We start from the raw sequence: 57,671 nt of genomic DNA on the forward strand, positions 1-57,671 counted from the left end.
TCTCCAAAAAAATTTCGAAGAGAGTCTGAAACTCTCAAAAACAACTGGTTTAAATCGCTTCTCTTACTCACTGTTCAGTTTTCAAGGATCTCCGTTTTTTCGCCGGCGAAGCCGTCGAAAATAACGAGCATCTTTGCTTGTCGGTTCGCGCCGAAAATGCCGAACCTCATTGCTTGGCTTTTCGCCAAACGCTGCGCCGTCGTGTGACAGCGACCTTTATAGATTAACACATCTTTGACTTGCTGTCAACATCCAGTTTCAACCTGTGTTTTTTGAATTGCTGTTTGCTGACAACGAAAGCTATAGTAGCATGTGTTGATGACCAGGTCAACACCTAAAATTAAAGAACTAAAAATCCAAATTGACTCTACATTTAGTATATCCATCGGCAAGCAGATTGTTCAAGGAATTTGCTGCGGCAGCTCACTAGGTGTTTCTGAAGGAAAGTCGAACTGATAAGGAAGAGGAAGATTAATTACCGTGTCTGGCACACGTCCAAAGTACGTTGCCGTGGCGATCGGTGTAAAAGTTTTTACATTAAACTCTGTGGACACAAACGGAATCACAATTTGAACGCTTGCAACAATATCTAACCCTACCTGATGAGAGACTATATTGATACCGCTGGATTCAAAGGCCTGGTTGATCTCCGCGCTAACTGTGCCAATGGGAACCAAGGTAACCGGAATTCTGGGCCCAAGGTTGGCAAGAATCTCGCTTCCCAGTGCCTGGCCAAGCGGAATCCTAATTCGCTCCGCCTGTAACTGCCGGAGCGCTTCTTGGACATTCATCGTTGTCAGGGTCTGAATTCTCGCGACCTCGGCATTGTTCACCTCGGCCATCACAACATTTCCTTCATTATCTTTATGAATAAAAATTAAGTGCTCATAGCGGCTTTCCTGGGCAATATGTTTATCAATTGCGCTGTTTATCGCCTGGGTTGCAAGTATCTTTGCCCTGGCCTCGGCAATCGAAACAATAGTAGGGCGCAGATTTGTTTCAATGGCGACAAAAGTGCGGATTAAAATAAAAATAATTACTATAAATAATAAGAAGCGCAAAAAACGTTTTGAAAACCGGAAAGAGCGATAATACGGTCGTCTAAAGAGTGGGCGCCGGAAGCCAATTCTGCCCATAAGTTTATTTCTCCTTCCATTGTGTTGACAAACAGCATTCAGTCTCATACAATAATCTGTGCCGGGATGTGGCTCAGTTTGGTAGAGCGCTGCGTTCGGGACGCAGAGGCCGCAGGTTCAAATCCTGTCATCCCGACCATTTTGTCAATCAATCCAAGCTCAGTTGGGCTTGGATTTTTTTTGCATTCACGGGAATAATATAAATTTGTTAACATGTACCCGCTGGTATGCTATAATTGACATGAATTTTTAAGGCCTAAAGGAGGCGAGCTAATGGGTAAGAAAAATACATTGGACAGTTTAAAAAACAAAATAAAATATTATTGGAAACAAGCCAAACCCTCCGTGTTGGTATTTGGAAAAGTAACCTGGTTCATGACCAAGATTATTATCGTGCTTGGTCTCGCCGGGCTGATGGCCGGTGGCGGTGTTGCTGCAGGCATAGCTGCCGGGGTATTCCAGGACATGCCCGAATGGGATCCGGATGCGCCTCTAAGGCCAGAAATCCCTTCTTATATTTACGACAAAAACGGGGATCTCATTACAGAAATCCATGATGCCCACAACAGAATCCCGGTAACAATTGATGAATTGCCCCAGCATTTAATTGAAGCGTTCCTGGCGGCAGAAGACAACAACTTCTGGGAGCACCCTGGCTTTGACGCCATGGCAATTCTGCGGGCATTTGTGACCGGCCACGGTGGTGGCAGCACCATTACCCAGCAGACGGTCAAGCAGGTTTTCCTAACACCGGAACAGACAATCCAGCGGAAACTGCAGGAGTTGTTCATCTCCCTACAGCTGGAAAAGATGTACACTAAGGAAGAAATTTTTGAGTTCTACATTAATAACGCCACATTCTTTGGCAATGGCGCCTATGGCGTTGAGGCCGCCGCTCAGACATATTTCGACAAGTCGGTTGGCGAATTGACCCTCTCCGAAGCAGCACTATTGGCCGGGATCCCCAACTGGCCCAGCCGCTACGCGCCTGATCCGAATGACATGGAAGTCTCACTGAATCGCCGGGATGATGTCCTGTGGCGGATGCTTCGTTTCGGGTATATCACCGAGGAAGAACGCCAGCAGGCAGCGGAAGAAGAAATTACCCTCGTCCCTCGCCAGACCCGGGGCTGGAAATATCCTCACTATACCGATGCGATAGTCCATGATTTTGCACTTGAAATTCTCACCGATGAGGAGAACGGCCTTTACGAAACCAAGGCCGAAGCAGAGCGGGCCCTGCGCCGGGATGGTCTTCACATCTACACGGCGCTGGATCCGGAGATTCAAGAGCTAATCGAAGAAAATCTCTTTGACGACAGTAATTTCCCCAGAGACAGCTTTGTTGAGCCAGACACTGGCCGCCGTTATCCCCAGGCGGGAGCGGTGATTATGGAAGCGCAAACCGGGCACGTTTTGGGCATGGTTGGCGGCCGGGAATGGAGTTCATCCAACAGGCTCCAGAGGGCATATGGCAGGCACGCTCAATTCCAGCCCGGTTCGGCAATCAAACCGGTATTGGTCTACGGGCCAGCCTTTGAGTATGGCGTGATGGGCACCGGCAGCGTTATTGACGACTCACCGGGAATCTGGTCTACTCCGTCAGGACCCTGGACCCCAGAGAACGTCAACAGGACTTTCCGGGGCCTGGTCACCGTGCGGGACGCCATGGCCTACTCTGATAACCTGCCGGCAATTCGCACTTATGAACAGGTAGGCGGACGACAAGCCACTGAGTTCGGTAGCAAGCTCCTGGGCAAGGACATTACCCGCACCAGCGGTCACCTTTCCTCCGCAATTGGTGGTTCAGACTATGGCGTCTCCCCACTGGAAATGGCCCGTGCCTTTTCTGGCTTTGCCAACCGGGGCGTGGTCAGTGAACCGATATTCATCACGAAGATTGAAGACAGGGATGGAAATCCCATCTATGAAGCCTCGATTAAACAAGAAGTAGTCATGAGCGAAGAGACCGCGTATATGATGACCAGCATCCTCAGAGATGTTGTTACCCGGGGTACCGCCCGGCCCAGCAACACATCGGGCTTCAATGTGGTGGCCAAAACCGGCACAACTGACGAAGCTCATGACCGCTGGACTGTCGGCTACTCCCGCGACTATGTATTCTCTCTCTGGATGGGTAACGACTGGAAGGTTTATATCGATAAAGAAGGAAACCGGCATACTGTCCGGGGCCTGACAGGCGATAACTCGTATACTCTGCTGAACCGGATTTGGGGCAACCTGGTCCGGGGCACAATCAAAGACGACGTGCCCTTCCCCGGGCGCCCCTCAGGTGTGGTCTCAGTGACTGTGTGCACCAAGTCGGGCCTTTTACCCAGCGATCTCTGCCCGAGCACCAGAAGCGAGCTGTTCCTGCGGAGCAACGCACCCTCAGAAGTCTGTGACATGCATATCGAAATGGAAGTCTGCAGCGAAAGCGGTCTGTTGGCCACCGAATACTGCCCCAGCGATATTCTGGAAACACAGGTATTCTTAAATCGCCCGCCCTTCATTCCCACCGACGAGCGTTGGAATCCCCCGTTGGATCGCAAGCCGGCTGACGCCGACCAAATGCCGCCTGAAGACTACTGCGATATGCACGGTCCGACCTACCAGTTGAGCGGCAATTACGGCTCCAACGGCGTGACATTGATTTGGAATAACGACCTCCTGGAAGAGCGAGAAAATGTCGGCTATAACCTCTACCGGCGCGGCCCCGGCGAAAGCGAGTTTAAAAAGGTAAACTCCCAGCAAATTGCCATCAACCGCACCCAGTATACCGACGACTTGCACCCAATTCCCGGCCTCACTTACACTTACCGCCTCAGGGTAGTTGCTGAGGATGACCGAGAACGGGATATCCACCCCGAGTTCAGCTTTATGCGGGAGCTGAACCTGAACTTGCAAGCAGAGCTAACCGGCGACCGCGAAGTAACCCTGACCTGGAGCTCGATTGCCAATCAACCTGCAATTGGAGTTCATATCTGGCGTAACGGCGAGAGAATTACCAGCAGTAACAACCCGGTAGCGCTCGGCTCCTCGCCCCATGTCCGGGAGAATCAGCCGGTCGGCACTCATGAATATCAACTGAGTGTGGTTTACGAAATCGGCGGCAACAGGGTTGAATCTGCCCGCACCAGCGCCGCAACCGTAACCGTCCCAGCCCCTGATGACAACGGAAATGGTGGCGACGACAATGGCGACAATGGTGATAACGGCGAAGGCGAAGACAATGGCAACGGGAATGGTAGCGGAGAGAACGGCGACGGCGCCTTCCGTCTACTGCCCCGGTGGTTCCGGGTAATCTAAGCTGAGACTTTCCTGACGAATAACTGACACAAAAAATGTCATGAGCGCTTTTTAGCACTCATGACATTTTTTTTATTTCTTTAAACTAACAACCGTAACGCCGCTACCACCTTCACCGGCGCCGCCGTATCGGAAGCCCTGAACTGCTGGATGCGTTTTTAAATAGTCCTGTAGGCCGCGCCCCAGGGCACCGGTACCCTTACCGTGAATCAAGGATACCTGCTCGTAGCCCGCAAGCAATGCAGCATCTAGATATTTGTCTACCTGAAGGATGGCTTCTTCTACAGTGATGCCCCGAAGGTCGAGATCCAGAGGCAGCTCTGAGCGCACCGCCTTTGTGAGATGACGCTCCACAGTCTTCTTTTGCTCTGCTTCTCTGATTAAACGCAAATCGTCCAGAGCTACGTTTATCTTCATAATTCCAACCTGCACCTGGGCTTCATTTGCGCCAATTGAAAGCAGGTTGCCGGTTTTGTCCAGAGATGCGACTTTTACAGTTTGACCAGGCTTGAGCTTGGACGGATCAGGTTTTTCGCCTGGCGCCTGCTGTTGCTTACGGACCGTCTGGGTCGGCTTTAAATCCTCTCGAACCCGCCGGGCAAGTTCATCAACATTTTCCGACTGGGCCTGGCGCAGCTCAGTGAGCAGTTCATCAGCCCGCAGCCTGGCTGAGCGCACAAGCTCATTTGCCTTCTGGCGGGCGGCTTCGATGATTTCATCCTGTTTTGCCTCTAGCTTCTGCAGACGCATTTCATACTGCTCACGGGTCGCGTTCGCTTCCCGCAGTTGGTTCCGGGCGGAAACCAGTTTCTTTTCTGCCTCTACCCGGCTCGCCTCCAGCGCAGCCAGCATATCCTCGGTTCTACGGACATCGCCACCCAGCAGGCTCCTGGCCCGCTGGACAATTTCCTGCTGGAGCCCTAAACGGGTGGCAATTTCAAAGGCATTGCTCTTGCCAGGTGTCCCGATTAACAGTCGGTAGGTAGGCCGCAGCGTTTCCACATCAAATTCCACACTGGCGTTTTCGACACCGTCCTCTGTCCAAGCATAGGCCTTGAGCTCGCTGTAATGGGTTGTTGCCACCAGGGAACAACCCGCGCCTCGCAGATGCTCGAGAATGGAAATAGCCAGCGCCGCCCCCTCAGTGGGATCGGTACCGGCCCCCAGCTCATCTAACAGGACCAAAGATTGAGGACCAGCGCTTTCAATGATACCGACAATGTTGGTCATATGGGAAGAAAAGGTGCTCAGGGATTGCTCGATACTTTGCTCGTCCCCGATATCTGCGAAAACCTCGGTATATACCGGAACCACAGTTCCTTTGTCGGCCGGCAGCCAGAGACCGGCCTGGGCCATTAAACATAATAGGCCGACCGTCTTCAAAGTCACGGTTTTACCACCGGTGTTGGGCCCGGTAATCACCAGAGCGTTGAAGTCTTTGCCGAGATTGATTGTCGAGGGCACAACCTCTTTAGCAGGCAGTAAGGGATGCCTGCCCCGGACAATTTCCATTTCCTTGCCCTCGCTGATTTCCGGCTCCATGGCATCCATTGCCAATGCCAGTTTGCCCCGGGCAATAATAAAATCTGCCTCGCCGGCACTCTCCACTGCCAGAACCAGGTCCTCGCTATAACTGCCGACCTGGTTGGACAGCTCCCGAAGAATCCGCTGCACTTCCGCCTGCTCCTGCCTCTGGAGCTGGGTGATTCCGTTATTGATATCGACCACAGCCATGGGCTCGATAAACAGAGTGGCGCCGCTGGCCGATTGGTCGTGGACCACTCCCGGGACCTGGCCCCGGCATTCGCTTTTAACCGGCAGACAATAGCGCTCACCGCGTTGGGTTACCAGTGGCTCCTGGAGATATTTCTGGATTGTCGGCGATTTCACCATCGAGTCCAGTTTATCCCGCAGGCGGGAACGCTCATTATCCAATTTGCGACGAATGCTCCTCAGTTCAGGACTGGCTGTATCTAGCACATTACCCTCTTCATCCACAGCCCGTCGCAAACTTGCAGAGAGGTCCGGTAAATGAAGCAAAGACTGGGCGGTAAGTGCCAGATAACTGTCCTTATCCAATGTCCCCAGAAGGCGCTTTAAAGCTGCCGAAGCATCGAGAAACCGAGCAATCCGAAAAAGCTGTAAGGGCTCAAGAATTCCACCCTTGCCGGCGCGAATCGCTTCCGAGGATATATCCACAAGCCCGCTCAGGGCCGGCTCTGCTCGCCCCAGTAGTGTCACCGCTTCCCTTGTCTGACTCTGCCAGAGCTTAACCTGGTGCCGGTCAATAGCGGGGACGAGCGCCTCCACCCGGGCGCTGCCCATCGTTGTCACACATTTATCTTTTAGCATGGTAAGAACTTTGTCCAGTTCTAACAGCCGCATGCTGCGTGCATCCATGAAACTTCCTCCTCCCTGCGCCACACGGCGCAGCGCGAAATGAGAACCGTCCCCGAAGCTCAGGACTTCAGATGACGGTTCAACTGTGCCAGACTCATACAGTTCAAGATATGTTCACTGCCAGCGCCGGCCCGGCGGGCGGTAGCGACGCCAAAACGTATATTGTCAAGCTCATTGCCGCTGTGGGCATCGGTGCTGATTACCAGCTTTACACCCTTCTCGATTGCCTGGGCAATTAACTTGTCGTTAATATCCAGGCGGTCGGGAGAGCTGTTAACTTCCAGTGCGGTGTTGGTGCGCAGAGCAGCGGCGAACATGCGCTCCCAGTCCAAATCATAGCCGGGACGCCTTTGCAGCAAACGACCGCTGGGGTGACCGATAACATTAACATGGGGATTGGCCATCGCCTTTTCAATGCGCGCGGTCATTTGCTCCCGACTCATTTTAAACTGACTGTGAACAGAAGCAACCACCCAATCCAGCTTCGCTAACAATGAATCAGGCAGATCCAGACTTCCATCGTTTCGGATGTCCACTTCAATACCAGCCAGCACTGTCAGGGGATACTGATGTTGCCGGGCCCGAATCTGGGCCAATTGCAAGCTGAGTTTGTCCTCGGAGAGGCCCCGGGCGATGGCCAGGGACGGGGAATGATCGGTGATGGCGATATACTCATAGCCCCGCTTATGGCATAGTTCTGCCAGCTCGGCGATATCCAGCACGCCATCACTCCAGAGAGTATGCATATGCAAGTCGCCCCGGATATCTGCCTCCGTTAGCAAAGCCGGGGGAGTGCTCTCAAGATGGAAGCGCTTCAAATCCAAATCCGGTTGTCGCAGTTCCGGCGGCACCGGATGCAGCCCCAGATGCCTGTAAATATCCGCCTCGGTTTCGCCCTTGAGACTTCCCAACGCTCTCAACGCCTCCACATGCCCTTTGCTGCCGGTAAACTGCAGCCAGTGTAAGGCAAACTGAGATTCCGGAACCAACCAAATCCGAACAGAAAGTCCCATACTTGTCTTGAGCAGCAATTTTTCCCCGTCAAGCTCATCAATATCGATGCCCTTTATCTGCTCCAGGGCACGGGCAAGGCCGTCGGGATCAGCAGTTGCGGCAATTAAATCTATATCCGCGTTCAGCTCCTGCCAACGGCGGACGCTGCCAGCTATTTCCGCGGCGGCCACCCACTCATATTGTCGCACCAAACGCACCAAAACTTCAGCCAACGGTCGGCTGATACCGATTGGCGCCAGCGAACCGCGGCTGCGCAAGAGCTTTATTCCTTCTAATATGCTTTGTTCTTTTTTGGGCCCGAATCCGGGCAATTCCCTGACTTTGCCCGCCTCAGCGGCGGCTTCCAGTTCGGCAATGTTTTGGACACCCAGCTCCCCGACCAAGGAACGGGCTGTCTTGGCACCAATGCCGGGAATGCTGGCCAGCTCAACCAAGGCCGGTGACACCTCGTGGCGCAGCTCATCCAAAAGAGAGCTTTTTCCCGTCTCCACCAGCTCCCGGAGCACACCAATAATACCCGAACCAACGCCCTCCACGTGCTCAATGCTACCGTCCTCCAGCATTGCAGTTACCGGCCGGGTCAGACGCTTTATTTCCCGGGACGCATTCCGAAAGGCCCGGACTTTGAAGAAATTCTCATCACTTAGTTCCAAGAGAACCGAGATAGTATGCAGATGCCAAGAAAGCTCCCGGTTCAACATCAATTACGCCCCCGGCAGATAGCCGACTATTGCCTCCTGCACACGCTCATAGATGCCAGGAGCAGTCCGCAGGAATCCCTGGGCAATCGGCGAGTTGGCCATTGCCTCTTCCACTGCCGGCAAAGGCAAAAGCGACAGTACCCACACAAGGATTAAGGTGGTAAGCAGTCCCTTAAGCAGACCTGCAGCTAAGCCACCAAGCCTGTCGGCAGTACCCACTATCGGCAATTTAGTTACGCCAGAAAGCGCAATCGCGGCGATTTTGGAAGCGATAACAACCAACACAAATACTGCCAGGTAGCCAATGCCGTTGTAGAAAAACGCTACCGCATTTTCTAGATTCAAAAGCGGATTATTAAGGCCTTCCAAGTATGGTTCCACATTATACAGATTGGAAATAAACTCTCCCGCCTGCTGGCCAAAACGGACGGCCAAAAAGAAAGCAGCGATTATTCCCACCAGTTCGAAGACCTGACGGGTGAGACCTTTACGCAAACCCTCAAAGACACTGAGACCAATCAGAACGAGAATAATAATATCCAACAGGTTCATTTACTTTCACCACCTGCATCATTTTTGTTGGCGCGAAATAATTCATCGGTTAAATTGATTGCCGCCAGCAACGCAACCTGCGTGGTGCTCAGACGGGGATTCTTTTCGGCGACACTGGCCATACGCTGATCCACGTACTGGGCCAATCTTTCCACATATTCCGCTTCGTTTTGGGTGCGCAATGTCAGCGATTGACCCCAGATTTCTACAGTAACCCGGTTATAATCATCCAAAGAACCCATACGTCCACCCCCTGGCGGCAGAAATTTTAGGCAACTTTACACCATTCTATACTATATCCGGTCTTTAGACAAGCTTTAGCGCCCGCGCAGTCTGGCGCCTGCTTCTTGCTCCAGACCCGAGATAATCTTATCAATCAGCGCCTGGACTTCTTTATCCTTCAACGTCCGCGCCTGGTGCCTGAAACTGAGGGCAAAGGCCAAACTCTTACGGTTGGGGCCCAGGTTTGCGCCGCTATATACATCAAAACACTGGACTGACTCTAACAATTCGCCGCCAATTTGCTCGATAATCCCATGCAGACGGGCGACGGTGACATCACTGTCGACCTCCACTGCCAAATCCCGGTGGATTGCCGGATACCGGGAAGGCGCTTGGAAGGAAATTGTTTCGGGGCTAAGGGCAATCAGCGCCCCAAAACTAAGATCGAAATAGTAAACAGGCTTTTCTAATTTCACCGCCACGCAAATTTCCGGATGCACTTGCCCGACATACCCCAACTCTTTGCCCTGGCATTTGACCAGCGCACAACGGCCGGGATGGTATTGCTCAGGGGCAGCGGCTATATATTCGGCATCTATCCCCAGAGCGGCCAGCAATTGTTCGACCACGCCCTTGATTGCATAGAAATCATACTGGGCAGCGCCCTGCCAATGGACCGGGGCCTCGCCACACAAGGCTCCGACAACATTGGTATGCTGAGCGGGCAATGGCTGTGCGGACCGATAAACAGTGCCCAGTTCAAACAGGGCAGCGCCCGCCCGCCCCTGGGCCAGGTTGACGGCGAGGGTCTCCAGCACTGACGGCAGCATTTCGCCGCGCATTTGGGAACGCTCCCGGGTCAGCGGATTGGCGATGGGCACACCGGCCCGGGCCTTAGTCTTGGCAACCTGCTCCGGACTGATGAAGGCATAAGTCACCATTTCATTCAGCCCGCAGCCAACTAACGTTTCCCGCACCAATGCTTCCAGGCGCTGGCTGCGGGTCCGCATTCCGAGTGTAACAGGGGCTACAGGCAGCCTGGCCGGCACCTTGTCAAGGCCGTATATTCGGCCCAACTCTTCGGCGATATCCTCTTCCAGGCGCAAATCCTGACGACGTCCGGCCACCTTTACCGTAAATTGTGTACGTACCTCCCCCTCGCTGACAGCGAGCCCGAGATTGTCCAGGATTTCCCGGGCCTCAGGAACTTGAATATCTGTACCCAGCAAGCGGTTAACCCGCTCCAAATCAACTGTAATCTTGGCAGTCAAATCTTGCTCCTGGCCGACGCTCACCAGTTTTCCTGGCCGGCCGTCGGCAAACTCTTGAATCAGGCTGGCAGCGCGATGGGCCGCCGGTACCACAATTGCCGGATCAATCCCTTTCTCAAACCGAGCGGCGGCCTCCGAGTTAATGCCCAGCGCCTTGGCGGTTTTGCGTACGCTAAGGGGCGCAAAATGAGCCGATTCCAGAAGGACAGAATTTGTACCAGCATCCACTTCGCTATCCAAGCTGCCCATCACTCCGGCGATTGCAACTGGCTTATCGCCGGAAGTAATCAGCATCATCTCCGGTGTCAACTCACGGGTTTTATCATCCAGGGTGACGATCTTTTCGCCACTCCTCGCCTGACGCACAGCGATGGCTGGCGCCGGCAATTTGTTGAGATCAAATGCATGCAGAGGCTGACCCCATTCCAGCATCACCAAATTGGTTGCGTCAACGATATTGTTTACCGGCCGCATACCACAAGCCAGGAGCCGCAGCTGGGCCCAAAGCGGCGACGGGCCCACTTTTACACCCTCGATGACCATACCGGTATAACGGGGGCAGTGCTCAGTCTGAATATCGATTGCAACCCCGTCTCCCGCTTCCGGAACCGGGCGCGGCAGGGGTAACATGTATTTCTTGCCTAAAGTGGCGGCAATCTCGGTGGTCAGGCCCCGAACGCTGAGACAATCGCTGCGATTGGCGGTTAATTCGATATCGAGAATATAGTCGTCCAGGCCCAGACAGCGGGTCAGGGACTGGCCGGGCACAGAGTCGGCAGGCAATTGCAAAAGCCCGTCACTTGTCTGGATTAGCTCCAATTCCAGCTCCTCGGCTGAGCAGAGCATACCTTCAGACTCCACGCCCCGCAAACGAGCTTTCTTGATTTTCAGGCCGCCGGGCAAAGTACTGCCCATCGGCGCCAGGGGCACTTTGTCCCCGGCCTTAATGTTCTGGGCGCCACAGACGATGCTGTATGTGTTCTCCCCAGCATTGACTGTGGTCAGAGACAAGCGGTCGGCGTTGGGGTGGGGGTCCACCGCGGTAAGCTCCGCGACTACAATCTGCTCAAGGCCACTGGCCAACGGCTCAATTGTCTCCACCGGCAGGCCGACGGCAGTCAGTTTTTTCGCAAGCTCCTGGGGACTGAGCTCTATGCCCAGCAATTCCTTAAGCCAGTTATATGATACTTTCATCGCTTAAACCTCCTGACGAAACTGGGTCAAAGCCCTGATATCGTTGGTATATAAATGGCGTATATCTGTAATTCCGTATTTGAGCATAGCCACCCGGTCGATGCCCAGTCCAAAGGCAAAGCCGGAAACTTTGGCCGGGTCATATCCGGACATGGACAGCACCTTGGGGTGCACCATGCCTGCGCCGAGGATTTCCAACCAGCCGGAGTCAGAGCACATACGACAGCCGCTGCCACCACAACCTGTGCAACGGATATCCACCTCCACACTGGGTTCGGTGAAAGGGAAAAAGCTGGGACGGAGTCGCACTTCCTGTTTCGGCCCAAACAATTCCCGGGCAAACAGGTTTAGGGTTCCCTTGAGATCGGCTAGGCTAATCCCCGCATCAATAACCAGGCCCTCTATCTGCCAGAACATCGGGGAATGGGTGGCATCATCATCCTTGCGGTAGACCTTACCCGGACAAATCATCTTTAGCGGCACATTAGGTGCCAGTTTCTCCATCGTCCGCACCTGCACCGGCGAAGTATGGGTGCGCAACACGGTATCTTCATCGATGTAGAAAGTATCCTGCATATCCCGGGCCGGATGATGCTTAGGCAGGTTGAGGGCGACAAAGTTGTAATAATCGCTTTCGATTTCCGGTCCCTCGTAGATTGAGTAACCCATGCCCAAAAAGATATCCTCAATCTGGCGGCGCACCAAACTGAGGGGATGGAGCGTGCCGCGGGCAGGCTTGCGGCCGGGCAGCGTCACATCCAAAGTTTCGGTAGCCAGCTGCCGGGAGCGAGCCTCCGACTCCAGCAAAGTTTTGCGCTCCGCTAAAGCCGTTTCGAGACTATCCCTGACCTCGTTGCTTAATTTACCCATCACCGGGCGTTCCTCTGGTGGCAAGTTTCCCATCTGCCGCAGAACCGCAGTCAGCTCACCTTTTTTCCCAAGGTACTGGAGCCGTATTTGCTCCAGCGCTTCCAGACTATCAACCGCAGCAATTGCATCTAGGCCTTTGACCTTCAGTTCTTTTAACTTAGTTTCCATGGTCGTTCCTCCTTATTCAAAAACTTAACAAAAAAATACCCTCGTCAAGGGACGAAAGGTATTCCGCGGTACCACCCAAATTCCTGCAACATGCAGGCACTCGTTTCCGGTAACGGTGGTAACCGGGCAGAACTACTGCTAATTCACTCTGCCGATTTTGGAAGGGAACTTCCTGTGCTCCTCCCGGTAGGCGCTCCCAGTCACGGCGTCCTATCCCTGGCACCGGGGTGCGGCAACACAGTACTCGCTTCCGCATTATCGTTGGCGGTATAAATCTAACACCGAGTGGCCTGTAGCACACCTGCAAAATGGTGTTACAGAACACTGGTTGGCTAATTATAGCATAAACAGAAAAGCGATGACAAGTTTAGAGTCCTCGGGCTATCAACGCCTGCCACAACACCAAGGTAGCGGCCATGGCGGCATTCAAGGATTCACTGCCCCCGGGCATCGGTATCGTCAGCGCGCCGGAACAGGCGGCGCTTACCTGGGCGCTGATACCGCCGGTCTCGCTGCCAACCACTAACCCCAAGGGCGAGTGGTTGTAATCGTAATGATGGAATGGCATACCGTTTCGAGGTTCCAGCTGCAGCAGTGACAACTTCTGCTGCCGGGCCCAATCCAGGAACGCTTCCCGGGCCACAGCTTCAACCCAGGCGGTGCGAAAGATTCCACCCATACTGGCTCGCACCACCTTGGGGTTGGTCAGTTCCACCGTGCCGGCAAGACCAATTACACCAGTAACTCCGGCCGCAGCGGCGCTCCGCAGCAGCGTGCCGGCGTTGCCGGGGTCCTGGAGGCCATCGAGGACAAGCACCAGTCCTTCTTTAATTGCGAGCTCCTCCAATCTGCGCCCAGGATGCTGAAAGACGCCAATTACCCCCTGGGGAGAGCGGGTCTCGCTAAGGGCAGACATTAACTGCTCAGTTATGTAAACATAACTGCCCCCTAGATCAAACTCCTGACCCTGGGTAACAATTAGTTGCAGGGGGCGCCAACCAGCTTCCAGAGCGTCTCTTACCAGCCGTTCCCCCTCGGCTAAGAACACCCCCCGGGCCAGCCGGTATTTTCGTTGCTTAAGTTTAAATAACTCCTTGAATACCGGGTTTTGCCGGGAAGCTATTATGTCCATCAATGCTCCTCCAACCGCTTCAGGTGTCGGTTGCGCCCTACTACAACCATGATGTCCCCTTCTTCTATTGTATCATCGGCAGCAGGCGTGATGTTTATCTCCGACGGACCATGCTTTACGGCAATCACATTAATGCTAAACCGGTTAGGCAGGCGCAGCTGAGCCAGTGTCTTACCGACACAGAACTCCGGTGCTGTTATTTCCATAATACTGAAGTCATCGGAAAGCTCAATATAGTCCAGCAGATTAGTGGAAACCAGGTTGTTGGCCACCCGCACGCCCATGTCCCGCTCGGGGAATACCACCCGGTCGGCGCCGGTCTTGCTCAGCACCTTGCCATGGAGGTGGTTCTGGGCCTTGGCAACGATGTACTTAACCCCCAGTTCTTTGAGAATTAAGGTGCAGAGGATGCTGGCCTGAATGTCCTGGCCGATGGCAACTACAGCGACATCAAAATTGGTAACGCCCAAAGTTCTTAATGATTTCTCATCAGTGGCGTCGGCCTGGATTGCCTGGGTAATCGAAGAAGAAGCATTCTGAACCAGTTCCTCCCTGCTGTCCACCCCTAACACTTCATGACCCTTTTCCACTAGCGCAGTTGCAAGACTGATACCAAAGCGACCCAAACCAATGACTAGAAACTGTTTCATAGTTGCCTCCTAGCCCACCATTACCCGTTCCTCGGGATAGCGGATCTTATTTGCAGACAGACGTTGGGCAAAGGCCAGGGTCAGGGTTACCGGACCTACCCGGCCAACAAACATCGTCACGATAATGATTACTTTGCCAATGGCAGACAAATCTGGGGTAATGCCCGTTGATAAACCGACTGTACCAAAAGCAGATACCGATTCAAACAGCACATCCAAAAACTCAAACGGTTCGGTAATGCTGAGCAGCAAAGTCACAGAGATTACCAGAATCAAGCTAATCATAATAATCGCCAACGCCTTGTGAATGATGTACTGGGGCAGGCGCCGTTTAAAGAGGACAGCATCAGGGTCGCCCCGGACCATCGAATATACAGCCACCAAGACCACACCGAGGGTGGCGGTCTTAATGCCCCCACCGGTTGAGGCCGGTGAAGCACCGATAAACATCAGGAGAATGATAAAAAACTGGGTCGGTTGCCTGAGGGCATCTGTGGGTAACGTGTTAAACCCGGCTGTCCGTGGGGTAGCGGCGGTAAAGGCCGTACCCAAGAGCTTTTCCGGCCAGGGCAATCCAGCCAAGGTGTCCTCATTGCTATACTCCAAAGCAAAAACTACAACAAAAGCAGTTATTAATAGCATTGCGGTCAGCAACAAAACCAACTTACTGTGGAAATTCAGATGGACAGGTCGGCGCCATTTGTCAGCAACATTTAGAACTACAGCAAATCCAAGGCCGCCGGTGATGAACAAAGTCATTATTGTTATGTTCACAATCAAATCATTACTGTATGCTGTCAGGCTGGAGAAGTTGCCCATGAGATCAAAGCCGGCGTTACAAAAAGCGGATACAGCGTGAAATACCCCATAATACATGCCCCGGGCAAATCCCATATCCATTGAGAAGCGTAGGCCGAGAATCAGAGCGGCCGCACCCTCGAAGATAAGTGTGTAAATCAAGATTGCCCGCACCAGACGCACCACACCGCTGAGGGACGTGTGATTAAGCGATTCCTGAATTAAGACACGGTTGCGGAACCCGATTTTTTTACCCATAAGCATAAAAAAGAGTGTAGCCATGGACATAAACCCCAGACCGCCAATCTGAATCAGGGCCAGAATTACCACCTGACCGGCGACAGTAAAAGTAGTGCCGGTGTCAACTACGACCAGGCCGGTGACGCAAACTGCCGATGTGGCGGTAAACAACGCCTCCAGAAAAGTGAGTCGCGGACCTACGGTCATCACCGGCAACATGAGCAGCAGCGCACCGGTGACAATCGCGGCCAAAAATCCCAGGGCCAATACCCGGGCAGGGCTAAGACTGTTTATTTTATAACCCACTTGCTACACCTGCCTTACTATTATAATTTCCCGGGGAGCTATGGGTATCCTGCCTGAAAAGCAAGAAAGCGCCATCAGGCGCTCAATTACTTGGCAGATACTTGTTCAACAAGCTTGCTGAAACCCTGCTCATCGTTAACAGCCATATCGGCCAGCATCTTGCGATTGATGTCCACACCAGCCTGCTTGAGATTGTTCATCAACTGGCTGTAAGTGGTTCCATTGTTGCGGGCAGCGGCGTTGATCCTGGCAATCCACAGTTTGCGGAAATCGCGTTTGCGGTTGCGGCGATCCCGGTACGCATAAGACAGGGACTTGAGAACCTGTTCGTTGGCCCGGCGGAAAACCTTGCTCTTTTCACCGAAATAGCCCTTGGCAAGTTTCAAAACTTTTTTATGACGTGCACGGGTCTGAACACCCGGTTTTACTCTTGGCATTTTATTGGCCTCCTGTTATCAATGTTATTACGGCAGCATACGCTCCAGTTTTTTCTGGTCCGCGCTGTGAATCATACCGTTTTTGCGCAGATTGCGCTTACGCTTGGCAGATTTCTTGGTAAGAATGTGGCTGGTAAAAGCGTGGGCGCGCTTGAATTTTCCGGTTCCGGTTTTGCGGAAACGTTTAGCGGCTCCACGATGGGTTTTAATTTTAGGCACAGTGGATCCTCCTGTCAGTTAGTGTTTTTGGGCGCCAGAATCATAATCATATTGCGCCCTTCGACCTTTGCCGGCTTTTCAATTACAGCCAAATCGCCGACATCGGCTGCGACCCGATCACACAGGGCTTTACCCTGGGCGGTGTGGGTGATTTGGCGTCCGCGAAAGCGGATTGCCAGCTTGACCTTGGCCTTGGCTTCCAGGAATCTGATAGTATTGCGCAGTTTAACCTGGTAATCATGCTCATCAATCTGGGGACGCATTTGAACTTCCTTAAGGGTCACAACATGTTGCTTGCGCCGGGATTCCCGGTCGCGTTTACTTTGCTCGTACTTATAGCGACCATAATCCATCAGTTTGCACACCGGCGGTCTGGCCTGGGGCGCAACAGTCACCAGGTCCAACTCCCTCTCCCTGGCCAGTTCCAGGGCCTTCTTGGTGGGGACAATCCCCATCTGTTCGCCATTTTCATCGACGAGACGAACTTCCCGGACCCAAATGGCCTCATTGACCAATAAGTCTTTGCTAATAATTATTCACCTCCAAATAATAAATGGGCAGGTAAAAGCACCTGCCCATAACAAACACAACCTTAATCAGGTTACGTCTGACCCCGGTGACAACCAAACAGCGTCCTACGGGGTGAGAAGCAAGGAGCCTCTACTTTCACCAAACCTATTCTACCTTGTCAACTGACTGATGTCAAGATTTTGCCGGGTGTTGATCTCCGTCTGCACGTGAGCGATAAAGGCATCGAGCTGGACACTACCCACATCGCCCTGCTCACGAACCCGCAAACTGGCTGAACCCGCCTCTACTTCCTTATCGCCGATAATCAGCATATACGGAACTTTTTCGTTCTGGGCTTGGCGAATTTTGTAGCCAATTTTTTCGTTGCGGTCATCGCTGACGACGCGAACTCCCGCCGCCTCTAAACGGCGGACAAGGTCAGCACAGTATTGATGGTGTCGGTCTGCAATCGGTAGTAATTTTACCTGCACGGGCGCCAGCCAGGTGGGAAAAGCGCCGCCAAAATGCTCAATCAGCACGCCCAGGAAGCGGTCAATCGCTCCGTAAACCACCCTGTGAATCGTTACCGGCCGGTGTTTCTGGCCGTCTTCACCGGTGTAGGTGAGGTCAAAGCGTTCCGGAAGCTGGAAGTCCAATTGAATAGTGGCACATTGCCAGGTCCGCTTCAGGCAGTCCAAAATGTGGAAATCGATCTTTGGCCCGTAAAATGCGCCATCGCCGGGGTTAAGTTTATAATCAATCCCTTTGTCCTTGAGCACCTGCAAAAGCGCATTGGTTGCGGTCTCCCACTGTTCCTCGGTGCCCATTGACTTTTCCGGCCGGGTGCTGAGCTCGACAGTATACTCTAGTCCAAACACTTTATACATGCGATCCACCAAGTCAATCACCTTGCCGACTTCAGAGTGAATCTGCTCGGTAAGCATGAATATATGGGCATCATCCTGGGTGAAGGCCCGCACACGCATCAATCCGTGCAATGCGCCGGAAAGTTCATGGCGATGCACCAAGCCAAGTTCAGCTGTGCGCAGCGGCAAATCCCGATAGCTGTGATGGCTGTTTAAATAATAGAGCATGGCGCCGGGACAGTTCATCGGTTTGAGCACAAAGGGATTGTCATCCACGTCTGCAAGATACATATTCTCGGAATAATTTTCCCAATGGCCGGAGCGCTCCCATAAACGTTTGTTGAGAATTAGTGGCGTGCGGATTTCCTTATACCCGTCTTTGGCGTGTTCTTCCCGCCATAGCTTCAACAGTTCGTTCCAGATAATCACGCCGTTGGGGTGATAGATCGGCATTCCTGGTCCTTCATCGACAATTGAAAACAACTCTAATTCCTTGCCCAATTTGCGGTGATCACGTTTTTTTGCCTCCTCCAACAGCTCCAGATGCTCTTCCAGCTGGCTTTGTTTGGGAAAAACCGTACCGTACACCCGCTGCAGCATGGGGTTACGCTCATCCCCCCGCCAATAGGCGCCGGCAACACTGGTCAGCTTGAACGCCTTAATCCGGTCACTATGCCCCACATGGGGCCCCGCACATAAATCCAAGAATTTTTCGCCCTGTTGATAATAGCTAATTTGAGCATCATCAGGCAATTGCTCAATCAATTCCAGTTTATAATCCTCGCCAATATCCGCAAATAACTGCAATGCCTCTTCCCGAGGCAGTTCCACCCGCTCAAATTCCAGTTTGCGTTTGACAATCTCCTGCATTTTCTTTTCAATTTTCTCCAGATCATCGCTGGACAAAGGCTCAGGTAAGTCAAAATCATAATAGAAACCATCTTCAATGGCCGGCCCGATGGCCAGCTTTGCGTCGGGGTAAAGTTCTTTTACCGCCTGGGCCATGATATGGGCGGTACTATGTCGATAAACATCGCGAGCTTCCGGATTGTCGAAGGTCAACAGCTCCAACTCCGCCTGCTCCGGCAACGGCCGATTGATGTCATACAACTCTCCATTGACCCGGGCCACAACAAGTTCTTTGGCCAACCGGCCGCTGATATCCTTGGCAACATCCATGGCGGTAACGTCAGCCGAATACTCCCGTTTACTGCCGTCTTTGAGAATAACAATTGCCATAGCAAATCCCTCCTTATAAATACAAAAAACATCCAATCCCCCTTGGGACGGATGTTATCCGCGGTTCCACCCAAGTTGAAGACAAATGTCTCCCAACTCTGCTGACTGTTAACGGTGTCGACCGGCAACGGTTACTGGATGTTCACCGCTGCAGCTCCAGGATGGTAAATGACGGCACTATCCGGAGGAAGCTTGCAGCCTGGGCTTCCCTCTCTGGGCCAGCGTTTCCGCCAAATATGTTCCTTTCACAGCTTTCATAAAATTATAGCGCTTGCAATGGGTGTTTGTCAACTTTCGCTGAGCCCTTCATTAAGCCAGGCCCCATGTAAGCAAAAGCGCCTGGGCAAATCCAATTACGGCTCCCAAAACTGCCCCCATTGCCTCAATGTATTTCAGTTCCCGACCCGCAATGGTAAACACCAGGCCTTCAATCTTTTGCCAGTCCATGCCCAGCAGTTGTTCTTCAATCAGTTTGGCAATGTTCAATTTGGCGAGCAAATCGCCGGTCAATTCCGGGCCGCTGGCGGCAAGCATTTTCTCCACTTCCCGGACAATAATCTGAGCAACTAACTGGATTATGGAGTCGCGAACCCCGCCGGGAACCAGGGCAAAGGCCCTGCTGCTGCCAATGCGGGCTATAACCGCTTTGCTAACTGCCTCGGCAAAGGAATGGCGGGTTTCAGGAGCGCTGATGGCCGCGGCAATTTGCCCGTGGGACAGCAATTCTTTGGCGACAATACCGCCGACTGCGGCGGCCAATACTTGCCGGCGCCGGGGAATTACACCCTGTACCACAAGTTTGCCTAGTTTAAATGGTTTTCTCGGCCAAAACAGAAATTTTATCGCCAAATAATTGGTAAACCAGCCGATACCAGCGCCCAATGCCGGAAACAAAAAATAATAAACCACCGACAATCATTCCCTTCTAGGAAATAATACATCGGCGGTCTAGAATATGCAAGCTATTCAAGACAACGTTCGCACCCCAGACATAGGCAGACCCGGTCATCAAAAATACTGTTGATGGTGGTCAGAAGTTCATCATCTGTGGCAAACTTCGTTGCATGGACGATGACCCGTTGGGGAGCTGCTGTCACCAAAGTGCTGACGATGGCATCTATCCCCTCCAAGTCAGCCACAGCTTCCCGATGAATTGGGCTAAAATCCGGGTCATAAAGCACCAATTCCCGCTTAATGCGCAGGAGGTGAACTTCCGGGTATCGGGGTTCCTGAATTTCCACAAAATACTTCAGAAGATTAATAAAATCCTGATACTCCTGCTCTATCAGATAATCATCTGCGCTTTGATTTATCAGAGTTAGCAGGTCACGCTGATATTCCTGCAGTCGAAAACGCAAAAATCCTTCAACATTAATTTGGCCTTCTATACTAAGATAATCCTCAATCTTTTGAAATATCGCCTGTCTCCGACTCTCTCCGGTTAACACCTCTTCCCGCAGTAAACGTTGACGCACTTTATCGCAAATTATCTCGATTTCTTCAGCCTTGAAATGCGGGTGATGTAGTCTAGCAAGTTTTTTCAGTAACACCGGCTCCAATTCCGTAACTATATAATCGGCCAGCATCTGAGCAGTAAGCCGCTCTAAATTTCGCAATTGGTTGCCATTCTCAGTTTTACAATCCCACACAGTGATTTTGCCTGTGGAAGTCTCGTTAAACTCTTGTAAAAGCCCATTGCGCTGCCAAGATTCAACCTGCTGAACAAGCCGTCGTCTGAGAGCTTCGGGGTTGGCAGATTCGGTTCCAATCCAAATTGCCTCCATAAAGCAAAAACCCCCTTTTGATTTCAGGTCGTAATTAGTATATGCAAAGAATGCAGTCGCTAATAATGCATATTGATGGGCATTATTAGTTAAGGCGTCAATAATTGTTTAATGAAGCCAGATAATCCAGTGGTTTTGTAACACCTTATTCTTTGACGCCGTTCATTGTGTTAAATCGCTTCCAAAAACTTATAAAAAATGAGCAGGAAACCTGGGTTTGCCATAGAAATTAAACAGGTAACGGAAAAAGGAGGTGACCTATGTTCATTAAAAAACACAGAAAATTATTCATCATTTTTTTAACAGGTCTTATCTTGTTGGGACTGATTATAGGCTTTACCAGCCTCAACGCTTATAATATACGCCGATCGGAGCTCTATGTTTATCTAAGTGATTTGGACCGAAAGCTGGAAAAACTACAGCAATCGGTGACCGCAAGCCCGGAATCCCAGCCGGATTTGCTGGAAACAATTGACTCAATTAGAGCATACAACAATTCGGTGACAAACAATCTCAATCTCTTGGAGCGTAGCACTCTGCGCCGGGAGCTAACTGAGCTAACCCTGGATGCCGTGCTAATAACCGCGCTGGAGACGATCTATTTGCGTCATTCCCGTGGCTTAGACAGCAACCGTGAACATGAATTTATTGCCCGTGTTGAAACTTTACTGCAAGAGAACTCCAGAGTGTTAAGCGAAGCCCGGCAGATAAAGTCTGGAACCTTTGGTCGCCTGCTTGTGCCACTGAACGTGGAAGTTCTTGCCGAAAATTATCAGCAGATTAACAGGTTGGCCACCTTCTACATGCGCTACAACCGTTTACCGGAGGAACTGGCACCGGTGCACCTAGATCAACTGGAAGTCCAGATAAGGGAAATCTGGGGTGCTGAAACGGCCATCGTCGACTTTCCCGATCATTTAAATCGCAATATCGATCAAGGCTTCACCTATGTTTTTGAAATTCGTGACCAGGGCCAACGGATCCAGGGGCAGGTGGATGCCTATTCAGGACAAATCCTTTTCCTGGGACGAGATGTTATCGAATACGAAACCGACGGCGAAACTCACCCCATGTACCCACTTCAAGAAGATCTGAAGGCGCTGCTGACCCGAATGTATGGTCCCGAATACACATTTTCGATAACCCCTAAGAGCATCAACCATGAGCTAGAGGTCGAAGCGGGCGCCCAACTCTACACCTTTGCCATTGAGCCCCGCTTAAACGGTTATCGTCTGGAAACCAGGCCGCTTTTAGCCAGATTCGATGCCTATACTGGTAAACTTGTAGCCCTGACCCCTAGTATTTCGGTGCCTGATAATCCTGTAAACACTGAGATTACAATCAACCGCGCCGCTGCCCGTCAGGTTATTGCTAAAGAAGCCGAGTTCCGTGAGACTGTTATCATCCCTTCACGGGTTTCCGGAGACTGGGTGCTGGCCCATATGTTCAATGCCGGCGGCGATCAGATTTATGTAGATGCCCAAAGCGGTGAACGAGTTTATTATAATCCTGCAAAAATAGTGCCCTGACGGGCACTATTTTTTAAAACAAAAAAGCCCCTATGGGCTTTAAATTACAAAATGGTGGGTCCGGCGCGATTTGAACGCGCGACTTCTACCCTGTCAAGGTAGCACTCTCCCGCTGAGTTACGGACCCATTTTGCCGTGCATTGACTATTTTATAGATTTTATTATTCTTTGTCAAGAACAAAAGACGTTCAATATCTACCATCATTTTAGATTGACAGTCACAAGTATGAGGGTTGTATATTTACACATGTATCTTGCCTTTGCTGGCAGCAAAAACTAAAATAGATTGTGAAAGAGGTGAACGAAAATGGAAAAACAAACTACAGAATTGGCCACATTTGCCGGCGGTTGCTTTTGGTGTATGGTCTCGCCTTGGGAGGATATGCCCGGAGTGCTGCAGGTTATTTCCGGTTACACAGGCGGCCATAAAAACAATCCCACCTATGAAGAGGTCTGCGCCGGCAATACCGGCCACCGGGAGGCCATACAAATTACCTTTGATCCCGCGCAAATTAATTATAAGGAATTGCTCGATACTTTCTGGCAGCAGATTGACCCAACAGATCCCGGCGGACAATTTGTCGACCGGGGCACATCATACAAAAGCGCCGTTTATTACCACAATCAGCGGCAGCGGGAAATCGCGGAAGCAGGCAAACAGGAGCTGGCCGCCAGTGGTCGCTTTGACAAGCCAATTGTGACCGAAATCCTGCCGGCAGAGAAATTCTGGCCCGCCGAGGAGTATCACCAGGATTTCCACAAGAAAAATCCTGACCACTATAAGACCTACCGTAAAAGCTCAGGCAGGGACATTTTTTTGAAAAAGGTCTGGAAAAAGTGAAAAAAGTCAAGCCCCTGACCGAATTCGTTACCCGGGAAAACGGCACTGAACCGCCCTTTACCAATGAATATTGGGATAACGAGCGAGACGGATTGTACGTTGACATCAACTCCGGCAAACCCCTGTTCAGTTCACGGGATAAATTTGACGCAGGTTGCGGCTGGCCCAGCTTTACAAAGCCAGTGGATAAAACGACAATCGCGGAAAAAACCGATACCAGCCACGGAATGATAAGAACAGAAGTGCGCAGTCGCTCTTCAGACTCCCACCTGGGCCATGTCTTTACTGACGGCCCCGGTCCCGATAAACTTCGCTACTGCATTAACTCCGCTGCGCTCCGGTTCATTCCAAAAGAGGACCTGGAGGCGGAGGGCTACGGCGAATACCGGTAGCTCTTTGAGTAATCAGCCAAGATAAATAAACACAACCGGTTTTTACGTCGGTTGTGTTTATTTTTGCTATTCGGGACTGCCAGGCAAAACTGGTTTGCTGAGCCCTTTTTTCAGCAACCGGGAAAACCAAAAAAACCCGATGCTGGCAAAGGTAAGATCGGAAAGCGCCAGCGCCCACCATATCCCGCTGGCCCCTAAGCCGGTGCGAATCAGCACAAAAGCTAGGGGAATTCCCACCAATCCAAGGCGGAACAGGTTTATAACCAGAGCAGGCAATGCCCGGCCCAGTCCCTGGAAGGATGAGGATGTGACAATTCCTAAACCCAAAAAAACGTAGAAAAGCGGCACAATGCGCAGATAGGAAACCGTGGCGTCGAATACATCCGGCTCGTCAGTAAACAAGCTGACAAAGAATTCAGGCACCAGTAACACAACAATTGCCACTGAACCCAACGAGACCAGGGCAGCCAACAACCCTGTTTTCCAGATTTGCACCACCCGGTCGTACAGACGTGCGCCATAATTTTGGCCAATCATTGTCAGGGTGGCAATGGAAATGCTCTGCCCCGGCATGAATGCAAGGGAGTCAATGCGAAACCCCAGCCCCAGGGCGGCAACAACATGGGGGCCAAACTGGTTGGCCAGATAGTTATAGACAAACATTGTCAGCGACAACATTGCCATTGAGATTGAGGAAGGAAAGCCAATGCGCATAATGCTGCCCACCACTTCCCAATCCCAGGAGAAGCGAAACCGCAAAACTATAGAGGAACGCCCCATGTAGAAATGACTGATAATCAGAATCAGGCCAATGCCGCGGGCCAGCATCGTCGCCAGTGCGGCACCGGCAACACCTAGAGCTGGAACTGGGCCGAGGCCAAAGATAAACAGCGGGTCCAGGAAGATGTTAATCACAGTGGCAAACCCAAGGATCAATGTAGATGACTTCATGTCGCCTTCACCCCGCAACACTCCGTCCAAAGCCATATAGAAGAAAAATACTGGGTTACCGGCGAGAATGATTTGCGTGTAGGCAACTGCATAATCCAGGGACAGTCCCTGCCCCCCCATCAATTCCAGAAGCGGACGCGCCAAAGCGGTGCCGACAATCCCAGAAAATATTCCCAGCGTCAATGATAAGGCCATTGCCTGACCGGCAATCCGATTGGCCCGGGCACGATCACCGGCGCCAACGGCCTGGGCAACCAAAGAGCTGGTGCCGATGGCCACTGCATTGCCCAGGGCCAGCACAATAAAGAACACCGGCAAATTCATGCTGACCGCGGCGATTGCTTCTTGCCCCAGTCGGCTGACAAACCAGGTATCCACCAGGTTAAAGGCCGTCTGCAGCACATTGGCGGCCAAAATCGGCAGGGCTAGGGTCAGCAGGCCCCGTAGTACTGAACCAGTGAGCAATTTATTATCAGCCTGCATAACATCATCTCCTTCAAACATACGAACCAATTTTATACCATATTCCACGCGGAGTAAATGTTATATTAAAAGATTAAAATTTGCTTATTTTGGTTGTCACTACAGATAGCCAATGATATAATAAACCCGAAATGTGACTGGGCAGTCATATTTCGGGAGGTGGTTATTTGCCAACAAAGACCTTCTTTAATCTTGCTGAACATAAACGCAAACGTATTTTCCAGGAGGCCCTGGCCGAATTCGCCCAAGATCCCTATGAACAAGCATCGCTCTCTGAAATTGTGCAGCGACTCGGCATCGCCAAGGGCAGCATGTACCAGTATTTCCAGGACAAAAAAGATTTGTATAAATATGTGATCGGTTATGTTTACCAACAGAAGCGCGAGTATCTCCAGCCGGTTTGGGAACAGGATACAGACTTCTTCGCCCTGGTCAAAAGCTACTACATGCGATCCTGGCAATTCGCCCGCGAACATCCCTGCTATCAGCAGGTAATCTCAAATTTTTGGGACAGTCGCGATGAACAGGTGCGGGAAGAAATCCTCCGGGAAAAGCAGATTCGTAACACTGAGTTCTATGGAATTCTGCAACAGTGGTTGCAGACAGGTTTGATTTCCAGTGAAATCACCCCGGAAGCGGCCTGGTTTGTCTATCATGCAGTCGGCCGGGCGCTGATTGACAACTTTGTCGACGAAAACGTCGACCTTCAATCCCATGAATCTTTGATTGAATCGGTGCTGGCTGTGCTGGAATTGGGATTGAGGACACGAAAGGAGTGCAGATAATGCGCAAACCCTTTATATCGCTGATACTAATCGTCCTGGTGGGGCTGACCGCCTGCACCGCTAGTAACGGAGAGGGCGCGGGCATAACTGTAGCGATTCCCGCTGACCCCGATGGTTTTCATCCCCACCACTCTGTAGCTGCCGCCAGCGCGGAAATTGCGTTTAATATTTATGAAGGTCTGGTGAAGGCCGGCGCCGATGGCTCTGTCCAACCGGCCCTGGCTGAGGAGTGGTCGATATCCGCAGACGGCCTCACCTATGAATTCACGCTTCGCCCCGATATCATGTTCCACAACGGTCGCCCCTTGGAGGCAGAAGACGTGATCCATTCCCTGGGGCGCTTGTTTGACGAGGAAGTGACTGCCAAAGCGCGGGAATTTGCAGCGGTAGACACACTGGAAGCCGCTGGAGACAAGATTATTATCACCCTCTCCCGGCCCGACGCCGCGTTTCTAGCCCTCCTCACCGAATTTGGCGCCAGCATTTACCCCCGGGAGGCCGAGGAACAACTAGATACCCGACCAGTGGGCACCGGACCGTTTGTGCTCACCGACTGGCAGCCCAACAATCGTCTGGAATTGACCCGGTTCGAACATTACTGGCAGGACGGGCTGCCGCTGTTGGATACAGTAACTTTGCAAATCATTCCCGATCCCAATACGGCAGTGACCAATCTGCGCACCGGCCATGTTGATTTGATTCCCCGGCTGGAACCAGATTACATGCATCAGGTTGAGGAGGAACCGGGGCTAAAATTTGTCGAGGGCCCGATGAATCTGGTGCAGCTTTTGGCAATCAACAACGCCCGGGAACCCTTTGACAATCTTCTGGTACGTCAGGCAATCAATTATGCCATTGACCGGGAAGAAATTATCGAAGGGGCAGCCTGGGGCTATGGAACTATGGTCGGCACAAACCTCTCGCCGGCTATGGGCGAGTGGTATAACCCCGAAGTCGATGAAATCTACTCCTACTCGCCGGAGAAAGCCCGGGAGTTGCTGGCGGAGGCCGGTTATGCCGACGGGTTTAGCGCGGTGCTCCACTTACCCGCCCCCTACCCGCTGCATATCAACGCCGGACAGATTCTTGCCCATCAGCTAGAACAGGTTGGCATTGAATTAAGTCTGGAAATCATCGAATGGTCCACCTGGTTGGAGCAAATTTATCAAAACCGAGATTTTGAGCTAACGGTAATTGGTTTCACCGGTAAACTAGACCCCCATTCAATCATCGGTCGCTATCAAAGCGACTCCAGCCGCAACCTTAACAATTTCGATAACGATGAATACGATTCGCTAATCCGTCAGGGCCTGGAAGCAACTGACCCGGCCGAACGGCAGGAAATCTACCGTCAGGTCCAGGAGATCCTTGCCCTAGATGCAGCAGCAGCTTTCATTATGGACCCCAATCAAATCGCGGTAATGGCTGGGGACATCGAGGGTTGGCAAAACTACCCTGTTTATGTTCTCGATCTCGCCGCCCTCTCACGGCGCTAAAGCATGCAGTATATGCTAAAAAAAACTGTGGGGATGCTGGTAACTCTGGTTTTAATCAGCATCCTCACATTTCTCATCCTCTTCCATTTGCCCGGCGATCCCGCTGTTTTAATCCTCGGCCTGGAGGCAAGCCCGGATGCCCTGGAGCAGGTGCGCAGCCAGCTGGGACTAAATCTACCGGTTTGGGAGCAATACTGGCACTGGGCCCGCGGCGTGCTGGGGGGAGATTTCGGCAGTTCCCTGACCTTCAGTCGTGGCTACCCGGTGGCCGAATTGATTCGTTCCGGACTGCCGGTGACAATTTCACTGGCTATGGCGGCGGTTGTCCTGGCGCTGCTGCTGTCAATTCCATTGGGCATTGTCTGCGCCAGTAATCGAAACAGCCGTCTGGACAGCGCTATTCTCTCCATCAGCCAAATTGGCCTTTCTTTGCCTGCGTTTTGGGTTGGAATTATATTAATACAGATTTTTGCGCTTCGCTTGGGCTGGCTGCCCCCTGGCAACATGCCCGCCTGGTCGGTTAATCCTCTGGGCGCCGGCGTCGCTCTGATCTTGCCGGCCCTGGCCCTGGCCCTGCCCCGGGCTGCTATCTTGACCCGAGTGGTGCGCTCGGCAATGCTGGAAGTTTTGGGCGAGGACTATATCCGCACTGCCCGCAGTAAAGGACTTAGCGAGCAATTGGTTGTATATAAGCATGCGTTACGTAACGCTTTGGTAGCGATCAGCACCGTGGCCGGCATCCACCTGGTTCAGTTGGTCGCAGGAACAGTGGTGATTGAGCAGGTGTTTTCGCTGCCTGGCTTGGGACGGATGGTTTTGTCAGCTGTGCTGCTCCGGGACCTGCCCCTGGTCCAGGGCCTGGTATTTGTCGGCGCCAGCCTGGTCCTTCTGGTTAATTTTAGCCTCGATTTGATTTATCCGCTGCTGGACCCGCGGATAACCCAGGTGCGCTATGATTAGGGCCTGCAACCGCCAGTTGTTGGCTGGCATTATTCTCGTTGGCCTGATGACACTCCTAACGATTGTTGGATATTTCTATACACCCCACTCGCCCAATGAAATGGAAATCTCCCGACGCCTGGAGGCGCCCTCGGGCCAGCACCTGTTGGGGACAGATAATTATGGCCGGGATATTCTCAGCCGAATTATGGTTGGCGGCCGTCCCGCCTTCCAGGCCGGTCTGGTGGCTGTAGCCCTGGGTCTGTCGCTGGGGATTTTATGGGGTGCCCTGGCCGGTTATTATCGGGGCTGGCTTGAAGAGTTGCTAATGCGCCTGGCCGATGGATTTTATGCTTTGCCGGCAATTCTCATGGCCCTGCTGGCGACCACCCTCTTCGGACCAGGCCAGGCCAGCATCCTGGTGGCAGTGGCCGTCGCCAATGTTCCAATCTTTGCCCGCATTACCAGGGCCAGCTTCCTCTCCCTCCGGGAGCGAGAGTTTGTTGACGCAGCCCGGGCCCTGGGGTTATCCAACCGGCGCATTATTTTCCGGCACATCTTGCCCAATGCCCTTTCACCTTTGCTGGTTCAGGCCAGCGTCAGCTTTGCAGCCGCTGTGCTGGCCGAGGCCTCCCTCAGCTACCTGGGGCTAGGCACCCAACCGCCCGATGCCAGTTGGGGCAGGATGCTCCGGGAAGCCCAGGCCTTTGCCGATCATGCGCTTGGAAGCGCCCTCTATCCTGGAGTTGCAATCGCCCTGACCGTTCTTGGCTTTAACCAATTGGGCGACGGCCTCAGGGACATTCTAGACCCGAGACTGAAATAGCTGTCTTCAGGCAGCTATTTTTATTTACACTAATTGCAGGAAAACACTGCCTGGTTGCTGAATCTTATTACTCATAATATCTTACAGGGGAGGATGTCATGAAAATGATGATTGTTAAGGAAGGGCTCCGTCGATGACAACGGCGCAGGGAGGTAAAAAGGCGCCGAACACTGAAAACGGCCAAGACGAGAAAAAGTTCTCCTACGCGAAAATCTGGTGGATTGGCTTTGGCTTCCTGGGTGTTCAGCTGGCATTCACCGCTTACAATGGTTTTTTGCCCCTGATGTACCGCGAGTTCTTTGACTCCCGATTCCTTGTCGGTCTGCTAATGGGCACCGATAACCTGATTGGCCTACTGCTTATACCAATAATCGGCGCCTGGTCCGACCGGATCAACTCACCCCTGGGCCGACGCCTGCCCTTCATTGTCATAGCAACTCCTATCGCGGCCCTGACCTTCTTTGCTATTCCCTTCGCTGCCGCTATGCTCTGGACGCTGATTATCACTGAAGTAGTGTTTACCGCCGCGATGCATTCATACCGGGGCCCTGTCATCTCACTGATGCCCGACCACACCCCGCCGGAAAAACGTTCCCCCGCCAATGGCATCATCAATCTGATGGGCGGTATCGGGACCTTGATCAGCTTCGCAGTCCTAGCGCCCCTCTATGATGTCGATCCGCGGTTGACCTTTGGTATCAGCTCCGTCGTTCTGTTCCTGACTTTAATTATTGTCTGGCTAACTGCCGATCGGCACCCGCCCTATATCGATAACTCGCCCCGGGCATCAACTAACCCGATTAAGGACGCGGTCCATGGGATTGGCATCCTACTGCGGCCAGCCAACTTTGGTCAGTTTCTGATTCTTGCGGCGATGCTGGCATATTTTATTGGCTATGCCGGTCTGAACAATATGTTCCCGATTTATGGGGTAGAGACCCTGGGCGTCACCGAAGGCACTGCCAACTTCATTCTTACTTCCTTTGCAGGTTCTTTTATCGCTTTCGCGCTGGTAGCGGGGACGATTGGCTCCCGCATCGGTAAAATCCCTGCCATGTTATGGGGCCTGGTAATCGTACCGATTCTGTTTTTACTGGCGATTCCAGTCCGCGATCCCTGGGTAATTGCCGGGATCTTTGTGCTGGGTGGCTTTGGCTGGGCGATGGTCAATGTTCAGGCTATGCCGCTGATCGCCGATTTTGGCGGCCGCGACCAAATTGGATTCTATATCGGACTCTATTATGTTTTTACGATGATCGGCCAGATGATTGGCCCCTCCATCCTCGGTCTTGCCATGGACCTAGTAGGTAACAGCGGTATGTTCATCGCTGGCGCCACCTTCTTCTTCCTAGGCTTCCTGTTGCTGCGCGCTGGCCAGCACCGCCTGCAGGCAGATCCCGAGCAACTGGCCCGCAAGGCCCACTAATTATTTCTACACATCCAAAACTCCCGCCGCGAGCGGGAGTTTTATTTAGAGGACGACAGCGCGCCAGGCCGCTTCGGGGTCGCCGTTACATTGCTGTGTAAGCTTACGCTGCAGTGAGCGCTGGTAGTATTCAGCGACAACCGCCCCGGGCACGGCAAAGCCGAGGTTAGCAACCGGCACATTCTTGCCCTGGCCGGTCCAGACTTCTTTGAAAGTTGGCAAGCCCACCAGACGGCCGAGATCGTCGAACAGTCCCCCCCCGGAATTCCCGGGATTGATGGACGCATCGGTCTGCACATAGGACCGATTATTTACTTCCCGGTTTAGGTAAGAAACAATACCGCGTGTGATTGTATGCTTGTTGCCCAAGGGGTGCCCAATCGCATAAACATCCTGGCCTACATAGACCTCAGGTGCAATTTCCACCCCGTAATAGCGATCGTCCGGCGTCACTTTGATAATCGCCACATCCTGCTCATATTCACCGGTGATAAACTCCGCCTCCGCCTCACTGCCCCAGGCAGTCCGCACCAAAAGCCGGTTGCACACACCCCGGCCGTCGGAGATGACATGGGCATTTGTAGCGATATGGCCATTGCTGTCCAGCATCACCCCGGAGCCAAAGCCGCCGCAGGCGTGAATTGTTACAACCCGTTCGGCCATCGCTTCCAGCCGGCGCTGGCGCAGGCCATATATCTTTGCAAAATCCTCGTTGTCACCGGGGCTCGCTGAGAGCGCAAGTTTAAGTTCTTCCCGGTACATTTCTTGAATCGATTCCAAACTGATTCCTCCTCTCGCTTCCACTATATGCGGCACTTGTCTACGGTGTCAGGCATAACCAACGCAAATTCGCCGTAATAATGAGCGAGGTGAGAATGATGGATATCTATGATGAGGAGTATATCCGGGAACAAGCCCGACTGGCGGCGCGCAAAGACGCCCAACCGCCTCCAAGCCAAAAAAACAACCGCCCCTGGCTTACCTGGGCGGTGATGTTACCGCTATTTATCTACACAGTCTATGTGTTGGCGGAGGTTATCGGTATTCGCCTATCGGTATTTATGGAACAGGACTTCCTGGGCTTCGCCCTGGCGCTGACGCTGCTGTTTATTTGGTTACTCCGCCGCAAGTGAGTCGGATAATTGAGCAATCTGAGCGCTGAGCTCTTCTGAGAGCAGGTAGAAGCGATTGCGCTCAGTTCCATCAGTCAACAGAACCTCGGTCAAATCTTCCCTGATCCGGTTCATTCGAACTATCCGGCTGTCTTCGGTAACCAAGGTCAGGCGATGGGTGGCGCGTCCGCTTCTGGCCTGAGAGCGGATTTGAGCATCATTAAACGCCTGGAGCAAAGATTTCACTTGCTCCCCATAGGCAGCTGGTAAATAATCCCCGGTGGTGCGCAAAAGAATGATCTCTTCCGCCTCCAGATGCAGGGCTTTGCCGCCACATCCCGCCAGCATCAGGACCAGTAAAATGCAGACAATTGTTTTCAGTCGCACAGGCGACCACCTCCTGGTCTAAATATAGCCCCGAACCAAAATATTATTCATTGCCCTTAAATATGACACAGGCATGCGGTATACTGGGGGCGGAGGTGTTTACATGGCTCTTCGCTTTCGCAGAAGCATACGGATAGCCAAAGGAGTGCGGATAAATTTAAGCAAAGGCGGTATCGGTGTCAGCGCCGGTGTCCCCGGCGCCCGGGTTGGCACGGGGCCCCGGGGAGCGTACACCTCGGCCGGCATTCCCGGCTCCGGGATTTATGCTATCAATTATCATGGTAAAGGCAAACGGACAGTAGCTGGACAAACTCAGACCCGCCAGGTCCGGCAACAGACTGGACAACCCTATCAATCGGCTTTTGCCCTCAGTCCCCCCAAAGGCTTGAATTGGTATGTGGGCCCCCTAGGAATTGGCATACTCACATTTGTCCTCTTGGTCTCCCTCAATTGGATGAGTTTGATCGGGATACCCGCCACCATCCTCTGGTTCCGCAGCGCGCGCAACTCCGCATCTGCCCGGGCCCGCAGACATTGGCTGCAAGCAGTATCCCTTGAAAAACAAGGAGAGTTTGACAGCGCCCTGGAACAGCTCCAGATGGTGGCAGAACTGCTCCCCCAGGCAGACTTAACTGCTCCTATGGCAAAAATTGCCCTGGAAGCGCAAAACACAGACCTGGCTTTAGACCTTTTTGACCAATGGCTGCCCGCTGCCAAGCCCAAGCAACTGGTGGAGGCCGCTCTGCTCCTGATGGAAGCGGAACAGTGGGAAAAGGCGGTGACAGTCTTCCAACGTCTGCCCGATGATATCAGGCAAAATATCATTGTGATTAACCTCCAAGCCCACTGCTTGCTGGAAGCCGGGAAGCCCAAAATTGCCCTGGAACTGCTCAGGACCGGCCCCACCCGGCGCCGGAAGATGGACCCGGACCTGGTGGAGTTTCGTTATCTACTGGGCAAAGCAATGATTCTCAGCGGCCAGAAGGCGCGGGGCAAAGATCAACTGCGCCGGGTGCTGGCGGTGGATATGGATTATAAGGACGCAGCCGAACTCTTAGCGGCTGCAGAGTAAAGAACGGCCTGCCGACCTGGCAGGCTGTTTCGTTTGTAACGGATGTATCCCGGCATTGCTTAGTATTCGGGATTGGTCAGAGTGCCGATACGACGGAGGTTTACTCTGACCTCCAGAGATATTTCCGCATTCTCGTAGTAATCACACCATTCTTCCACGCCGCTGAACCACTTGGGATGCTGAACACGGACAAAGCGCCCAAGGCCAAGGATATCTGAGCGCCAGCGCTGGGTTCTGCGCAGCATATCCAGAGCGTTACCCTGAATATCCCGGGCGAGCTGGGTTTCTATTTCATCAAAAATACCATCCTCTAGAGCATCTAGCTTTGCATTCATATCGAGGATATCGATGTCTGCCTCTAGCGAGACATGAAAATGCACCCTGTTGTCAATTATTTTAGAACGAACCTTGCGGTTTGCCCGTTTAATAAGAACTGAGGTGAGCACATCATTTTGTCCCGCCACATCCACCTGTGTGTAGAATCTGCTCCTCCTAGGCTGCTGTGTAAGCATCAAATAATGCGGTATATCGCTATCGCCAAGATTCCCCACCATTGAGCCGGATGCGTCCATTACTGCCAGTCCGGAAATTAAAAGGCCTGTTCTATCGTCTTCATGACCGGTAATTTCCACTAATGGCACCACAGAACTTATACCTGGATCGGACTGTCGGAACCAGTATCTAGAGGCTGTGACATGAGGAATCAGGCCGTTGTTTACATTCTTTTCCAATAAATTCATCAAATACACTGCAACCCGTGTTTCTTCTGACGGCTCAAGCTGCAACACATATTGAGCCGGGTCTCCCCGAACAATGGCCAGTGAAGCGTTGGGATTCATGTCCATTTGTTGGTCAACTTCCACCATAACCTCATGCATGCGTCCGGTCCTGGCCATTTCCTCGCTAAATACCAGCACGCCAACCTGACCCAAAACCAGAAAGTTCTGGTGTTGGCGTTGCGCATTAAAATATGCCTGGGAAAAAGTATATCCCTGGACAGTTGTTTTGTTGGTCGAGTGGGTGGCTGTATCAGAAAATACCGGGTTTGTAGTAGTGACAGTTAACAGCTCTTTGTCCTCTTCATCCAAATCAAAGCCGATGGCAAAGGCCAAGGCCAATTCCTCAACAATTCGCAGGTCCCAGCAGCCTGAATTGAATAGCAGGGAACAACATAACAACCCCAAGATTAGACGCTTAATCAATCTTTTCCTCCTTACTCTCATCCAACCCCCGGATTTTTGCTACCAGCAGTAATAAGCCTGTCAAACCCAAAATTCCGAAAAGCCCCCACCTACCAATTTGGTCACCCAGTTCAAAAACCTCGCTTAACCGCTCGGGAATAATCGCCACGGCATAGACCACCGGCCAGGCCACCAGCGCCCAGATATCATGATAATGATGTCGGGTAAGCGTCGCCAAAGTAAATGTTCCTGCATAATATTGGATTGCTACGAGCCCAATCACCTGGGCAGTCCAGATAAACAGTACAAGATTATCCACCCTTTGAATAAATGGCAAAGTCCCCACACGCAAATAATTCATTAGTGGCCAGGTTTGCAAAAGTGTGTGCTCCACTCCCAACACACCAAAAGTAAGAAAAACATTTCCCGCATATAGAACTGTTATCACCGTCAGCGCCAGCAAAGTTATCCGCAAAACCCTATCTCGATTAATAATAAATGGAAAAAATACCAAAAGCACCTCAAACCCCAAAAAAGCAAAGCTTGCATCAGGTATAGCTGACAAAATTGCGGGCAAGCCCTCTGCCCCTACCGGCCGTAAGTTGAGAATGTCGAACTCTGCAAGGGGAACAAGGTAAACGAATATTACAGTGCCTGTCATATATACGACTAATTCCATCAACCGTCCCAGAGTAACCGCCCCCATGCGGCTGATGTAAACAACGGGAACCAAATTTGCCAACAAAAAAACGGGTTGCGGTGTCCATATCAAGGTCCAGGTTGTCGCAAGTTCAGTAAATATTCGGAGAGCTACCCCGCTAATGCCGATTGCATAAATAGCATACATAACAGAAACCAGTGCTCCCAAGGGCCGACCTAAAATCAGTACGCTGAACTCAGGCAATGTTTTGGTTGGAAATTTTCGGCACAACAACCAGACAAACGCGGCCATTGCCCAAGTTGCCGCCCCGGCAATTAATATACTGATCCAGCCATCTCTTCCCGCAGTTTCAGCAATAGTACGTGGTAGGGTTGTGATGCCGGCGCCGAGAATTGTACAGATAAGCACGGAGGCCCATTGAAAATCACTGAGTCCGTATTTTTTAGCGTCCCTCATCTTCATCTTCCTCAACTCCCTGCTGCCGGGTAATATTTTTCTCTGCGGTCAGTGCCGGGCGTTGACGCATCCAGCGCCAAGGGCGTCTGTATATATAGTCCCCCATATCCGAAATTCTCAGTGGTGCCACCGGTGACATGTACGGTACGCCCAAGGACTGGAGGTTACACAGATGGGCCAAAATCACCATCCAGGTGATCATGATTCCAAACCCTCAGAGATAACCCGCCATGACCAGGAGCGGAAAACGCAGAAAGCGAATCGCCAGGCTCGCTTCATAATTGGGAATACTGGAACCGGCCAAAAAAGATGTCGCCACCACTATCAATAGAACCGGGCTGACCAGCTGCGCGTCCACCGCCGCCTGGCCGAGAATCAAAGCGCCCACGATGCTCAAGGTAGGACCGATCGGCCCTGGCAGGCGAATACTGGCCTCCCGCAATAATTCCACCGCACCCTCCAGTAGCAGTGCCTCGGTAATTGGCGAAAAAGGTACCGCTTGCCGGGTCTCGGCAATGAAGACAATGATACCCTGTGGTATCATTTCATAATGATAAGAAACCACAGCCGTATAGGCCGCAGTGGCGGTCGTGCCGAGTATAATTCCGATAAACCGCATCATTCGGGCCAACGTGCCATAAATGGAGTGCATATAGTAGTCTTCAGGAAGCTGGAAAAAGTCTGCCGCCGTCACTGGTGCCAGTAAGACAAATGGGCTACCGTCGGCGATAATGGCAATTTTGCCCTGCAATAAACCGCCTACTACTTTATCAGGCCGCTCGGTGCTTAGAAACAATGGGAACGGCGTGATTGTCCGCTCAGTAATTAACTCTGCTGTGGCGCCGGGATCCAGAATGCCATCGATATCAATAGCCGCAAGGCGTTCCTTTATCTCTTCCACTGTGTCCAGATTGCACACATCTTCGATGTAAGCAACGGCGATTTTAGTCCGACTGCGTCGGCCCACCTCCCTACAATGAACTTTCAGGTTTGGGTCGGGCAGCCGGCGGCGGATGAGGGCCAGACTCATTTGAATGACTTCCGTGAATCCCTCCCGGGGCCCCCGAATCAGCCTTTCCTGGATGGGCTCCTCGATGCCTCGCGACGGCCAGTTTTTGGTATCAATCATCGTAACTTCGGCGTAGCCGTCAAGTATTATTGCAACCTTACCTTGGAGAATATCGTTAGCAAATTCTCCAATGCGGGTAAAGGTGCTGCTCTCCCCCACCGCTAGCAAATCTGCTATATGCCGGACTTGTTCGTTCTGTTGTTTGACCTCCAGTAGCTTGCTCACAATATCCCGGTTCAGAGTACTGCTATCCACCAGACCCTCAACATAGAGAATGAGCGCCTGGCGCATGCCCATGGCCGGTACGACAACTTTCTTATACTTCACGTCATCGCAGTCTTTATATAGATTGCGCAACAGCTGCTCATCTGTTTTGAGTTTACCGGTTAGCTTATCGGGCTTTTGGCTGGTATTAGCTTTACTTCCCCGGATGTTGGGCTTCAATCTTGCAAGCAACTTTTTCAGCACAAACTCACCCCCGTAATGCCTTCCACACGACTGCCCAGCATACATCCCGCTCCTTAACCAATTTGCATATAGTACCTTGCCCGTTTTATTCCGTTTACATACCCGTGTAAACCGCAGGATAAAAAAACGCGGCAGACATAAAGTCTGCCACGCCTCTACCAGCGCAGTAGAGCGGTCACAAGAATGACGACAAGCATAGATATCCCCACCGGCCCTGTATAGCGATACACTCCCCCCAACCGCGAACAAAAGTATTCCCGGGTGAGGATTAGGCACAGATGCAACGGCGAAATAATGTACCCGATGGTCAGGCTGCCAAAGAGCAGGCCCAAGGCGGGAAGGTAGTGCTCCGCCGGCAAGAGCGGTACAAAAATCGGCAGCGCAATCGCCACCGTCGCTTCGTGGGAACCGGTGGCAATCCCCAATGCAAACGGAAGCACCAAGAGCAACAGCCACAAGGGAATCCCCGACTCCACCAAATCGGCAGCAAATGTATTAACCAGGCTGCTTGTGTGGAGCATTTCCTTAAAAATCATCACCCCGGGCACAACCAGCAGCATGCCCGGCCGCACACCCGGCGCCAGCATTGTCAAGCTGCGCTTCCGCAGAGCCGCAAGCATCCGGAATGCAAGTGGCCCCTGCCCCCCGGGCAGGACCAGGAGCGCACAAATTATCCCCGCCACCAGGGCCAGCGGAAACCAGAGCTCAACAATCAAGAACAGCGCCAGCACCACCAAGAGGGGCAGAAGGCTGACCAAGACCAAAGCCAAATCAGCCCTGTGAAATTGAAACGGTTGCTCACTGCCCTTGATCTTCCGCAGCAAAAACCACCAGGCAGCAACCATGCCGGCGAGTCCTGCCCACAGGTTCTGGGCCGCCAGAGTGGCCGGTGTCACATCAGCCAAAGCGGCAGCAAGAATGATGCTGGGGATTACCGGCAAGGCCACATACCAGAGATGGCGAAACACAATATTGATACCAGTCTTAAACTCCGGTGCCAGCTCTCCCCTGTCCCCTAAGCGGTCTACCAAAGGCGCAGACATCATAGCTCCACCGGGAACAGATAATGCCCCCATTACCATTGGTATCACAGTAAGCGCCCAGCGCGAATCACCGGCAGACAGGGCGAGCACTTTATCCACCAGCAAATCCAGAGTGCCGCTAGCGGTGAGTAGATGACCCAAAACACCGATTAAGACCACAACCAAGGTCAAGGTCCAGGTGTTGGCGTCCCCCAGGGCAGTAATCAATGCTTCCCAGGCGAGATCCAAAGGGACAGGCGCCAATAGCGCAAGGGCCAGGGCCCCCAGCATCATCGACAATCCCATATTCAGCTTGCGGCGCACGCAGTACATGATTAAACCAATCGCAATTATAACAGCAAAAAAACCCATCCAGTCTCTCCTCCTGCACTCTAGTATAATGCAAATTACTTCATAGGTCGACAGGCAGGAACCGGATATACGAAAGAAGAATAATAACTTATCAGCAGGTAAGGAGACGAGCCGTGGAAATTAAGCTACATAACTCAACTGTTAAACTGTATAACGAAGATTGTCTGTCGGGTATGAGGGCCCGGCTTGAGCCAAAGAGCGTAGATGTCATTGTCACCTCCCCCCCTTATAATATCGGGGTCAAATACAATCAATACGACGATAGCATCAGCCGTGATGATTACTTGCAATGGTTACATGAGTGGGCGCAGATATGTACTGAAATCCTCAGCGATGAAGGATCGCTATTCCTCAATATTGGCAGTAAACCCAGCGACCCCTGGGTCCCGTTTGAGGTGGCGACAGTAATGCGCGATGTTTTCCAACTTCAGAATGTAATCCACTGGATTAAGTCCATTTATATTGAAAATGACAGCTACGGCGATAAGACATCCCTCAGTGTTGGCCATTACAAACCGATAAACAGCAAGCGCTATGTGAACGACACCCATGAATACATTTTTCACTTTACCAAGACCGGCCGGGTGGAACTGGACCGCCTGGCCATCGGTGTGCCGTATAAAGACAAATCCAATGTCAGCCGCTGGCAGGGCGCCAAAGCAGATAAGCGCTGCCGGGGCAACACCTGGTACATCCCCTATAAAACGATCCAAAACCGCAATACCGAGCGTCCCCACCCCGCCAGCTTCCCCCCGGAATTGGTGGCCAACTGCATCCGTCTCCACGGCCTGGAAAAAAGCGCCCTGGTTTTGGACCCCTTCATGGGAATCGGCAATACCGCCCTGGCCTGTATTGACCTAAAAATTGACTGTGTGGGCTTCGAGTTGGATAAGGAATACTTTGATCAAGCCTGTCAGCAAGCCATGACCAGAATAACTTTGTTTGATTAAAACCATTCCCCGTCAGGGGAATAGTTTTTTTAACGCGTCCCTATCCTTCCAGCGTGCCTGCCGGTCCCGCTCAATTGCCCGGGCAATATCCTTGGCTTTAACAATTGGCAGCCAGATCAACACATCTAGATGCTGACGTCCCCAGCGCCTGGCCTCACTAAGTCTTTCCACATAGATATCCAGATGAGCGTTGGAAATTGCGCCACCCCGGTCTTCGACCACAAAAACTCCGCCGTTGGGTTTGTGGCTGAGCTCGGGAATGAAAATCCGGGTGCCAATGGGAATTTCCGGACCGGCGGCAACTGTGTGCCATTCCTTTGCCCGCGTCCCGCTATAAGTGATCCCGTACAGGGGATCGTCGGGATGTTTCTGGGTTGATTCATAGTCGGCGGTGTACGCGGTAATCTCCAAAATCGTCCATAGTTCGCGTAGATTGCTCATACTGCAACGCTCCCTTTCTCAGTACATGTTACGGACTTTCCGCCGGGGGGTGACGTTACAGGTTATATATCCAAAAAATACTTTGTAAGTTTCCAAAACCGTTTTTGCAAAAACGGGGTCTAATCTATGAACCGTAATAAGGGGGATGGAAAATGGATGCAGAATTTTTATCAGCTAAAGCCCGTTCGGGCGATGATAATGCATTTTTTGAGCTTATCCACGCGCGAAAAGAAATTCTTTACCGCACGGCTTATACATATGTAAGAAACAGAGATGATGCTCTGGATATAGTCAACGAAGCTGTATACAAGGCATATAGGTCTATCGGCAAACTCAAAGAACCCGCCCTTTTTAACACCTGGCTAATGCGGATTCTGATTATTTGCAGTCTTGATCACAAAAAAAAGTTTGGCAGGCTTGTGCCGGTTGAAGAACTACCAACAAATGCAAGCGATACTGTCACCCAGGATAATATAGAAAACCTTGATCTCTATTCTGCCTTGGGAGTTTTGGACGAAAACTGCAGGACTGTCATTATACTTAAATACTTCCAGGACCTGACCATTACTCAAATCTCTGAGATAATGCAATGCCCCAGGGCACAATCAAAACTTACCTGCATCGGGCCCTGAAAACCCTGCGGCTTGAATTAAATCGAATGCATAAGGATATGACCAGCCTACGCGAAGAATATGAAAACATTCCTGTCCCCAAGGAGTTGGATTTTGTCATTGAACAGGCAATCAAAAGGGGAAAGAATAGCAAACGGACACGCTTGTTAAGACCGTTGATTGCAGTTGCAGCCGCAATCTTGCTGTTTGTGGCATCGGTCAATCTATCACCAGCCTTTGCCAGTTATATAAGCAATTTGACTGGATTCGAAACCATCATTGATTTCATCCGCTTTGACCAGGGCCTTAGTCAAGGCATAGACAATGGCGCCGGCCAGGTTATCAATCAGTCGGTCACCGACCAGGGCATAACTTTAACCGTTGAAAGCGCTGTCTTTGATGGCCGCAAGCTTATGATTGCCCATGAACTAACTTCTCCTGATAAACCCGGACATTTGAGCCATTACAAACTGGATTTCACCGATATTGATGGCAACATCCTGCCCATTTCAGCAATCAGCACAACTTATCTGGGCAGTAAAGGCTTGCTGGAAATTTGGCATTATGGCAATCAACAACTACCCAAACAGATTATCCTTGACTTGACGTCAGTTAAACATCTTTATGGCAACGACAGAGAAATTATTGACGGTCAGTGGACGCTTGCCCTGGACCTGGATACCGAACTTGTCGTTCCCCCGACAACAGTGACAATAGATAAAGAAATTACTATTGAAGGCATCCCGGTTACCATTGAGTCCATCCACATCTACCCAACGGTAATCGACCTGGAACTTTCATCTGCTGTCAATCCAATGCATTTCTTTATAAACAGTAGGCTCGTGGATGAGGCAGGCAATGAACTAATCGCAACCGGCGGTAGGGCCGATACAGAGAATAATCGATATACCATGCAGTTTACCAGCAATTATTTCTTCGAAACTAACGAGTTGGCTTTGGTTTTTGATGGCGTTTATACCCAGGAAGATATATACCTGGAGATCGATATCGAAAATGAGCAAATCTATAATGATAGTAATTTGGACATAGAATTTTTGCGAAAAGAAACTATATCAAGGCCTAGCGGCGAAGAGATATACATTTGGTTTAGTTTTGACCGCACTTTTGATTCCAGTATCATATCATTTGAACAGTGGGGTTATGACCAGGCCGGTAATCAGATATGCATGGAACAGGGTCCAGCTCAAAACGTCAGCTACCTGGGAGATGAATACGCCCTTGTCTTTGCCCCTGAGCAATTACCGAAAACATTCAGGATCAAAGTCTCCATCAGAACCGAGGGCGCTTACAAACCTGTGCATATACCGCTCAACTAACTGCGGCAAAAGTACAAGCATATCCTTTAGACAACAATAAAAAATCTCAGGTTGGCAACCTGAGATTTTAATTTTGTAAACAAAAAAAGACGAGAACTCGCCTTTTAGTATTCAAATGGTGCCGGAGACCGGAATCGAACCGGTACGGGATTGCTCCCGAGGGATTTTAAGTCCCTTGCGTCTGCCTGTTCCGCCACCCCGGCATATAAAAAAATGGAGGCGGCACCCAGATTTGAACTGGGGATAAAGGATTTGCAGTCCTCTGCCTTACCACTTGGCTATGCCGCCTCGTATGGAGCGGAAGACGGGATTTGAACCCGCGACCCTCGCCTTGGCAAGGCGATGCTCTACCACTGAGCCACTTCCGCATATAAATGGTGCCGCAGGGCAGAATCGAACTGCCGACACGTGGATTTTCAGTCCACTGCTCTACCGACTGAGCTACCGCGGCAAAAAATATGGCGGAGCTGACGGGAGTCGAACCCGCGATCTCCTGCGTGACAGGCAGGCATGTTAGGCCACTACACCACAGCTCCAGCATTAACTATTATACACACCACTTAATTACCCGTCAAGCGGATAATAATAGGGAATAAATTACGTAAATTTTGTAATCCTGTTATTGTTCACCAATTTAATCCATTGTAAAACTGCCACCTTGATGCAGCCGAGAACTAATCTCCTCATTGCGCAAAAAATCATTGATTGCCTTTGAACTCCCAGGCTGCCTGGTCATTATTCCCCGCAACAAGGCCATGAGTCGTTGGCTCTGCAAATGCGGGGCAGATAACTCCTTCTCTAAAAGCTCAAAAACCTGTTCGAGCTCCCGACGTTTTTCGCCGCCGCTGTATTTACCGGCCATTGCCTCTACCTTTTGCTTTAAGTCAGTAAATGCCGCCTTCATTGCAAACACCTCCTCGTTTCCAGTTTAAGCATGAAAACCGCTTTGGTGCATACTATGCAAAAACAGGAAGGTTAGCACACATTAAAGTTTGTAATACTGTGCTTAAGAGGTGAATTTACATGCGACAGCTAATGCTTTGCACAATGTTGCTTTTAATGGCTTTGTGGCCCGGCCCGATTGAAGGAGCAATCACTGAAAACCAGACGGCGCCGGATTTAGAGCTTGAAGCGGAACGGTTATTTTTCGGACCAAACTTTCAAATGCAGGACAGCTTCCTTATTGAAGGCAGAGTAATCGAAGCGGGCTCTGATTACCTTGAGATTAAACAACATCTTGACAGCCCACCCCAGCCGGTTGAACCGAAAATCAACATGCATCCGGCAACACTGATCCAAATCCGCACGGTTGATTCCCAGGGAAAAATCAAAGACATCGAGAATAAACGCTGGGACATGATTAAGGCAAAAGAGCTAAAGAATCAGGTTATCTTAATCCTTTATCTGCCCCATTCAGAGACAGCGAAATCAATTATGATAATAGAGGAAATATAAAAAACCCCGCACTCGCGGGGTAATTTTTTAGTTTGGTGCGAGAGGTGGGACTTGAACCCACACGACTTACGCCACACGGCCCTCAACCGTGCCTGTCTGCCAATTCCAGCACTCTCGCTTGCAGTGATTATTATACGCAGTTTTAGTGTATGTGTCAACACCAATAGAATTATCAATTATTTTGCAAAATACCAGTTTTTACAATTTGATAAGTCAAAACCATTGACTGCAATCGCTTCAATATCCGAACTGACAATTACTATGCGCTGAGGGGCAAATAAAAATACAGAGGGCAGGTCGATGGCCAATTCATGCTGCAAATCCCGATATACCTGGAGCCGAACTTGTGGATTGGTTTTTTCGCGGCCAATCATTATCAGTTCATCTACAAGACTGTTGTTATAGCCACCATAGTTGGCCGCTGCCCCGGAGTGATATAGTTCATAGGGATCGGGCTCAGCTGTCAACGCCCAATTAAGCAACGCCAAATGATAATCACCGGGGATGATGCTGTCTTTCAACAATTCACTGTTGGCAAGGGGGTGAAGTTCAACCCCAAAACCCACAGCCTCTAAGTATTGCTCAATGTCGACCACCAGAGCCTCCGCCAGCGGATTATCACTGGGATAGGTAAGGGTCAACTCCAGGCGCTGCCAGACCGGCACTTCGCTGCCCACATTTCTGGCACGTATCCCGGAATCGTCAGTGAGCTCCCAGCCCGCAGTTTCCAAGAGTTCACGGGCAGTAGCGGGATCAAACTCATAATCCGGCGTATCCTCGGCATAAGCCCAGGAAGCCGGTGAAATCGGGCTGTCGAGAATTGTTCCATGGCCATGCAAATGCGTGTCGACCAAGGCCTGACGGTCGATGGCGTGGGCAACTGCCGCCCGGACACTTTTATTCCGCCAGAAATTTGACTGGGCGCCAAAGGCGCCGGCGCGGTGATTAAACCCCAGCGACCAATAGCTGCCGCTGCTTGGGGCGTACAAGCTATGTGTTTCTGAGACTTGATTATAGATTGCTTCCTTGTCTGCCGGCACATCGCCAACCATATTAACATCGCCCCTCACCAAGGCAGCTAGGGCCACGTCGATATTTTCAACAAAGCGGTAGTAGATGGTTTCCAAATATGGCAGCGGCGCCTGATGGTATCCGGTATTACGCTCCAGCTGTAGATAGTCTCCCGGTTGCCAGTCCTCAAGCTGCCAGGGCCCGGTGCCCACCGGTTCCCGATTTAGAGGATGGTCGTTAATATCAGTTAGCGCGTGATTATCCTCTGCCAGCAGGTGCCGTGGCAAAACAGGAATCATCAGATAATCAACAAATGGGCCAAAGGGTTTGGTCAATTTAAAAATAACTGTATGATTATTGGCAACTGTCACCGTATCCAGATAATCATGACCGTGCCGACGAGTAAACCCATCAAGCTCAAGTCTTCTCAACTCGGAAAAAGTAAAGGCGACATCGCTGGCGGTAAATGGTTCCCCATCATGCCAAAGGACATCCTCTTTCAAATGCACCGTCCAACTTAACCCGTCATCAGACACACTCCAACTCTGGGCCAGCACCCCAGCCAGTTGTTGTTCTTCATCGTATGTAAGCAGCGGTTCATAAATATTGGCGGCAACTTCCTGCACCAAGCGATCTCCACTGAGCAGCGGATTCAGATGCGTAGGCTCGCCCACCACCGCCTGGCTAAAAACACCGCCGATTGGTAAATCATCTCCACAGCCGGGTGCCGCAATAACAAGCAGCCCCATCAGTGCCGCAACACAAAACTTACTTATGCGCATAGCCCTCTCCCCTTAACAGAATTAATGTCCACTGCCGACAAAGAATCCCCGCTCGCTAAAATAATAACGCTGGTAGCGCCCCTGTGCCAACTCGACCTTGCCGAGGTAATCCCGGGTTTCGGGGTATGGAATCTGCTCCCGGTCTTCCATTTTTCCGCTCCAGACATCATCTTCCAGCCAGGAACGCACCTTCCCCCGGCCGGCATTATATGCGGCTAGGACCAAAGGCAAATCGTTGTCAAATTCCCGGGCCAGATTGTTGAGGTACCAGGTGCCCAACATAAGATTAAATTCCGGCTTCACCAACAAGTCCTCAATTTCTTCAGCCGCCACTGCCAACCCCATTTGCTCGCTGATCCATGTAGCGGTGGAAGGCAAAAGCTGCATCAGGCCGGTGGCGCCGCGCCGGGACACGGCATCAGCGCGGAAATTGCTCTCAACCTTTATAACCGCAGCGACCAAAGCCGGATCAAGATCATATTGCCCGGCTCGCTCCTCAATTAGTTCCCGATAGTGCAAAGGGTAGATAATTCTCCCTATCAGGGGCGAGTCAATTAACATATATACCAGTGACACAAGGATAGTAAAGGCCAGAATTCTGACCAGAATTTTTGGCATATGCTCAGAGCTTCCTTTGCTAATCAATCTTTGTATATTGTGCCCATAATTCCAGAATTCGCTCTCTGGTTTGACGTCTGGTGCCCATATTGTCAATCACAGCATCCGCCCGGGCAATTTTTTCTTCCACCGGCATCTGCGCCTCCACCCGTTGGACAGCCAGCTTACAATCCAGCTTGTCCCGATTCATGAGACGATTAATTTGCGTTTCCCTGTCTACAGTAACCACCCAAACTACATCCACCAAGTCGTCCGCCTTGGCCTCAAACAACAGGGCAGCATCCAGCACAATCGCCGGCACATCATCCTTTTGTTTATAATAACGGATTTTATCGCGTATATTGTCCATCATCCGGGGGTGAACAATGCTGTTCAGACGCTTCAGCTTTTCCGGTTGCCCAAACACCTTATTCCCCAGACGGCGACGGTTAATACTGCCATCGGGATTGAGAATCTCACGGCCAAATTCAGCAACAATCTCCCGCCAGGCCGGAGAATCCTTTTTCACGACAACCTTCCCCTCCCTGTCGGCGTCAATAATCACCGCCCCAAGTCGTTTCAAGACCTTGGCAATCGTCGACTTACCGCAGGCAATCCCCCCGGTAAGCCCAATCACAACCGGTTCATCCATATGTCCTCTCACCCCCGTTTTTTGTGGGTTACACTACAGATAAAAGTTACCTAACAAAATAACGAACATTATTGCTCCATACTACGGTAAACCTTAGTCACTTCTCCACAACTCTGCTTTCCGTATAGTATACCAAATATGCAACCCAAAGCATCATTATACCAAGATAAATTTAACCACACCCAGCCCGCAGATGATCAACCCCGGCAAAACCTGCAGCCGCTCCACCCATTTGGCGGCCGCAATCGACTCGCCCAAGGCAAATCCTCCGCCCACCAGCAGAATCTTCGCCCCGGCCACAGCCACCGCTGTCCATATAGGGGGAAAACCGGCCATGGCGGCGCCAAACCCAGCGCCAAAGGCGTCCAAAGCCAATGCCAGCCCCAGAACAACACCTTCCCGCACACTTATTGTTCCCGAACGGTCAAAATCTGCCCGCGCCGGTTCATCCAATAATCCCAACAAACCGCCTGCGCGATTCCGTTTGGAAAGCTGCTGCACCAACATTAAGGCGCCAAAAACCACAAGAATACCGCCACCAATACGGGCAGTAAACTCGGGGCTAAATAACAAAGAGATCAGACTGCCAACCGTCATTGACAGCAAAACGGCAGTTCCGGAAGCCAGCCCTAAAAGCACCAGAGAAAGAGGCGGCAACTTCATTTTCCCCAAACCGTAGGCGAGCCCAACACCAAATCCGTCTACACTGACGGCAAATGCAAGCAAAAGAACGGAGAAAAGAACCATATATCTCACCTTCCATACCAGACAGATTTCCTGTCAATTCCCTATCATAGTATGGAAGCTGAGACTCTGGTGTGCTTCAGGTCTGACAGCGGGGACAGTACACGCTGGAGCGCCCGCCAATTCTGACACTGGCCAGCCGGGCGCCGCACTCGCGGCAGGGTTCGCCGCTGCGTCCATAGACATTGAGTTTCTGCTGGTATTCGCCGCTGGTGCCCCGACCACTGCGGTAGTCACGAAAGGTTGTTCCTCGGGCGCTGATTGCTCCGCTAAGAACCTCGCGGATTGTCAGGCAAAGCGTTTCCGCTTCCGCAGCAGAAATGGAACTGGCCGGGCGCCGGGGATCAATGCCGGCCAGAAACAATGCCTCATCAACATAAATATTCCCCAGCCCGGCCACAACCCGTTGGTCCAGGAGCAGAGTCTTAACTGGGGCCCGACGGTTTGCGGCCCGGCCTAAAAGCCAGGTCGAGCAAAAATCATCGGCCAGGGGCTCCGGCCCCAAGTCGATGAAACCACCCAACTGAGTTTCTTCCCCCGGGTACCAGGCCCACATATCGCCAAAGCGGCGCAAATCGCAATACCATACAGTAGTCCCATCATCGAGCCGAAACCAGGCCCGGAGATACTTTTCCTCCTTGGCCAGGTTCAGGAGCAAACGGCCGGTCATTCGCAAATGAATCATCCAGGTGAGCTGCTGCTCCAAACCAATAACTATATATTTTCCCCTGCGGGTTACAGTGAGTATCTCCTTGCCTTCCAGGCGGCGACAAAACTCCGCTTGCTGGGGGAACCGAACCAGGAGCGGATCGTCCACAGTAACAGATTCAACCCGTCGTCCTATCAGATGCGGTTCCAAGTCGGCAACTACGGTCTGAACTTCCGGGAGTTCAGGCATTGCTGTCTGACTCCAGGACCAAGGGCGACATATCGTACCAGTTTGCGCCGTATTTCAAGTCAGCCACCAGCGGGACATCCAAATCTGCCACCTGCTCCATTGCCCGGCGCACCAGACGACCGGCCCACTGCAGCTCTTCATCGGGGACCTCCAAAACAAGTTCATCGTGGACCTGGAGCAGCATCCTTGTGACGATTCCCTCACTGTCCAGGCGTCGTTCCACCTCCACCATCGCCAGCTTGATAATATCGGCGGCGGAACCCTGGATTGGCGTGTTAATCGCCGTACGTTCGGCAAAAGAGCGACGTTGATAGTTGCGACTGTTAATCTCAGGCAGGTACCGGCGCCGGTTCCACAACGTGGTAACATAGCCTTGTTTGTGGGCAGTCTCCATGATTTGATCCATATACTCCCGCACCCCGGGATAGCGCTTAAAATAGGTGTCGATATATGCTTTCGCCTTCGCCCGGCTGATGCCCAGCGCCTGGGAGAGACCGAAATCTGTCTGGCCGTAGACCAGGCCAAAGTTCACTGCTTTGGCTGCCCGACGCTGGTCGTCATTTACCTGGTCTGGCGCCACTTCAAAAATCTCTGCCGCTGTATGGCGATGTATATCTTCGCCGGCGCGGAAGGCCTCAACTAGGCGGGTATCGCCGGCGATATGGGCAAGGATACGCAGTTCGATTTGGGAATAATCAGCGGCCAGCAGCCAGCGATAACCGCCCCCGGCCACAAACGCCTTGCGAATCCGGCGCCCTTCCTCCAAGCGGATGGGAATGTTCTGCAAGTTGGGCTCGGTGCTGGACAAGCGGCCGGTGGCGGTGACCAACTGGTTAAAGGTCGTATAAATGCGTCCGCTCTCCCGGTCCCACACGCCCTTGAGGCCGTCAATATAAGTGCTTTGGAGTTTGACCAGTTGCCGGTAGTCCATGACCAGGGGAATGATTTCGTGGTCGCCCTGAAGCGCCTCCAGCACCCCGCTGTCGGTGGAGTAGCCGGTTTTGGTCTTGCGCACTGGCGGCAAGCCCAGCTTGTCAAACAACACTTCTCCCAGCTGGCGGGGCGAGTTAATGTTAAATTCGCCATCAGCCAAAGACCAGATCTCCTGCTCGAGGCCGGATATCCGCTGAGCCAACTCTTCACCAATCGTCTCCAATTCCCGAATATCCACCGAAACTCCGTTCAGTTCCATCCGCGCCAGCACACGGGCCAATGGCAGCTCGATTTCCTGGTAAAGATCCGTCAGGCCTGCCTCTGCCAGTTCAGACTCCAGTCGCCGCCAAAGCCGGGGCAGCAGCCCGGCATGGTGGAGAATATATTCAGCATCTGCCTGCTCCGGTTGCTGGTCCAAACCGCCTTCGGTCCACACCCGCACCAGTTGGGGCACATCCAGGTTGCTACCCGGCTTTAGCAAGTATCCGGCCAATTGGCAACTTTCCACCCGGCAACGGACAAGCTCATCCTGTTCCAGGGCAAAGCGGTGCACCGCCTTGGCATCGTCGGTAATCAGGGTCTTGCCTTCGGTGGTTATAAATTTCAGTAGTGCAGGCTTGACAGCCGCAGCAGCATCCTCAACGCAGAGCCATGTCCTATCTTCCCGACCAATTGCGAAGCCAGCGGCGTTAAAGAGCACCGCCACACTGTCGCCGGCAAAAAGGGCATTAACTTCGCCAGGTTCGCTAAACGTTTCAAGCTCCAGCTGTGGCGCCTCCGGCGCCGATCGGGAAAGATTCAGTCGCTCCAGCAGCGTGTTGAATTCCAACTGTTTAAAGAGCTGGTAGAGTTTTTCCTCATCTGGCTCCGGCGCTGCCGGCGGCCACTCTATATCCACCGGGGCTGCCAGATCGATTGTCGCCAGCTCCCGGCTAATCTCCGCCTGTTCGCGGTACTGCTCCAGGTTTTGGCGCACCCGCACTTTCAGCTCTTCAATATGTTCATAAACGTTTTCCAGGGAACCGTACTGGGACACCAGCTTAATCGCAGTCTTCTCGCCGATTCCCGGCACGCCGGGAATATTATCAGAGCTGTCGCCCATCAACGCCTTGACATCGATGAGCTGCCGGGGCTCCACTTGGTAGCGTTCGAAAACTGCATCGGTATCGTAGAGCTTGATTTGGCTGAGGCCCTTTTGCGTAAGGATTACTTCGGTATCCGGAGCCACCACCTGCAGGATGTCCCGGTCACCGCTGACTATCCAGGCAAACATCCCCTCATTCCGAGCCCTGACAGCCAGGGTCCCCACCAGATCATCGGCCTCATAGCCCTGCTCACCGACAATTGGGATTCCCAGGGCTGTCAGCACCTCCTTGGCAATTGTGAACTGATCCCGCAACTCTGGCGGCATTTTCGGCCGGTGGGCCTTGTATTCGGCGAACTGCTCCTGACGCCGGGTGGGGCCCGGAAGATCAAAGGCCGCTACAATATAATCGGTGGGATAATCCTCCCGCAGTTTCATTAACATATTGATAAACCCATAAACTGCTCCGGTCGGCTGCCCGGCACTGTTTTCCAAGGGGGGCAGGGCAAAAAATGCCCGGTACAGCAAACTGTTGGCATCTATCAACATCAGTTTTTTACTCATCGTCCCAACTCCTTCCTAGCAAATATTTTCACCAGACCAGCTTAAAATACCTGCCGGTACACAAAAAAACCGGGCACAGCCAAAAGATGCTGTTCCCGGGCTCTAACGGGAATCATCATCCTGCTTTGTCTTTAACACCGCTGCCCGCCGCACCACATCCTTGCCGTAACGAGCAGAGAGTTGATCCATGGTTTCGGCGATTATCTGCTCCCGGCCGTCATCCGGCTCGGCAAAGAGGGTCAGCTGCTGGCTGCCGCCATGCCGGTTCAGGTTACTGGCCCCCACACCCAACAGGCGTAGACCGCGACCTCCGGTCGCCGCCTTCTCCCACAGTTCCACAGCCCGGGTATAGATGGGCTTTGTCAGCGCGGCGGGAGCAGATAAACTGCCCTGCCGAGTAATGGTCTTGAAATTGCCGAAGCGCAACTTCACGGTTACGGTTCCCGCTGTCAGGCCCTTCTTGCGCAAACGCCTGGCCACATCCTCGGAGAGGTCCAATAAAGTGGCCCTGATTTCGTCCTCATCACGCACATCCTGGGCAAAGGTGGTCTCACGACTGACAGACTTTACCCCGTGGCTGGTGACAACCCGTCGCTCATCCAGTCCCCGGGCCAGATGCCAGAGGTGCTCTCCCAGCTTGCCAAAGGCCGCCGTCAAAAGCGACTTATCCAGGAGCGCCAGTTGGCCGATGGTATCAATTCCCATCTCCCGGAGCTTGTCGCCGGTGCGTTCTCCCACGCCCCAAAGTTTGCCCACAGGCAGTGGATGCAATATCTCCTCTACCTGATTGGAAGGGATGACAGTCAGCCCATCGGGCTTATCAAGGTCGGAAGCCAGTTTGGCAAGAAATTTGTTGGCTGCCACCCCCACCGAACAGGTAAGGCCGGTCTCCTCGGCCACCGCTTGGCGGATGGCCCGGGCAATTTCTTGCGGTGGACCAAAGAGGCGCTCACATCCCCGGACATCGAGGAACGCCTCATCTATGGAGATGGGCTCCACCAATGGTGTATAGCGCTGAAAAACCTGCATGATTTGCTGGGAAACCGCGGCGTACTTTTGCATATTTCCCCGCATGAACACGCCCTGGGGACAGAGGCGCCAGGCCTGAATCAGGGGCATTGCCGAATGGATTCCATACTTCCTGGCCTCATAGCTGGCGGTGGACACCACCGAACGCACGTCACGGCGGGGATCGCCGCCAATTATCACGGGCTTGCCCCGCAGCTCTGGGTTATCCCGCATCTCAACTGCTGCAAAAAAAGCGTCCATATCGACATGGATAATCGGCGTGTCCAAGCAAACCACCTCCCATGCCAATTATACCAAACATAGGTTCGTCAGGGAAGCTAGTTTTTTATGCCAGGGGCTGCCAATCGTCCCGATGCAGCACATGCAAAGCGTAGCGGGCCCGAGAGCCGCCGACATACAAATCGGCGCGACTGCAGACCCGGGAATCGGGCCGGACGCCAATCAACATCACGATATCGGCCTCTAAGCCCTTAAACGCGCGGACGGTGCTGAAACGCAAAGCGTTGGGATCGGGATCGCCCACATTCCGCAGCGGCCAGTCCCGGATTTTCTGGACATCGGCAAGACAGCTCTTTTCGCGGCGGTTGGGCGAGAGCACGGTAATACGCCGGGGTTGAATCCCCTTGGAGACCAAGCGCCCGATTTCCTGGGCCAGCACCCTTCGCTGCTCCTCATCATCCCGCCAAGAATGGAAATGAATTTCGCCTGAATCCCGGAGTCCCATACGCAGACGAGCGCCGCTCAGGGGTTCAATCCAGTTCTGGCAAATGGATACTGTGTTGCGCAAATTTGTTGTAAGTCGGAATCGGGAGGCAGGAAGGCGTTCCAGCCCCGCCGGGTCAACTTCGAAAATGTTCTGGCTGCCATCGGCAAAGATGTAAAATTCCCCATCCTCCCGGAGCATTGCCTCGAGACAGGCAATCCAATGGGGATGGAAGTCCTGGCCTTCGTCCACAACCAGGGAATCAAACTTTTGTTGCGCAGGCGCAGAACTGAAATAGTCAAAACCGGCGTTGGGCAGCTCTTGCTCAAAATAATCATTACTGCGGGCAATATCGGCCGGCTTTCGCAGCCCGGTTACCTGCTCCAGCAGGCCATGAAAATGAAGCGCCGTCAGATTCGGAGAATCGGCCGGAAACTGCCGCGCCAGATTTTTGTTATAACAGGTCAGCAGCACTTTTTTGCCGGACTCGGCCAGCCGGCGGGCCTTTTCCACAGCCAGCATCGTCTTGCCGGTTCCGGCCGCGCCGTAAAAGATCATCCGCTTGTTCAGCTCGGTCTCCTCTAAAATTCGCTGCTGCTCATCGGTAAAATGAACAGCCAATCGGTCGGCAAAAGCCCGGATCTGATCCTCTAAGGTGTTATACACCCGAAAGCTGCGGTTCAGAACTCTGTCCACCAGCTGCCGGGCAGCCGCTGAATCTCGGCGCTCCCCAATGGTATTAAAGATCTCGGCGATTCGCACCGGAAAATTGTCCACATCCCGGTGCAAAAGCAGATTATGCTCCCGGATATAACCCGGCAGCTCACCGCTAACCCGACTGCAGTCGGGGAAACAAAGCACAAAATTAAACTTCAAGGGAAAGTATTGCGACGTCTGTGCCTGGTAACTCTTGGCCACAGCGTACATGGCGTTTCGGGCCTGCTGCACCGGATCCTTTTCCAGCTGACGGTAAACTCCGCCCCGGAATGCATGCCAGGCGCCGTTGAAATAACCCATTTCCCCTTTTTTGATTTCTACCACCAAAAATCCCAGGTAGGGGTGGACAATGATTAAATCTGCCTCCCAAACCACTGCGGCAGTAATCTGATTGGTGAACTTATACGAGTAAAACACCGTGTACTCAGAGGGCAGCTCCCGGGCCGCCATATACACCCGACGTTCACCCTCATTTTCAATCTGGGCCGGGTCCAGTTCTGGAATGAGCTGGGCCAAAAGCAATCACCTCCACCCAAGTATTCAGCAAGCAGTCTGAAAATTCCTGCCTCTATTCAGCCAACATTCCCCGAACGACAGAAACCGGTGTTTGGAAGTACTCAGCGATATCCTCTAAGCTCTTTCCCTGGCCCCGTAACCGCTGGGCAGTAACACTAAGCAATTCCGCCACTTCAAGGCAATGTCCGTCCGGATCAAGACAGCGGAATGCCCTCTGCTCCCAGGGATGGGTGATAATTGGATGTACAATTTCCACTCCGGCAGCCTGCAAACGTTCATAATCCGCCTCAATATCGGGGCTGTGAAACTCGATTTCGGCGCCGCCCCGGTTTGCAATCAATGCGTCTTCAGGTGACTGCCGGACGCTTTCTGCCGCTTCAGCTTCCGTCCACAGAGCGAGCCCGGACTTAAACCCGACCAGATAACCGAAGTCAATTTCAACTTCCTGGTCAAACAGCCGAGTATAAAACTCCCGGGAACGGTTTATGTCCTTGACAAAAAGAATCGTATACGCATACTTCATTGTTGGTTCTCATCCTTTCCTGACCAAATATATTCATAGCCAATACAGAGCCGGGGCTTAAGGGTATCATCGTCCTCAATCACAGTGTATTTAGACTGGATGCGCTCAAAATCCTCAGGTGCGCAAGAGCCGCGCATCCGCCAACAGGCAAATCCGTCGGCTTTGAACATTTCCTTTTGTTCCGGAGTTGGAAGCAGGGAAAGTTGCATGTGTCGGTCAATTTCCTTCATTCCCACCCGCTGATACCACTCTTGGGAGCGGGGCTCCTGACTGTACCAGATACTGCGCCTTACACCAAACTCTGAGAGCATCTCGCGATGGGCGGCGGTAAACAACTGCCAGCCCACGCCCCGACCCCGCCAGTCCCTGTGGACGCCAAACTCCCAAACAAAGCCGCAGTCCCGCTCCGGCTTCATGATCTCCGAGTCCACTTCGATGCTGATAAAACCAATGATTCGGCCATCTGCCTCCGCCACCAAATCCACCACTTTGCCGCTGGCATACTCCGGCTTTTTGTGGAGGACAATCCACCAGGCGCTGGAATCCACCATTACACTGGCGTGGACATCCAGCCAGTTCAGTTCATCGGATTTGTGGTACTGCCTGATATTTACCATATAACCGCCCCTAACTCGTTACCAGCTGCCGCTGTTTATTGAAATACTGACGATAGGCCAGCAAATTGACGATTGCCACCGTCAAAAACGGACTGCCCAAAAGCATGTACATAATCACAATCTGGAATTTTACTGCCGCCAGCGGTTCGGCGCCGGCCAGGATCATCCCGCTCATCCCCCCGGGCAAACTGACGATACCCACCACCTTGGCCCGGTCCACAACCGGCACCATGGCAGTCTCCACGGATTTTTGCAATGCGCTCCTGGCCGCCTGCAGGGGTGTGGCCCCAAGGGACAGTGCGGCTTCAACCCGGTTGCGATTGCCTTTTATTTCGTCATCGAGGCGCATCAGCGCCAGGGACGCAGCGTTCATAACATTGCCGATTACCATTCCGGAAACAGGGATGATGAACTGCCCCTCGAAGGGAATAATCCCAAATCCTGAAAGAATTAGGATTGTCACAAAGGTAGTCGCATAAATAGCGATACTACTGATCAGATAGGAATTGCGCACTTTCTCGCCCCGCTTGCCCGAGTTATAGGCAGCGACCCCTGCCATGATTGCCATGGTCAGCACTATCCAGAGCGGCGATTGCAGCTCAAAAACAAAAGTGAGAATATAACCTATGGCCAGAAGCTGCACGAAGGCCCTGACGGAAGAAATCATTATGTCTTTGCCCATACCTACTTTAAAATAACCAGAGAAATAGAGGGCAATCGCTACAAACACCAAAGACAACAATACTTGCCACGTACTGATATCACGCATTTTCGGTCTCTCCCTTCCCGTTCATGACCCGGTCCAGCAACTCCCGGTTGGCAAAAAACTCTTCCCGTGTGCCGCTAAACACAATCTTGCCCGCTTCCAAAATCGCGCAGCGGCTGGCGATACGTTCAATCTGGTTCAGGTTATGACTGACCAGTAAGATTGTCTTGCCATGCAGGCGGTTTAACTGGACTATCAAGTTCTCGATAAGTCTGGCCGCAGCAGGATCCAATGCGGAAGTGGGCTCATCCATGAGAATAATCTCCGGCGCCAACGCCAAAGTGCGGCCGAGATTAACTCGCTGCTTCTGTCCGCCAGAGAGATTTTCCACCGATTTATGCAGCATATCTTCGGGCAGGCCCACCATCTTTAACAGTTCCAGGGCTCTGGTTTCCTCTTCAACTCGTTTTAACCCCCGGAGCCGCAGACCATAGAGCAAGTTATCAATCACTGTTCCAGGAAAGAGCGAGGATTCCTGAAACACAAAGCCAACTTTATCCCGCAGCTCGCCAATATCCCAGGAATAGAGTGAACGACCTTCTAAAAGAATTTCACCACAACTGCTGTCGTCCAGACGGTTGACCAAGCGTAACATACTGCTCTTACCTGCCCCCGATGGGCCGGCGACAGCAAAAATATCGCCTTGGTTTATCGTAACTGTGATATTCTCGAGGATCTGAACCGAATTTCCTTGTTCATCTTTTTTGTCCATACAGGCATTTTTAAAACTTAAAAGTTCCATCTTTGGCCTCCTGTCCTTAGTGCTACTATATAATGATATCTTATCTTCGCTAAACAAGCGAAAAATCCTGTATGAGAAATCGTTAAACATCCCGATAGAACTTTAAGAAATTTTTGGGCCGGATAGCTCTTTTATCAAGCGGGAAATTTAAAGCTAGAGAAAAAAACAGAAGTGGGATGATTGGACAATGATTTCCCGCAAGTTAGCTGCTTTAGCGAAGCGCTGCAACCTGCCTTTTCAAGGGGATAAAGATATAACCGTCCGCGATATAACCAACAACTCCCGGGAGGTCAAGCCCGGCAGCCTTTTTATTGCCATTTGCGGATACAGCGATGACGGCCACGAATATATCAACGATGCTGCCCGGCGGGGCGCCTGTGCCGTCGTTGTACAAAAACCGTGCCCTGACTTAGCAATACCCCAGATTCTCGTTTCCGACAGTCGCAAGGCCCAGGCGAATCTGGCCTGCGAATTTTTTGACAACCCCTCAAAGGAATTGACCATGGTCGGTATTACCGGCACCAATGGCAAAACCACCAGCACTTTTTTGGTCGATTCAATCTTACGGACTGCCGGAATCCGCACAGGCATTATCGGAACTCTATATAATAAAATTAACGGCGAAATTCTCCCCACCAGTCATACAACACCTGATGCAATTGCCTGTCAACGCTTGCTCCGGCAAATGGTGAATGCCGGTGTCACCCATGTTGTCATGGAAGTTTCTTCCCATGCCCTGGTGATGAAGCGGGTGGACGGCGTGGAGTTCGCTGTCGGGGCGATTACAAATATCAGCCCGGATCATCTTGATTTGCATACCGACATGGATGACTATATACGTTCTAAACAGCTGTTGTTTGAGATGCTTCCCCCCAGCGCCTGGGCTGTATACAACCTTGATGACATGCAGGCAACCCGTGTAGCGCTACGCACAAAGGCGCAACTCTTTAGTTATAGCAGCAACCAACAGGCGGCGGCCGGCCTGCGCCTCACCCGCCAGCATGGCCTTAACCCCGCCAGCGCCACTTTTGCCGGCGAGGACATTATCATCAGCACAAAAATCCAAATTCCCGGCCAACACAATTTGCAAAATTGTCTGTTGGCTGCAGGCGCCTGTCTCTGTCTTGGCGTTGACCAACCGGCGATCGAAACCGGGATCAGCCAGTTCAAAGGTATCTTCAGACGCTATGAAACAATTTATGACAAAGACTTCCGGGTCATTGATGACGCCACCCATAATCCCGGCAATATGGACGCGGTGTTTAGCACCCTCTCCCAAGAGAGCCCGGAGGGCTTGATAGTAGTTTATGCAATTCGCGGCAATCGCGGCAAGGAGATAAACTCTGAAATCGCAGCCACCCTGCGCCGCTGGGTAACGCGGCTCAAGCCCCGTAAAGTAATCATCACAGCATGCACAGATACAGCCAGTCCGCTGGACCAGGTCCAGCCGGAGGAAGAGGAAGTCTTTCAAAAAAAACTGGCACGGCTGGATGAACAGGTTGTTTACTCATAC

General features: G+C 52.1%; 53 protein-coding genes, 8 tRNA genes and 1 pseudogene (1 of these 62 running past the window's edge). 17 read left to right on the forward strand and 45 right to left on the reverse strand.

The window, feature by feature from the left end; genetic code table 11:
- Positions 1 to 401 precede the first annotated feature (401 nt).
- Positions 402 to 1,184 (reverse strand): sporulation protein YunB, encoded by a 783-nt coding sequence (yunB, locus tag FH749_11940; GenBank protein ID MTI96175.1) that lies wholly within the window; start codon positions 1,182 to 1,184, stop codon positions 402 to 404.
- Between the two features lie 14 nt (positions 1,185 to 1,198).
- Here yunB and FH749_11945 point away from each other — a divergent pair.
- Together FH749_11945 and FH749_11950 are read left to right on the forward strand one after the other, a co-directional pair.
- Positions 1,199 to 1,275, forward strand: a tRNA-Pro gene (locus FH749_11945).
- Between the two features lie 134 nt (positions 1,276 to 1,409).
- Complete coding sequence (locus FH749_11950; protein MTI96176.1) at positions 1,410 to 4,445, forward strand: hypothetical protein; 3,036 nt, start codon at positions 1,410 to 1,412, stop codon at positions 4,443 to 4,445.
- A gap of 72 nt (positions 4,446 to 4,517) precedes the next feature.
- Here FH749_11950 and FH749_11955 read toward each other — a convergent pair whose 3' ends face one another.
- From FH749_11955 to FH749_12025, 15 genes are all read right to left on the reverse strand, one after another.
- Positions 4,518 to 6,845, reverse strand: a complete 2,328-nt coding sequence (locus FH749_11955; GenBank protein MTI96177.1) for an endonuclease MutS2 — start codon at positions 6,843 to 6,845, stop codon at positions 4,518 to 4,520.
- Between the two features lie 59 nt (positions 6,846 to 6,904).
- Positions 6,905 to 8,560 (reverse strand): PHP domain-containing protein, encoded by a 1,656-nt coding sequence (locus tag FH749_11960; GenBank protein ID MTI96178.1) that lies wholly within the window; start codon positions 8,558 to 8,560, stop codon positions 6,905 to 6,907.
- 3 nt (positions 8,561 to 8,563) lie between these two features.
- Entirely contained in the window at positions 8,564 to 9,112 is a 549-nt protein-coding gene (locus FH749_11965; protein ID MTI96179.1) for a CvpA family protein, read from the reverse strand.
- Positions 9,109 to 9,354 (reverse strand): cell division protein ZapA, encoded by a 246-nt coding sequence (locus tag FH749_11970; protein MTI96180.1) that lies wholly within the window; start codon positions 9,352 to 9,354, stop codon positions 9,109 to 9,111. The genes FH749_11965 and FH749_11970 overlap by 4 nt, the downstream gene beginning before the upstream one ends.
- Positions 9,355 to 9,429: 75 nt before the next feature.
- Positions 9,430 to 11,799, reverse strand: a complete 2,370-nt coding sequence (locus FH749_11975; GenBank protein MTI96181.1) for a phenylalanine--tRNA ligase subunit beta — start codon at positions 11,797 to 11,799, stop codon at positions 9,430 to 9,432.
- Between the two features lie 3 nt (positions 11,800 to 11,802).
- Positions 11,803 to 12,837, reverse strand: coding sequence for a phenylalanine--tRNA ligase subunit alpha (gene pheS / locus FH749_11980; protein ID MTI96182.1), 1,035 nt, complete (start codon positions 12,835 to 12,837; stop codon positions 11,803 to 11,805).
- 367 nt (positions 12,838 to 13,204) lie between these two features.
- Entirely contained in the window at positions 13,205 to 13,969 is a 765-nt protein-coding gene (locus tag FH749_11985; protein MTI96183.1) for an RNA methyltransferase, read from the reverse strand.
- The gene (locus tag FH749_11990) at positions 13,969 to 14,619 is read right to left on the reverse strand and encodes a TrkA family potassium uptake protein (GenBank protein ID MTI96184.1); all 651 of its coding nucleotides are present in this window, start codon (positions 14,617 to 14,619) and stop codon (positions 13,969 to 13,971) included. The genes FH749_11985 and FH749_11990 overlap by 1 nt, the downstream gene beginning before the upstream one ends.
- A 9-nt stretch (positions 14,620 to 14,628) precedes the next feature.
- Complete coding sequence (locus tag FH749_11995) at positions 14,629 to 15,876, reverse strand: Trk family potassium uptake protein (protein MTI96185.1); 1,248 nt, start codon at positions 15,874 to 15,876, stop codon at positions 14,629 to 14,631.
- Positions 15,877 to 16,049: 173 nt separating this feature from the next.
- Positions 16,050 to 16,400, reverse strand: a complete 351-nt coding sequence (gene rplT, locus FH749_12000; GenBank protein MTI96186.1) for a 50S ribosomal protein L20 — start codon at positions 16,398 to 16,400, stop codon at positions 16,050 to 16,052.
- Between the two features lie 27 nt (positions 16,401 to 16,427).
- On the reverse strand, positions 16,428 to 16,619 hold the full coding sequence (rpmI, locus tag FH749_12005) for a 50S ribosomal protein L35 (GenBank protein ID MTI96187.1): 192 nt from the start codon (positions 16,617 to 16,619) through the stop codon (positions 16,428 to 16,430).
- A gap of 14 nt (positions 16,620 to 16,633) precedes the next feature.
- A complete protein-coding gene (locus FH749_12010; protein ID MTI96188.1) occupies positions 16,634 to 17,149 on the reverse strand; it encodes a translation initiation factor IF-3 in 516 nt (171 codons plus the stop codon).
- Between the two features lie 150 nt (positions 17,150 to 17,299).
- Positions 17,300 to 19,234, reverse strand: coding sequence for a threonine--tRNA ligase (gene thrS, locus FH749_12015; GenBank protein ID MTI96189.1), 1,935 nt, complete (start codon positions 19,232 to 19,234; stop codon positions 17,300 to 17,302).
- Between the two features lie 309 nt (positions 19,235 to 19,543).
- The gene (locus FH749_12020; GenBank protein ID MTI96190.1) at positions 19,544 to 20,149 is read right to left on the reverse strand and encodes a DUF445 family protein; all 606 of its coding nucleotides are present in this window, start codon (positions 20,147 to 20,149) and stop codon (positions 19,544 to 19,546) included.
- A gap of 47 nt (positions 20,150 to 20,196) precedes the next feature.
- Entirely contained in the window at positions 20,197 to 21,018 is an 822-nt protein-coding gene (locus FH749_12025; GenBank protein MTI96191.1) for a hypothetical protein, read from the reverse strand.
- Positions 21,019 to 21,278: 260 nt separating this feature from the next.
- On the opposite strand from FH749_12025, the gene FH749_12030 reads away from it, so the two are divergent.
- Entirely contained in the window at positions 21,279 to 22,547 is a 1,269-nt protein-coding gene (locus tag FH749_12030) for a hypothetical protein (GenBank protein MTI96192.1), read from the forward strand.
- Between the two features lie 52 nt (positions 22,548 to 22,599).
- On the opposite strand, the gene FH749_12035 is transcribed toward FH749_12030, so the two are convergent.
- Positions 22,600 to 22,674 (reverse strand) — tRNA-Val (locus FH749_12035).
- 180 nt (positions 22,675 to 22,854) lie between these two features.
- Here FH749_12035 and msrA point away from each other — a divergent pair.
- Positions 22,855 to 23,388: a peptide-methionine (S)-S-oxide reductase MsrA gene (msrA, locus tag FH749_12040; GenBank protein ID MTI96193.1), complete on the forward strand. Its 534-nt coding sequence runs from the start codon at positions 22,855 to 22,857 to the stop codon at positions 23,386 to 23,388.
- The gene (gene msrB, locus FH749_12045; GenBank protein MTI96194.1) at positions 23,376 to 23,780 is read left to right on the forward strand and encodes a peptide-methionine (R)-S-oxide reductase MsrB; all 405 of its coding nucleotides are present in this window, start codon (positions 23,376 to 23,378) and stop codon (positions 23,778 to 23,780) included. The genes msrA and msrB overlap by 13 nt, the downstream gene beginning before the upstream one ends.
- A 66-nt stretch (positions 23,781 to 23,846) precedes the next feature.
- Here the strand turns inward: msrB and FH749_12050 are convergent, their stop codons facing one another.
- Positions 23,847 to 25,262: an MATE family efflux transporter gene (locus FH749_12050; GenBank protein ID MTI96195.1), complete on the reverse strand. Its 1,416-nt coding sequence runs from the start codon at positions 25,260 to 25,262 to the stop codon at positions 23,847 to 23,849.
- Positions 25,263 to 25,351: 89 nt separating this feature from the next.
- Here FH749_12050 and FH749_12055 point away from each other — a divergent pair, with 89 nt between their 5' ends.
- From FH749_12055 to FH749_12075, 5 genes are all read left to right on the forward strand, one after another.
- Entirely contained in the window at positions 25,352 to 25,999 is a 648-nt protein-coding gene (locus FH749_12055; protein MTI96196.1) for a TetR/AcrR family transcriptional regulator, read from the forward strand.
- Positions 25,999 to 27,495 carry a hypothetical protein gene (locus tag FH749_12060; protein MTI96197.1) on the forward strand — a complete coding sequence of 499 codons (1,497 nt, stop codon included), beginning with the start codon at positions 25,999 to 26,001 and terminating at the stop codon, positions 27,493 to 27,495. The genes FH749_12055 and FH749_12060 overlap by 1 nt, the downstream gene beginning before the upstream one ends.
- 3 nt (positions 27,496 to 27,498) lie before the next feature.
- Entirely contained in the window at positions 27,499 to 28,455 is a 957-nt protein-coding gene (locus tag FH749_12065; GenBank protein ID MTI96198.1) for an ABC transporter permease, read from the forward strand.
- Entirely contained in the window at positions 28,448 to 29,260 is an 813-nt protein-coding gene (locus FH749_12070) for an ABC transporter permease (GenBank protein MTI96199.1), read from the forward strand. The genes FH749_12065 and FH749_12070 overlap by 8 nt, the downstream gene beginning before the upstream one ends.
- Positions 29,261 to 29,393: 133 nt before the next feature.
- Entirely contained in the window at positions 29,394 to 30,686 is a 1,293-nt protein-coding gene (locus FH749_12075; protein MTI96200.1) for an SLC45 family MFS transporter, read from the forward strand.
- 45 nt (positions 30,687 to 30,731) lie between these two features.
- Here FH749_12075 and FH749_12080 read toward each other — a convergent pair whose 3' ends face one another.
- Positions 30,732 to 31,466, reverse strand: coding sequence for a trypsin-like serine protease (locus FH749_12080; protein ID MTI96201.1), 735 nt, complete (start codon positions 31,464 to 31,466; stop codon positions 30,732 to 30,734).
- Between the two features lie 98 nt (positions 31,467 to 31,564).
- Between FH749_12080 and FH749_12085 the strand changes: the two genes are divergently transcribed.
- Positions 31,565 to 31,819, forward strand: coding sequence for a hypothetical protein (locus FH749_12085; protein MTI96202.1), 255 nt, complete (start codon positions 31,565 to 31,567; stop codon positions 31,817 to 31,819).
- Here the strand turns inward: FH749_12085 and FH749_12090 are convergent.
- A complete protein-coding gene (locus FH749_12090; protein MTI96203.1) occupies positions 31,802 to 32,185 on the reverse strand; it encodes a hypothetical protein in 384 nt (127 codons plus the stop codon). The two genes, FH749_12085 and FH749_12090, sit on opposite strands and share 18 nt — an antisense overlap.
- Positions 32,186 to 32,288: 103 nt before the next feature.
- Here FH749_12090 and FH749_12095 point away from each other — a divergent pair, with 103 nt between their 5' ends.
- Positions 32,289 to 33,257 carry a DUF4236 domain-containing protein gene (locus FH749_12095; protein MTI96204.1) on the forward strand — a complete coding sequence of 323 codons (969 nt, stop codon included), beginning with the start codon at positions 32,289 to 32,291 and terminating at the stop codon, positions 33,255 to 33,257.
- 59 nt (positions 33,258 to 33,316) lie between these two features.
- Here the strand turns inward: FH749_12095 and FH749_12100 are convergent, their stop codons facing one another.
- The 5 genes from FH749_12100 to FH749_12120 form a co-directional block, all read right to left on the reverse strand.
- Positions 33,317 to 34,480 (reverse strand): Ger(x)C family spore germination protein, encoded by a 1,164-nt coding sequence (locus FH749_12100; protein ID MTI96205.1) that lies wholly within the window; start codon positions 34,478 to 34,480, stop codon positions 33,317 to 33,319.
- On the reverse strand, positions 34,452 to 35,561 hold the full coding sequence (locus tag FH749_12105) for a hypothetical protein (protein ID MTI96206.1): 1,110 nt from the start codon (positions 35,559 to 35,561) through the stop codon (positions 34,452 to 34,454). The genes FH749_12100 and FH749_12105 overlap by 29 nt, the downstream gene beginning before the upstream one ends.
- Complete coding sequence (locus FH749_12110) at positions 35,542 to 35,757, reverse strand: spore germination protein (protein MTI96207.1); 216 nt, start codon at positions 35,755 to 35,757, stop codon at positions 35,542 to 35,544. Before FH749_12110 ends, FH749_12105 begins: the two co-directional genes overlap by 20 nt.
- 12 nt (positions 35,758 to 35,769) lie before the next feature.
- Positions 35,770 to 37,137 carry a spore germination protein gene (locus FH749_12115; protein ID MTI96208.1) on the reverse strand — a complete coding sequence of 456 codons (1,368 nt, stop codon included), beginning with the start codon at positions 37,135 to 37,137 and terminating at the stop codon, positions 35,770 to 35,772.
- 110 nt (positions 37,138 to 37,247) lie between these two features.
- A complete protein-coding gene (locus tag FH749_12120) occupies positions 37,248 to 38,486 on the reverse strand; it encodes a DUF401 family protein (protein MTI96209.1) in 1,239 nt (412 codons plus the stop codon).
- A gap of 173 nt (positions 38,487 to 38,659) precedes the next feature.
- On the opposite strand from FH749_12120, the gene FH749_12125 reads away from it, so the two are divergent.
- The gene (locus FH749_12125; protein MTI96210.1) at positions 38,660 to 39,436 is read left to right on the forward strand and encodes a site-specific DNA-methyltransferase; all 777 of its coding nucleotides are present in this window, start codon (positions 38,660 to 38,662) and stop codon (positions 39,434 to 39,436) included.
- Positions 39,437 to 39,448: 12 nt separating this feature from the next.
- Here the strand turns inward: FH749_12125 and FH749_12130 are convergent, their stop codons facing one another.
- Positions 39,449 to 39,877, reverse strand: coding sequence for a hypothetical protein (locus tag FH749_12130; protein MTI96211.1), 429 nt, complete (start codon positions 39,875 to 39,877; stop codon positions 39,449 to 39,451).
- 152 nt (positions 39,878 to 40,029) lie between these two features.
- On the opposite strand from FH749_12130, the pseudogene FH749_12135 reads away from it, so the two are divergent.
- Together FH749_12135 and FH749_12140 are read left to right on the forward strand one after the other, a co-directional pair.
- Positions 40,030 to 40,529: pseudogene (locus FH749_12135) on the forward strand (sigma-70 family RNA polymerase sigma factor).
- A gap of 6 nt (positions 40,530 to 40,535) precedes the next feature.
- Positions 40,536 to 41,825, forward strand: coding sequence for a DUF4179 domain-containing protein (locus FH749_12140; protein MTI96212.1), 1,290 nt, complete (start codon positions 40,536 to 40,538; stop codon positions 41,823 to 41,825).
- A 116-nt stretch (positions 41,826 to 41,941) separates the two neighbouring features.
- Here the strand turns inward: FH749_12140 and FH749_12145 are convergent.
- The 6 genes from FH749_12145 to FH749_12170 all read right to left on the reverse strand — a co-directional run bounded on the left by FH749_12145 (position 41,942) and on the right by FH749_12170 (position 42,729).
- Positions 41,942 to 42,028 (reverse strand) — tRNA-Leu (locus FH749_12145).
- 11 nt (positions 42,029 to 42,039) lie between these two features.
- Positions 42,040 to 42,113: transfer RNA gene (locus FH749_12150), tRNA-Cys, on the reverse strand.
- A gap of 5 nt (positions 42,114 to 42,118) precedes the next feature.
- Positions 42,119 to 42,193: transfer RNA gene (locus FH749_12155), tRNA-Gly, on the reverse strand.
- Between the two features lie 7 nt (positions 42,194 to 42,200).
- A tRNA-Phe gene (locus FH749_12160) sits at positions 42,201 to 42,276 on the reverse strand.
- Between the two features lie 8 nt (positions 42,277 to 42,284).
- Positions 42,285 to 42,361, reverse strand: a tRNA-Asp gene (locus FH749_12165).
- 98 nt (positions 42,362 to 42,459) lie between these two features.
- On the reverse strand, positions 42,460 to 42,729 hold the full coding sequence (locus tag FH749_12170; protein MTI96213.1) for a hypothetical protein: 270 nt from the start codon (positions 42,727 to 42,729) through the stop codon (positions 42,460 to 42,462).
- 119 nt (positions 42,730 to 42,848) lie between these two features.
- Between FH749_12170 and FH749_12175 the strand changes: the two genes are divergently transcribed.
- Positions 42,849 to 43,280: a hypothetical protein gene (locus FH749_12175; GenBank protein MTI96214.1), complete on the forward strand. Its 432-nt coding sequence runs from the start codon at positions 42,849 to 42,851 to the stop codon at positions 43,278 to 43,280.
- A 33-nt stretch (positions 43,281 to 43,313) separates the two neighbouring features.
- On the opposite strand, the gene FH749_12180 is transcribed toward FH749_12175, so the two are convergent.
- The 13 genes from FH749_12180 to FH749_12240 form a co-directional block, all read right to left on the reverse strand.
- Positions 43,314 to 43,398, reverse strand: a tRNA-Leu gene (locus FH749_12180).
- Positions 43,399 to 43,456: 58 nt separating this feature from the next.
- Positions 43,457 to 45,073, reverse strand: a complete 1,617-nt coding sequence (locus FH749_12185; protein MTI96215.1) for a hypothetical protein — start codon at positions 45,071 to 45,073, stop codon at positions 43,457 to 43,459.
- A gap of 21 nt (positions 45,074 to 45,094) precedes the next feature.
- Positions 45,095 to 45,691: a lytic transglycosylase domain-containing protein gene (locus FH749_12190; GenBank protein MTI96216.1), complete on the reverse strand. Its 597-nt coding sequence runs from the start codon at positions 45,689 to 45,691 to the stop codon at positions 45,095 to 45,097.
- A gap of 19 nt (positions 45,692 to 45,710) precedes the next feature.
- Complete coding sequence (locus tag FH749_12195) at positions 45,711 to 46,322, reverse strand: dephospho-CoA kinase (GenBank protein MTI96217.1); 612 nt, start codon at positions 46,320 to 46,322, stop codon at positions 45,711 to 45,713.
- Between the two features lie 156 nt (positions 46,323 to 46,478).
- A complete protein-coding gene (ytaF, locus tag FH749_12200) occupies positions 46,479 to 47,069 on the reverse strand; it encodes a sporulation membrane protein YtaF (GenBank protein ID MTI96218.1) in 591 nt (196 codons plus the stop codon).
- 76 nt (positions 47,070 to 47,145) lie between these two features.
- The gene (gene mutM / locus FH749_12205; GenBank protein MTI96219.1) at positions 47,146 to 47,964 is read right to left on the reverse strand and encodes a bifunctional DNA-formamidopyrimidine glycosylase/DNA-(apurinic or apyrimidinic site) lyase; all 819 of its coding nucleotides are present in this window, start codon (positions 47,962 to 47,964) and stop codon (positions 47,146 to 47,148) included.
- Positions 47,957 to 50,545: a DNA polymerase I gene (polA, locus tag FH749_12210; protein MTI96220.1), complete on the reverse strand. Its 2,589-nt coding sequence runs from the start codon at positions 50,543 to 50,545 to the stop codon at positions 47,957 to 47,959. Before polA ends, mutM begins: the two co-directional genes overlap by 8 nt.
- A gap of 102 nt (positions 50,546 to 50,647) precedes the next feature.
- The gene (dinB, locus tag FH749_12215) at positions 50,648 to 51,841 is read right to left on the reverse strand and encodes a DNA polymerase IV (GenBank protein MTI96221.1); all 1,194 of its coding nucleotides are present in this window, start codon (positions 51,839 to 51,841) and stop codon (positions 50,648 to 50,650) included.
- Between the two features lie 58 nt (positions 51,842 to 51,899).
- Complete coding sequence (locus FH749_12220; protein ID MTI96222.1) at positions 51,900 to 53,510, reverse strand: hypothetical protein; 1,611 nt, start codon at positions 53,508 to 53,510, stop codon at positions 51,900 to 51,902.
- 52 nt (positions 53,511 to 53,562) lie between these two features.
- Complete coding sequence (locus tag FH749_12225) at positions 53,563 to 54,033, reverse strand: glyoxalase (protein MTI96223.1); 471 nt, start codon at positions 54,031 to 54,033, stop codon at positions 53,563 to 53,565.
- The gene (locus FH749_12230; GenBank protein ID MTI96224.1) at positions 54,030 to 54,650 is read right to left on the reverse strand and encodes a GNAT family N-acetyltransferase; all 621 of its coding nucleotides are present in this window, start codon (positions 54,648 to 54,650) and stop codon (positions 54,030 to 54,032) included. Before FH749_12230 ends, FH749_12225 begins: the two co-directional genes overlap by 4 nt.
- A 10-nt stretch (positions 54,651 to 54,660) precedes the next feature.
- Positions 54,661 to 55,419: an iron export ABC transporter permease subunit FetB gene (fetB, locus tag FH749_12235; GenBank protein MTI96225.1), complete on the reverse strand. Its 759-nt coding sequence runs from the start codon at positions 55,417 to 55,419 to the stop codon at positions 54,661 to 54,663.
- Positions 55,412 to 56,248: an ATP-binding cassette domain-containing protein gene (locus FH749_12240; protein ID MTI96226.1), complete on the reverse strand. Its 837-nt coding sequence runs from the start codon at positions 56,246 to 56,248 to the stop codon at positions 55,412 to 55,414. Before FH749_12240 ends, fetB begins: the two co-directional genes overlap by 8 nt.
- Positions 56,249 to 56,345: 97 nt before the next feature.
- Between FH749_12240 and FH749_12245 the strand changes: the two genes are divergently transcribed.
- Positions 56,346 to 57,671: the 5' portion of a UDP-N-acetylmuramoyl-L-alanyl-D-glutamate--2,6-diaminopimelate ligase gene (locus tag FH749_12245; GenBank protein MTI96227.1), read on the forward strand. Its footprint extends 174 nt past the window's final position; 1,326 of the gene's 1,500 nt are visible here — the first part of the coding sequence; its start codon is at positions 56,346 to 56,348; its stop codon lies beyond the right edge, outside the window.

The sequence above is a fragment of the Bacillota bacterium genome, assembly GCA_009711825.1.
Lineage (GTDB): Bacteria > Bacillota > Proteinivoracia > UBA4975 > VEMY01 > VEMY01.

What these genes read in the sequence shown, in the direction of transcription:
- FH749_12125 (MTI96210.1), top strand. Translation starts at nt 38,660, where the DNA reads ATGAGGGCCCGGCTTGAGCCAAAGAGCGTAGATGTCATTGTCACCTCC.
- FH749_12230 (MTI96224.1), bottom strand. Translation starts at nt 54,650, where the DNA reads ATGGTAAATATCAGGCAGTACCACAAATCCGATGAACTGAACTGGCTG.
- FH749_11950 (MTI96176.1), top strand. Translation starts at nt 1,410, where the DNA reads ATGGGTAAGAAAAATACATTGGACAGTTTAAAAAACAAAATAAAATAT.
- FH749_12170 (MTI96213.1), bottom strand. Translation starts at nt 42,729, where the DNA reads ATGAAGGCGGCATTTACTGACTTAAAGCAAAAGGTAGAGGCAATGGCC.
- polA (MTI96220.1), bottom strand. Translation starts at nt 50,545, where the DNA reads ATGAGTAAAAAACTGATGTTGATAGATGCCAACAGTTTGCTGTACCGG.
- FH749_12225 (MTI96223.1), bottom strand. Translation starts at nt 54,033, where the DNA reads ATGAAGTATGCGTATACGATTCTTTTTGTCAAGGACATAAACCGTTCC.
- ytaF (MTI96218.1), bottom strand. Translation starts at nt 47,069, where the DNA reads ATGGTTCTTTTCTCCGTTCTTTTGCTTGCATTTGCCGTCAGTGTAGAC.
- FH749_11985 (MTI96183.1), bottom strand. Translation starts at nt 13,969, where the DNA reads ATGGACATAATAGCTTCCCGGCAAAACCCGGTATTCAAGGAGTTATTT.
- FH749_12140 (MTI96212.1), top strand. Translation starts at nt 40,536, where the DNA reads ATGCATAAGGATATGACCAGCCTACGCGAAGAATATGAAAACATTCCT.
- pheS (MTI96182.1), bottom strand. Translation starts at nt 12,837, where the DNA reads ATGGAAACTAAGTTAAAAGAACTGAAGGTCAAAGGCCTAGATGCAATT.
- FH749_12120 (MTI96209.1), bottom strand. Translation starts at nt 38,486, where the DNA reads ATGGGTTTTTTTGCTGTTATAATTGCGATTGGTTTAATCATGTACTGC.
- thrS (MTI96189.1), bottom strand. Translation starts at nt 19,234, where the DNA reads ATGGCAATTGTTATTCTCAAAGACGGCAGTAAACGGGAGTATTCGGCT.
- FH749_12095 (MTI96204.1), top strand. Translation starts at nt 32,289, where the DNA reads ATGGCTCTTCGCTTTCGCAGAAGCATACGGATAGCCAAAGGAGTGCGG.
- FH749_11990 (MTI96184.1), bottom strand. Translation starts at nt 14,619, where the DNA reads ATGAAACAGTTTCTAGTCATTGGTTTGGGTCGCTTTGGTATCAGTCTT.
- FH749_12105 (MTI96206.1), bottom strand. Translation starts at nt 35,561, where the DNA reads ATGAAGATGAGGGACGCTAAAAAATACGGACTCAGTGATTTTCAATGG.
- FH749_11965 (MTI96179.1), bottom strand. Translation starts at nt 9,112, where the DNA reads ATGAACCTGTTGGATATTATTATTCTCGTTCTGATTGGTCTCAGTGTC.
- fetB (MTI96225.1), bottom strand. Translation starts at nt 55,419, where the DNA reads ATGCGTGATATCAGTACGTGGCAAGTATTGTTGTCTTTGGTGTTTGTA.
- FH749_11970 (MTI96180.1), bottom strand. Translation starts at nt 9,354, where the DNA reads ATGGGTTCTTTGGATGATTATAACCGGGTTACTGTAGAAATCTGGGGT.
- mutM (MTI96219.1), bottom strand. Translation starts at nt 47,964, where the DNA reads ATGCCTGAACTCCCGGAAGTTCAGACCGTAGTTGCCGACTTGGAACCG.
- FH749_12110 (MTI96207.1), bottom strand. Translation starts at nt 35,757, where the DNA reads ATGATCACCTGGATGGTGATTTTGGCCCATCTGTGTAACCTCCAGTCC.
- FH749_12085 (MTI96202.1), top strand. Translation starts at nt 31,565, where the DNA reads ATGGATATCTATGATGAGGAGTATATCCGGGAACAAGCCCGACTGGCG.
- FH749_12100 (MTI96205.1), bottom strand. Translation starts at nt 34,480, where the DNA reads ATGAGAGTAAGGAGGAAAAGATTGATTAAGCGTCTAATCTTGGGGTTG.
- msrA (MTI96193.1), top strand. Translation starts at nt 22,855, where the DNA reads ATGGAAAAACAAACTACAGAATTGGCCACATTTGCCGGCGGTTGCTTT.
- FH749_12075 (MTI96200.1), top strand. Translation starts at nt 29,394, where the DNA reads ATGACAACGGCGCAGGGAGGTAAAAAGGCGCCGAACACTGAAAACGGC.
- FH749_12025 (MTI96191.1), bottom strand. Translation starts at nt 21,018, where the DNA reads ATGGAGGCAATTTGGATTGGAACCGAATCTGCCAACCCCGAAGCTCTC.
- FH749_11975 (MTI96181.1), bottom strand. Translation starts at nt 11,799, where the DNA reads ATGAAAGTATCATATAACTGGCTTAAGGAATTGCTGGGCATAGAGCTC.
- yunB (MTI96175.1), bottom strand. Translation starts at nt 1,184, where the DNA reads ATGAGACTGAATGCTGTTTGTCAACACAATGGAAGGAGAAATAAACTT.
- FH749_12030 (MTI96192.1), top strand. Translation starts at nt 21,279, where the DNA reads ATGTTCATTAAAAAACACAGAAAATTATTCATCATTTTTTTAACAGGT.
- FH749_12175 (MTI96214.1), top strand. Translation starts at nt 42,849, where the DNA reads ATGCGACAGCTAATGCTTTGCACAATGTTGCTTTTAATGGCTTTGTGG.
- FH749_12070 (MTI96199.1), top strand. Translation starts at nt 28,448, where the DNA reads ATGATTAGGGCCTGCAACCGCCAGTTGTTGGCTGGCATTATTCTCGTT.
- FH749_12060 (MTI96197.1), top strand. Translation starts at nt 25,999, where the DNA reads ATGCGCAAACCCTTTATATCGCTGATACTAATCGTCCTGGTGGGGCTG.
- FH749_12240 (MTI96226.1), bottom strand. Translation starts at nt 56,248, where the DNA reads ATGTTTAACGATTTCTCATACAGGATTTTTCGCTTGTTTAGCGAAGAT.
- FH749_12195 (MTI96217.1), bottom strand. Translation starts at nt 46,322, where the DNA reads ATGGATGAACCGGTTGTGATTGGGCTTACCGGGGGGATTGCCTGCGGT.
- FH749_12115 (MTI96208.1), bottom strand. Translation starts at nt 37,137, where the DNA reads ATGTATGCTGGGCAGTCGTGTGGAAGGCATTACGGGGGTGAGTTTGTG.
- rplT (MTI96186.1), bottom strand. Translation starts at nt 16,400, where the DNA reads ATGCCAAGAGTAAAACCGGGTGTTCAGACCCGTGCACGTCATAAAAAA.
- FH749_12185 (MTI96215.1), bottom strand. Translation starts at nt 45,073, where the DNA reads ATGCGCATAAGTAAGTTTTGTGTTGCGGCACTGATGGGGCTGCTTGTT.
- FH749_11995 (MTI96185.1), bottom strand. Translation starts at nt 15,876, where the DNA reads ATGTTGCCGGTGATGACCGTAGGTCCGCGACTCACTTTTCTGGAGGCG.
- FH749_12130 (MTI96211.1), bottom strand. Translation starts at nt 39,877, where the DNA reads ATGAGCAATCTACGCGAACTATGGACGATTTTGGAGATTACCGCGTAC.
- FH749_12190 (MTI96216.1), bottom strand. Translation starts at nt 45,691, where the DNA reads ATGCCAAAAATTCTGGTCAGAATTCTGGCCTTTACTATCCTTGTGTCA.
- FH749_11960 (MTI96178.1), bottom strand. Translation starts at nt 8,560, where the DNA reads ATGTTGAACCGGGAGCTTTCTTGGCATCTGCATACTATCTCGGTTCTC.
- FH749_12065 (MTI96198.1), top strand. Translation starts at nt 27,499, where the DNA reads ATGCAGTATATGCTAAAAAAAACTGTGGGGATGCTGGTAACTCTGGTT.
- FH749_11955 (MTI96177.1), bottom strand. Translation starts at nt 6,845, where the DNA reads ATGGATGCACGCAGCATGCGGCTGTTAGAACTGGACAAAGTTCTTACC.